We start from the raw sequence: 57,671 nt of genomic DNA on the forward strand, positions 1-57,671 counted from the left end.
TCTACAGGCGCTTTCAGATACGGCAGAAAAGGCCCGTGATTATCTGATGAGATTGCCAGAGCGACTACAACGGATTGCTGAGCGGATGAAATTTTCAGAGGAGCAGTATACTTTCAAGTGGGTCACTGCAAACGGAATGATTTAAGGGAGTTTTGCTGGTAATCTAAAACTTTCCGGCCCTATGTTTTTCTTGCCATTCAGACAATTGTTCCCAATGTCCTTCATAGGCCATTTTGGCTTGCATGGGCCATGAGGCAGGATCATGGATTCTAAATCTTTTACCCCCCGAATCCAATACTTCTTGGCATGTATCGGCCGAGGTTTCCGATAGGGCCTTCCAAGTTTTGATGTCGAAATTATGGAAGAGCGTCTCTATTTTGGGCCCTATACCTTCAACAATTTTCAGGTCGTCCAATTTCACCTTTTTGCCCAATGCGGTCCGGGCGGCATCTGCATTAAACTGTGGTGTGGGTGAATGGGCAATTTTATTGGATACTTTGGGACTTACTTTGGAAGTGTTGGTTGCGGACAATCGTTTTTTGCAAATTTCCAAATCGGCCCGTAGTTTGGCATTTTCTATATCCAGCTTGCTCAATTCACTGAAATTATCGGGTGCCGAGGGAACATCGGATTTTCCAAATAAATAGCCCAAAACACCTGCAACTATACCGGTAAGCGCCAAGATAATCCAATACCAAGTATTTGAGTCTTGAAAATCCATTGGTCGAGGTTGAAAAGGTTTATGAATACCACATCCAAAATATTAAAAAAATCTTAAAATCGTTGATTTAATGTTAAGAAATTGAGCTTTTTAGGTGCTTATCGTATACAGATTACAAGGTATGGAAACTGAAAACAGGGTTAAAAGGGCAAATCATACATTTTTTACTACCACTGATACGAATGCCTTTAGAAGATTCCTCAAATAGTATGAAATTCGTGGCAAATATTAGGTAAGAAACCCTATTTCTCCCGACTAGGTTCCGGCATTGAAGTAGGGTTTAATCAAACTAAGTTTGAGTTAGTTAAGTTGGTTTTTTAAGATCGCCCGTTTAGTGTTCATCCTAAATGGGCGACTTTGTTTATACATCTTGTCAGAAGGGCCTTTCCATTCATTAAAAAAATGTTAACTAAATGTTAATGATATGTTAAACACATCTGATTTTTAGTACATTACAAGGTTAACCTAAAAAACTAAACAAGATGAGAAGAACACTATTAACATGCATTGCATTGGTTGTTGCAATCTGTTCTTACGGACAAGTGGCCTATTTTCAGTATAGGGTTGTTCCTCAGGACAGGGAGGCTGATTTTGTTGAAAAAGAAACGAAGTATTGGGCAAAAGTGGCCCAAGCTGCGGTAGATAAGGGTAAAATGGCCAGTTGGTCACTTTGGAGAAAAGTGGGGGTAACCGAGGAAGGTGCTCCCAATTATGTTTTTGTAAACATATATGACAGTTTTGAGGCGGCCGACCCGAGCCAAGTATGGACCAGTGAAAATGTAAAGGCGATGGGTGTGGCACCAGGTATGGTAGAGACCAATTCATTTACCAAGATTCCCTTTGATTATTGGTTACAAATGGAGGATATGATTCCGGGAGACTACAAGTATGCTTTGGTAAACTATGCCATGCCCAAAAGTAGAAATGCTTTTATACAAGAGAACAAAGAACTCTGGAAGCCACTTCATCAGAAGAACATTAAAAGTGGAAATTTGGGCATGAAATCTTGGGGCATGATGTCTGTAGTCTACCCTAGTGGAAAGCTTTCCAGATTTTCTGTCCTGACTTGGGATGGATTTGACAAAATCTCTGATGCCATGAACTATCTGCGCTACAATCCCAGTGGAATGGATGCTGATTTCCAAGAAGTGGTTTCCAAATCCAAAATGGGGGAAATAATGCCGGAAGGAGGCTTTGAGTACAGTATCCTATATGAATTGGTCCATAGGATTGCACCAAAGGAATGATGAATTCATAAAAAAGAAAAGCCCGGATATTTCTCCGGGCTTTTTTATGGGTTTAACTACCAACACATTATAAGTCAAATTTAATGCCTTGTGCCAAGGGCAATTCTGTAGTGTAATTTATAGTGTTCGTTTGGCGTCGCATGTAAACTTTCCAAGCATCAGAACCACTTTCGCGACCTCCACCAGTCTCTTTTTCCCCTCCGAAAGCACCTCCTATTTCTGCGCCTGAAGTTCCAATATTCACATTGGCGATACCACAATCGCTACCTGAAGCTGATAAAAATCGCTCGGCCTCTCTAAGGTTGTTGGTCATAATGGCCGATGAAAGACCTTGTACAACACCGTTTTGCTGTTCAATGGCGTTTTCAACCTCTCCGGAATATTTTAATAAGTATAAGATTGGGGCAAAGGTTTCTTCCTGAACAATTTTGAAGGAGTTTTCGGCTTCAACTATGGCCGGTTTTACGTAACAGCCACTTTCATATTCCAACCCTTCGAGTACCCCTCCCTCTACAAGTATTTTGCCGCCTTCTTTCTCAGCTTTTTCAAGAGCGTTGAGGTACATTTTAACGGCATCAACATCAATCAGGGGACCAACGTGGTTGTTTTCATCCAAAGGATTACCAATTCTAAGTTGTTGGTAGGCATCGGTAACCGCATTTTTTACTTGATCGTAAATAGATTCGTGAATAATTAATCTACGGGTTGAGGTACAACGTTGTCCTGCCGTTCCGACAGCACCAAATACGGCACCGATTACGGTCATTTTAATATCAGCGTCGGGAGTTACAATAATGGCATTGTTACCTCCTAGCTCCAATAGCGATTTTCCCAGTCTTGCCGCTACGGCTTGGGCCACAATTTTACCCATTCTGATGGAACCTGTGGCTGATACCAGTGGAATACGTTTGTCATTTGTCATGAGCTCGCCCACTTTGTAATCGCCATTGATCAAACATGAAATTCCTTCTGGTAGATGGTTCTTTTGAAGTACTTCGGCTATGATGTTTTGGCATGCAACACCACAGAGAGGTGTTTTCTCCGATGGTTTCCAGACGCACACATCACCACAGACCCATGCCAATGCGGTGTTCCAAGCCCAAACAGCAACCGGGAAATTAAAAGCAGAGATAATTCCCACCACACCAAGTGGATGGTATTGCTCGTACATTCTATGCCCAGGGCGCTCCGAATGCATCGTCAATCCGTGCAGTTGTCTGGAAAGGCCAACGGCAAAATCACAGATGTCTATCATCTCTTGGACTTCACCCAACCCTTCTTGGTAGCTTTTTCCCATTTCATAGGAAACCAATTTGCCTAAAGGTTCTTTGAGTTCACGCAGTTTATCCCCGAACTGTCTTACAATTTCACCTCTTTGGGGTGCAGGGATGGATCGCCATTTTTTAAAAGCAGCGGTGGCTGCATCCATAACCATTTTGTAATCTTCAGGAGAAGTGGTTGTTACTTTCCCGATGAGTGCACCATCGACAGGTGAATAGGAAGCGATGGTATCACCCGAACCAAAATGCTCCGAACCTGTAGAAGTTCCATTGTTTATTTCTTTGAGTCCAAGCTTTTTTAAAGCTTCTTCCATTCCAATAGCAGTCGCTGTGTTTGACATTTATAACTTTTTAATCGTGAATTGTTATATTTTTTCAAAATTACAAATAATCTAGGAGGGAAAAAGAAGGTTTTCAAAAGAAAAGATACAAGAGAAACAGAACTATACCCAACAAAGCGGGTAACCCTTGTACCACAAATATTTTTTTGGAAGCGGTAAGGGCACCATAAATACCGGCAATGGCTACACAACCTAAAAAGAACAGGGCTACGTTTACCTGCCAAATAGGGTCTTGGATGATTAATGACCATAGGAGTCCTGCTGCCAAAAAACCATTGTAGAGCCCTTGGTTGGCGGCAAGGGTTTTGGTGGGTTCGAACAAATTTTCAGGGAATTGACGAAATACTTTTTTTGCCTTTGTGGTCCATGCGAACATTTCCAACCATAAAAAATATAGGTGGAGCAAAGCCACAATAATTACTACAATTTTAGCTAAGAGGAGTATCATTCTTCTTGGGCAATAAAGCGTTCATCAATAGGCATGACCGTTCCACATTGGTCACAGGTACGCAGTTCCTCGGAACTGTAAAAGTGCTTAAAATGGGCCAAAAAATCTTTCTCAATATCGTTTAGGGTAAAGTAGACCTCATAAAGTTTGTTGTTGCAGTGATCACAGAACCAAAGTAGTCCGTCATCGACTTTCATGTCTTTCCTTTTGCGTTCCACCACCAGCCCAATGGACCCTTCATGGCGCACTGGTGAATGGGGAACTTTGGCAGGATGCAGATACATGTCGCCTGGGCCGAGCTTCATGGTCTTTTTTTGGCCATCTTCTTGAATATGAACTTCAATCTGACCTTCCAATTGATAGAAAAGCTCTTCGGTTTCGTTATAATGGTAATCCTTTCGGGCATTGGGCCCGGCAACGATCATCACAATATAATCATCAGCTTCTTTGTAAAGATTCCTATTGCCTACAGGAGGCTTTAATGTATCCCTATTTTCCTCGACCCATTTGTTTAGGTTAAAAGGAGCTTGTATGGCCATATCTCAAGATTTTAGGAAAGGTAAAAAAAACCTGAGTGGGAACATAGTGTTTCACAAAAAAGACCTGCTTGGCAAACAGGTCTTCAACGCTAATATAAATGTACGTGGTTGTTATTCCACTTTAATAAAAATCTGTGTGTAATAGGGTCTGCCCTCTTTATCCAACTGGACGCTCAAGGTTGTATGGGTATAATCTCCTTCCAAGGCTTTTTTATGGGAATCACTCACTAACCAAGCTTCCATTGTTTTTTCTGCTGAAATATAATACCGAGCTACATTTTCCGAAATCCCAACTGCGTCAGTTTCCTCGGCTATCTTATTGGCCCTAGACTCGAAATTGTCATGGCTCAGTTTGTTTTTTGCAATCATATAGTCGTTGTGTTCCTCGGCATATTTGTAGGAGGACGGACTGTCTTGGAGGGTGTTCATTCCTATGGAAACCCTGTGGTCGTTCACCATATCCATGAGTTTATCCTCAATACCGTTGGGGTCTATAGAAATTTTTTCATTCCCAAGGGTCGCCTCGGTGTATTCAATCTCATCCTCAATTGAAGTGGAGTTGCACATGGTAAACAAGGCAACAGTTGCAATGAGCAGCATTGCGCTACATAATTTTTTCATTATCGGGGTACTTTCAGGGATAGGTTCTAATATCCCAGTGTTCTGAATGCTAATCTAATGGAGGAAACTACTTTTCCCATAAATTTTCCATAGATGGCAAATTCTTACGTTGAATTGCAAAAATGTAAGTACAAATGAAGGTGTGGACAGTTAAATGGTCTCTCCGTTGAATTCTAGTTCTTCTTGGGCTTTCTCATCCTGAAGCACAAGATCAAATATAAAAGCACCAATATCCTTTATGGGGGTATAAAAAACTGACTCTTTTTTGGTCTCTTCATTAATTAAGTTCAAAGGCGTGGCAAGGCGTTCAAAAAAGATAAGCATGGCGCCCAAGATAACAGCGACCTTCAGTGCCCCAAAAATACCGCCTGCAAGCTTGTTCAAAAGGCCGAGCATAGCAAAATCAGCAATTTTGGTCAAGAACCTTCCAGCAAAGTTGACCAATAGGATAATGGCAAAAAAAGTGATCAAAAACGCTGCAATGTTCATGTACTGCTCGCTCCAGTTCATGTGCTGGGCCAAATAACCCCCAGTAATGTATGAGAAATGGATGGCGCCATAGATTCCAGCAATCAATGCCACCAAAGAGGCAATCTCCACAAAGAGACCATTTTTAAGGCCCTTGTAGAGGCCCCAAACCAATAAAATCCCAATAATAATATCCAAAAAGCTCATATGCGGGTTTTAACAAATATAGAATATTGATTTGTACCTTTGGAATTCATGCAAATGATATGTCAAGAGACGAGAAATTAAAGGAACGATGGGAGCTTTTGGTGGAAAGATTATCTCGGCAATTTTCCGATGGTGACCCTTTGGAAATTGACGGGATGATCTATTTGGTAGGAGTGCAGGAGCTGGGCAGTTTTCACCGAAGCTTCAAAAAAGATGAGAAGATCAATCTTATGCATATTGCTATTTGTAGATTGTTGGAACCCTATGGCTACTATGATTTTGATTTTTTTGATGATGATGGATGGCCCCACTATAAGGTCAAGGAACAACTACCTCCCTTAAAATCGGGAGAACAGGCTATTTTAATGAAAGAGGCTTTGGTGAACTATTTTTTGGAGAAGGAATATATTGATTGATCCCCGATATGGAACTACAGAAACCTTACTATGCAGTTATCTTCACAAGCTTGCGTACCGATGGCGACAACGGTTATGGAGAAATGGCCGGGGCCATGGAGGAATTGGCCCGAAAGCAATCCGGTTTTTTGGACTTTGAAAGTGCCCGTGACGGGTTGGGCGTGACCATCAGTTATTGGGAGAGTTTGGAGGCCATTGCCCATTGGAAGGCCCAAATGGAACATCGCGAAGCACAAAGGAAAGGAATCAGAACTTGGTATTCTTGGTACAAAGTCCGGATTTGTAAAGTGGAGCGAGAATATGAATTCACCAAATAAGATATGGAGGGAAGCATTGCTTTTTCAAATCTGGACCGGGATAAGATTTTAAAGAAATTGGCCAAAGAGCCTTATGATCTCGTGGTAATCGGGGGAGGAATCACCGGAGCGGGAATAGCTTTGGACGCTTCTTCCCGCGGATTAAAGACGGTTTTGTTGGAAAAGAGGGATTTTGCATCGGGTACCAGCAGCAAATCCACCAAGTTGATCCATGGGGGACTTCGCTACTTAAAGCAATTCGATTTTTGGTTGGTGAAGGAAGTAGGTTCCGAAAGGGCCATTGTCCATAAATTGGCCCCCCATCTGGTCATACCCGAAAAGATGTTGCTACCCCTGATCGAGGGCGGTTCCTATGGAAAATGGTTGACCTCCATCGGGCTAAAAGTATACGATATATTGGCCCAGGTGACTGGGGATGACAAACGACAAATGCTGGAAAAGAAGGAAGCCTTAAAGTTGGAACCCCTATTGCCCAAAAAGATATTGAACGGAGCTGGCTATTATGCCGAGTACCGTACCGATGATGCCAGACTCACTTTGGAGAACATCAAGACCAGTCTTCATTATGGGACACAGGTGCTCAACTATGCTGGGGTTACGGATTTCATCTATGAAAACGAAAAAGTGGCCGGGGTAACCCTTAAAGATGAAGTCACTGGAAAGGAAATCAGCATAAAATCCAAATATGTAATCAACGCTGCGGGACCTTGGGTAGATGAGTTGAGAAGCATGAACCACTCCAAAAAAGGAAAAAGACTGCATTTGACTAAAGGCGTCCATTTGGTTTTTCCCAAAGAAAAACTTCCGGTAAGGCAATCCGTGTATTTTGATATCCCGGACGGACGGATGATGTTTGCGATTCCAAGAGGCAAGGTAACATATATTGGGACTACGGACACCAATTACAATGCAGACAAAGACCATGTGACCACGGATATTGCCGATGCCATTTATTTAATTTCTGCCGTAAACCATATGTTCCCGGACATCAATCTTGAGTTGGACGATATCATTTCGTCGTGGGCAGGACTGCGGCCTTTGATTCATGAAGAAGGCAAATCGGCCTCGGAGCTTTCCCGAAAGGATGAGATCTTTACCTCGGATACCGGGTTGGTGAGCATTGCTGGAGGCAAGCTCACTGGGTATCGGAAAATGGCGGAACGCACCGTGAACCGTATCGCCAAGCAAATGGAAGAGGACCATGAGATTTTGTTAGACCCCTGCATTACAGATAAAATACCACTTTGCGGGAGCGATTTTAAAAAGTTCAAGCACGTAAAAAAATACATCAAGTTGATTTTTGACCGTATCCAGGATAGTGGTTTTTCCGAATACGATGCATGGTATCTGGTAACCACCTATGGCAAACAGACCGAGACCGTTCTAGAGCACTATGCGGCCCTAACTAATCCTGATGTGCATGAGCGCATGATCAGGGCAGAAGCACAATTTGCCATTGCCCATGAAATGGTCCTTAACCCCATGGATTTTTTCATTAGACGAACCGGACGGTTGTATTTTGACATCGATAGTGTTCGCCAATACAAGGACGCAGTATTGGATGAGTTTCAAAAGGCTTTTGGGTATACGGATGAGCAAATAGTGGCATTCCATAAAACCTTGGAAGAAGAGTTGGAAGAACATTCCAACTTTTCGTTGGATAGGGATTAGTCCAATTTATCGGTTAACTTTTCAAAAACCTTTTTAGGGCTTTTTTCTTTGTATAGCACTTGGTACACAGCATTGATGATGGGTGTTTTGGACTTTTTCTCCAACTTGTCCATGAGCAAGTGTGCACTTTTGGTGGCATAATATCCTTCGGCAACCATATTCATTTCCATCATGGCACTTTTAACCGTATAGCCTTTCCCGATCATATTGCCGAACAGGCGATTTCGACTGAAAGTGGAATATCCGGTCACCAACAAATCACCTAAATAGGCCGAGTTGTTAATGTTCCGTTTCATTTTGTACACCCGATCAATGAACCGTTTCATTTCCCGGACGGCATTGCTCATCAGAACACTCTGGAAATTATCGCCGTAGCCCAATCCGTGCGCAATACCGGCGGCAATGGCATAAATATTTTTGAGCATGGCGGCGTATTCCGTTCCAATGATGTCATCGGATATCTTGGTACGGATATAATCACTTTTCAATCCCTGTGCCACCAGTTTGGCATTGTTGGCGTCGGCACAGGCAATGGTAAGGTATGAAAGGCGTTCCAAGGCCACCTCTTCGGCATGACAAGGCCCAGTGATTACCCCAATGTTCTCGAACGGAATGTCGTATTGATTATGAAAATGCTCTCCGACAATAAGACCGCTTTCTGGTACAATCCCCTTTATGGCTGAAAAGATGATTTTGTCCTTTAGATTAACATGGAGGTTTTTGAGTTCTCCATCCAAAAAAGCAGAAGGAATGGCAAAGATGAGCACATCGGATGCTTCCACAATTTGGTCGATATTATGACTAAGATTGAGTTGATCCACGTCAAATTCCACAGAACTTAAATAATTGGGGTTATGGCCTTCTTTAAGGATATGCCTTATGGCAGAGTCGTTCCGCATATACCATCCCACCTTGTTCTGGTTTTCCGATAGCATCTTAACCAAAGCGGTTCCCCAGCTTCCTCCACCAAAAACCCCAAATCTCAATTTATTTTCCATGGATACCATTTACGGGGCAAAGCTAAAAAATATATCAGAGCATACATTATCATCTGATTATCAAAACATTATAATTTTTGGCACAATGCTTGGTCTAGATTTGTTGAATCTTAAAACCTCGACTATGAAAATTGGAAAACTACTTTTTGGAATATTATTGATAGGCCTTTTGGCCAGTTCTTGCTACACCGAGGTTATTCTGGAAGACGATTATATTACAGAATCACCCATAAATACCGCCTTGGTTTTAGAGAGTTACGATTTATGGTATGTAGATATTAATGCTACCAAGGGTAGCGGAGAAGTCCCCTTTTTGCAACGTGCTTTTACCATTTCTTTTGATAGAGGAGTCGTTTATGCCAACAATAACTTGGTAGGAATTGGAAAAACTGGAAATGGATTAGGGATAGATGTGGGCAACTATGCGACCTTGTCCGGAGCCGTTGAGGTAGACCATGATGTTGATGGACTTTGGCTAATGGAAGTGTATGCATTGAACAGCAACACTTTGGAACTGTACAACCCTTATTCCGACACCTCATATGTACTAAGGGGATACCAAAGCAGAAATTTTGATTATGATCAGGTCTTTTATGACAATATCCAATATTTTCTGCAGGAATACCAAGTTTGGGAAAAGACCTATACCAGTGAAGTGGGCGCCATTAATGAATTTGATGAGGAAAACTATCTGCAATTTCCTGTAAGCAATGATGGGTCTTTTAGGTCCTCCATTGATGCCCCTGGAATTCCATTGAGCAATTTGCAATGGGATTACCAAGGAATCTACCAAGTTTATGATGTGCAGAACGATGCTACACTTAAGACCTTAACATTGGATTACGACTATTTGGGCGATGATTACTTTGAACTTTATGTTATGGATGATAGCACCATTGAGTTGTACCACGTTTCCAGCGGAACTATTTATGAGTTTACAGGAAGAGGGTATATGCAATACTTAAAATCAGGTATTGACACTGGAAAAAAACGCGTGAAAGTTAAAAATGCGTTAATGAACGTGGTTCGCCAACGTAAAATGTAAGGAAAAAATAAAGTGTTCGACTATACAAATAAGTTTTTTGGTTGGTTATTTAGTTAAGAATCGCCTTGAGCAACTTTGCTTAAGGCGGTTTTTTTATACATGAGCATTCCTATAGCTCGAAGGGTTTTCGCCGCTTACCTTTTTGAAGGTCCTGTTGAAATAAGATAAACTTTCAAAACCACATTCATAACAAGCCTCGCTAACATTTTTTCCAGTAAGTAAAAGCCGCTTGGCCTGGGTTATTCGGTACTGGTTCAAGAAATGCGTAAAAGTACTTCCTGTATTCCTTTTAAAGTACCTGCAAAAAGCCTCCTTACCCAGATTTACCGATTCCGCAACATCATCCAATGCAATTTTTTTGGAATAATGCTCATCAATATAAGAGTACACCCTTTGCAAACGCTGTTGCTGTTTGTTGGCTTTATCATTTATGATGGGATTGGAATGCAGCAACTCAAATTCCTTGCTTTGAGCCAAAATTTTGAGCAACTGTAAAATTTTAAGGAACTGTCCAAACCGGTCCATGGCTTGCAATTGCTTCATGATGTTTCCAATAGTCTCCTTGGTTTCCCCAAAGAAGGCAATACCGTGCTGCGATTTTTCCAATAGTTCATAGACATCCTCAAGCTCTTCGATTTCGGCAAACACCTTTTCCTTAAAGGATGCACTAATATGCAAGACCTCTTTATGGTACGTTGTTTTAATACCGTAATCAAAATTCAAATGGGGAATGTTGGAACCGATCAGCACCAAATCGCTGCCCTTAAAGTTGGAGGTGTGTTGACCAACATGTCGTTTGCCATTGGCACCTTCAATATAAACCAGCTCGAACTCAGGATGAAAATGCCAAAAAAAGAGATCGTTCAATTTGGGATTGTGCAATAAATGAAAGGAACTCTTATCATTGGGCTGTATGTTTTCAAGTTGAATTTTCATTGTATTGCTCAAATATTTTTAAAAATAATCAATAAAAATCAAAATAGTACAAATTATGGTCAATCCCACGGTGGAAACCATTTTGATTCACCCATAGCTTTGGCATCTAGAGTATTGAATCAAAAGAACATACAATGCAACAGCAACAGAACATGGAAATGGCCAACAAGGCCCACGAAGAAATACCGGGTAATCCATCCACAGCGACCAGTAGTAAAATTAAATTGAACGATAGGTCCAATGGGGAACCTTTACGTGTTTTATCCGAGGAGGATTGGGAATTCTGGTTAAAGAACGGGTACATTGTCATTAAAAATGCTGTTCCGAAGGAGCAGGCCAAGGCCACTGCCGATTTTTTATGGGAGTTTGATGAAAAGGATCCAAACGATCCAGACACCTGGTACGCTCCTGCCCGGGCAGAAATGAAAATGAAAGAACTTACGGGAACCGGAATGGTAGAGGTCTATAACCATCAACATTTATGGAACAATCGGCAAACCCAAAAAGTATACGATGCCTTTGTGGACATTTGGGGAACTGAAAAGCTATGGGTGACCATTGATCGTGCCAACTTGAACATGCCCCAACGGCCCGGGGAAAACAAAAAAGGGTTTATCCACTGGGATTATGACCCAGAAACCAAACCACAAAATGTACAGGGCGTTCTTGCATTGGCAGACCAAACGGATGAAAATATGGGAGGATTCCAGTGTATTCCTTGGCTTTACAGAAACTACGATACATGGAAACTGACACAACCCGAAGACCGCGACCATTTTCAACCCGATGTTACGGGCTTGGAAGACAAAATCGTGAAGGTGAAATTGGAAGCTGGTGACTTATTGATTTTCAATAGTACCCAACCCCACGGGATTCGTCCAAATAAATCAGGGAATAAGGTTAGGATTGCACAATACATTTCCATGATGCCCGCTGAAGAAGACAATGAAGAAATGCGAAATTGGCGTATCAATTCTTGGAAAAATAGAATTGCCCCTGAAGGGTATGCCTTTCCCGGAGACCCCAGAAAATGGGAACAGACCAAATACGAAACCGCAAAATTAAGCGCGTTGGGTGAAAAGGTATTGGGATTGACCAACTGGTAGATCATCAAATCCTTAAAAATAAGGAGCTTATTAGGGTCTTGTATTTAATAGTGCTACTTTTGCCCGCTTCAAGAAAGAAGCCATGAAAAAATATCTCAACCTTTTTGATTTTTCCCAAAAAGTAAACTATCGCACAGAAATTTTATCGGGCTTGACTGTTGCACTTGCCCTGGTGCCAGAAGCTATTGCATTTGCCTTTATTGCAGGTTTGTCTCCCCTAACCGGACTATACGCTGCGTTTGTAATGGGGTTGGTCACTTCCATATTGGGAGGTAGACCGGGAATGATTTCTGGTGCTACTGGAGCCGTGGCTGTGGTCATTGTGAGTTTGGCAAAGCAATATGGAGTTGAGTATGTTTTTGCAACGGTGGTTCTTGCAGGAATTTTGCAGATGACTGCCGGATTGCTTCGCTTGGGGAAGTTGATGCGCTTGGTGCCCCACCCTGTAATCTTTGGGTTTGTGAACGGGTTGGCCGTCATTATTTTTATGTCGCAAATGAGCCAATTTAAAACTGCGGATGGTGAATGGTTGACCGGGAGCACTTTGTTCATCTTTCTTGGATTGGTACTGCTGACCATGGTCGTTATTTGGGGACTTCCCAAATTGACCAAGGCAATTCCAGCGTCTTTGGCCGCAATTCTTTTGGTGTTCGGTCTTGTATTTTTCTTGGGACTGGATACCCGGACCATTGGCGATATCGCTTCCATTGAAGGAACTTTTCCTCCCTTTCATATCCCTGATCTGCCCTTTACTTTGGAAACTCTACAGATTATATTTCCCTATGCGGCTATCGTGGCAGGCGTAGGTTTGATCGAGAGTTTGCTCACCTTGAATATTGTTGATGAAATTACCGAGACCCGTGGTAGGGGAAACAAGGAGGCCGTGGCTCAAGGTACGGCTAACATCCTTTCAGGGTTCTTTTCCGGAATGGGTGGTTGTGCCATGATCGGGCAGAGTTTGATCAATACTTCCAATGGTGCCAGGGCACGACTGTCTGGAATTTTTGCTGCGTTAATGTTGTTGGTGTTCATCATGTTTGGGTCTAGCCTTATTGAAAAAGTGCCTATGGCCGCATTGACAGGGCTAATGATCATGGTGGCATTGGGAACTTTTGAATGGGCGAGCTTAAAGACCTTCCGCCGTATGCCTAAATCTGATGTATTGGTCATGGTGCTGGTAACTTTGGTGACGATATTCCTTCATAACCTAGCTTTGGCGGTCTTGGTGGGAGTCATTATTTCTGCCTTGGTGTTTGCATGGGACAATGCAAAACGCATCCGTGCGAGAAAACATATCGATGATGAAGGGGTGAAGCATTACGAAATTTATGGTCCTCTTTTCTTTGGCAGCACTACCTTGTTTGCCGAAAAGTTTGATGTACTCAATGACCCCGATGAGGTTGTTATCGATTTTGCAGAAAGCAGATTGGTGGATATGTCTGCCATTGAAGCCGTGAACAAGATTACCGAACGCTACAACAAGGTAGGAAAGAAACTTCACCTAAAACACCTGAGCAGGGATTGTAGAAGGTTGTTGGCCAATGCCGATGATATTATCGAAGTGAACGTACTGGAAGATCCAACCTATAAGGTTGTGGTGGACAAATAGACTATTCCCTGGTTTTCCCAAGAAACACATTCACATTTGGGTTTTGGGGATTGCCACTGGCCCTTCGCATCAGTACAATTTGGCCGGTATGGTAAATACAATCGGAAAGCATTCCGTTGATCATGTTCCAATATGGGAATTCGGACTGTTTATCACCTTGTTTAAAAATTACTTTAAAACCTTCCATTTCTTTGGAGCTTTTTCTCAGAACTTTCTGGCTGGCCGCTAGTAGGTTTGTAAGAGTCAGTTCACGAAGTTCTTCGTAGGAATAGTTAAGAGGGGCCTTGGGCCTTTCATAAGGCTTTGCATCTGGAGCCAATACAATATTGTTGGACATGGTGTAGATGTGTTCCATGGTCTCGAAAAGGCTGCGTCCATCCGCAGAAGGTTTGTATTGCAGGTCTTTTTCGGTCAAACCCTCTGTTGCCCAATAATAGCGATAGCCCAAACCATCGATCATTCGTGACACAATATTGCCGGCACTGTATGTTTCGGCATGATCGGGAATTTGATGGTACGGTAATTCCATATTTTGGGCTTGTAGTTTCATTGCGAAAATAAAAAAGAAGGCACAACCAATTAACTTGGAAAAAGAAAGGTTAGTCATAATTAAAAAAGCATTAATCCATAATGGATTTTTTGGCCAAGGTAAGGCCAATTTGGTTTACTGCCATAAGAGCGGCCGAACCATACCATTCTTTGAGTTCCATGGTTAAGCTGCCTGCCTGGATGGCAGGGTCGGTCTCGGTAAGTGTTTTGGCTTCTTCCAACGAATCCACATTAAAAATATAAATGCCCCGTAAGTCATCATTTCCAAAAAATGGTCCAGCAAGGACCAACTTGCCTTCTTGGGCCAATTTTCCAATATTCTCTAAATGGGCCATCTGCAATGCGTCCGCTTCTTCTTTGGGAAGGGAGCGATTGGGGCCTCGTTTTAAGAATGCAAAAACGTATTTTTTCATTCCATAGTCATCCGCCCCGTATTTTTCCGCTTTTTCGGCATCAAAAAGAACCCCGCCTTTTTTGGGAAGTGTTTTTTCTGAGTTTACAATTCGGAAGATTTGGCCCCCTGGGGCATGAAAATAGTAAAAGTGGGCATGATCTTGATATTTTTCAACTTCTGGGAGCATTGGAGGAGCGCCATAATTTTTGATAATGGATTGAACAGCTTCATATTCCGTTGAGGGTACCAAAAGTCCCAATTGCATGGATTTGATAAATTCAGACGAGTCCAATACCATGTTTTCATCGGAATGGTAGGCAAATTTCACAAAGCCACCTCCGTCAAAATATACCCAATCAGAATCAGTTTTGGGCTCTATTCTTCTGCCCAAAGCGACCCCAAAAAATGAATTTATGTTTTGTCGCTGATTCTCATGTAGATTGACCTTTGCCTGCGACGTGAAGACTATGGTGTAATCTGATGGGGATTGTGCAGTGAGGGCAAAACTACATAGTAGGACAAGCAGGGGAAAGACTTTTGTTTTCATCAAACAGAAATTAAGAGTATCCCATAAAATTAACCGATTATTGATTAAGAGAGGCTTGCTTTTTTGCCAAAAAGCAGGTGTAAATCGGTAAAAAAGGACAAATAAACCCCATTGATTACTCCAGACATCCCTTGTAAAAGGGATAAAAAGGATGCACTTCAACTGTGAAAAGTTCATTTTGGATTGCGACATCTTGGTTTAGCAATGTTTTGGCAGATTGCAGGTCGGTTGCTTTCAGGACTATCATCCCAGTATCGCCATATCGCGCTCCCATAATGATGGTCTGCTCTTTTCTAAGCTTAGACAAAAAAGCTGAATGTTCCTTAAAATAAGGTTGATTCTGGGGTTCTACGTCTTTGTCCCAAAGATTTCCAACAGTATACAGGGCCACAAACTGTGATTTGTTTTCTGCATTATCTTGTGCGGAGATAAGAAAGGGAAACAGCAATAGTAATATTAATTTTCTCATGTCATAATACCTTTGTATGGGGGTTTTTAGGGTTCTGTATCGCATTCTGTTTTACTCAAAGGCATTGAAGAACTAAAACTAAGAACGGAAAGGTCCTTGAAGGCCGTTCCGGTGCTGTCCAGTTCCCCAAATCCCTCTATGAGTTGGCCGTTCTCAACCAAAAAGGCCACTTCACGGGTGCTTTCTTTTCCTTCTGACACAAAGGAATACTTACCCAAAAGGATATTGTCGTTCATAACACCGGCAAAAGTTCCTTTATTGCCATCCTTTTCCTTTAAGGCGTAGCTGAGGTTTCCAAGTATGGTTTTGGATACATCGGTAATTTCAAAAACAATCCGGTTTCCATTGGCATTGTAAACATAACAACCTTCTTCCAGAGAAGGAGCCTGTTTTGATTTAACAATTGAGGGGGTATCTGCGTGGGAATCGGTATTTTCTTTCTCCGTTTTGGTTTTGCAGCTAACAATCAAAAGAGCCGCAAGAAATAGATAGGTTATTTTTTTCATGCTCAGTCGATTTTTTTGAAAATGAGAAGGTTTTCCTCACTGCCATTGGACAGATACAATCGATTATTTTCAATCTTGTAGGTTGTGCTACTTTGAAGTTTTTTCATGAATTTGTCTTCAGCGGAAAGATTGGGACAGGCCATTTTGGTGGAGGCCGCATTGGTAAATCGGAGTACATCTTTTTCAAAGAAAAGCCCCCCGGTCATTCTATTGCAACCCGCAAATCCTACAAATCGATTGGTTTTAATATCAATTTCCATATTAGGGACGTCACTTCCGTTAAAGTCATCTTTGGAGACCTTTTTGCCATCCATTTCTTCGAGTACCCAAATATCATGGAGACGATAGTCCGTTATGTAGGTGCCACATCCTTCCAAGGCATGGGTTTCTTCCTCGCCGGTATATTTATAGGCAATGGTCACGGTATACGGCGACTTTTCCCCAGACATGGCATTGGTGCATTCCTTGTGTGCTATGATCACATCCAAAGAAACTGCTTCAGTCTGTATACGGTACATACTAATATTGGCATCTTGGACTTTGATAGGGGTTGAATGTGGCGTGACAATGGTATCTTCCATCATGTTCAACTCCACTCGGTTGTCTTTTACCTTTAGTCCCCAAAAAGGTTCCGTGCCATTGGCCTTAAAATAACTATCGTCAATTTTTGAGGCAAGGGGCTCAACCGTCTTGATTTGTATGGTATCTTTCTGTGTTGCTTCTTCCTCATTTGTGCTTTCTTCTTTTTTCTTCTCCACGCAACTGGAAAATAGTATGACAAAGCAGAGTAGTGGTATTAACTTTTTCATGGTTCAACTTTTTTGAAACGCATCATGGGAACATCACCAATAAGTAAATTGAGCTTACCTTCTTCCATGGCATATCCGTCTATTTTTTGCATCATGTTCAGGAATTGTCTTTCGCCACCGCCACAGAACATCATGGTGGTAGGACCGGGTTCTCCAAAAGAAATAGAATTTCCGTCCATGGTGTAATCTGCCGAATAGCCATTACAACTATCATTACCCATGACTTTCCCGGATTCTTGGTCAAACATTATTTGGGGTTTTTTGTTCGGGAAAAGGCCTTCAAAGGCAATTCGGGGGCCAGATATATATTCCAACTCCCATGTCATATCGAACAATATGGAAGAATCATCAGATTTTGGATTGCATGAACCCGTCAATAGCAAAACTATGCAAAAAAGAAAGGTAGAGACTTTCATTTGTGGGAAATTAATGGTTAATGGAAGTAAAAAGTACTAAAAAATAATGTAATGGGCTTTAGTACAATAGGTTAATTAATTGATAAGAAGTGATTTCACCCTTTTCGAATACTCCAAACCTCATAGATGGGCTGACCCTTACTGCTAAATCCAGAGTGGTGCCAATCACCGTCCTTAAGTTCGAAATTGAACTCCAGACTTGCCCCTACTCTTGAATCGTCCCTAGAGAAAAACCCGATATGTTCAGTGTATTTGCCATTTGCGGTGGTATAAGTGCCTCCACCAGTTCCCATGAACGCTTTGGTTTCGATATTGTAGGCGATCCATTGAAATCGAGTTCCGGAAAGGATTTTCATGGTCTTTCTGGGACCTGAGATATCCCGCTTGATCACTTCTCCATCCTGCTTACGGCCCGAAATCAGCCATGCTCCCTGTAGATCACCGGGGGTGCCGTCATCCACACGGCTCCAGATTTTTTCCCCAACATGAAGCTTTCCATCTTTAAAACTGTAAGGGAAAGAATTTGTTGAGCCGACCATATCAGAATCAAAGGAGGCAAATTCCAGTGTATAAGTGAGCATTCCATTGTCCGAAGAAAAAGAACCTCCTTTGGTACCGATGAATTTTCCGTTTTCTTTTTCAAAGAAAGCTTCAGAGAAAAAACCATCGGAAACAATAGTGACATATTGTACCGCCACTCCTTCATCATTGTTTAGTGTGGCTTCCCACGCACCATTAAGATCCTGGGCATTGGACATGGATAAAGTGACGGAAACTAGAATCAGTGTTAGGATATATTTTTTCATGATCAATACATTTTATTGGTGTGGGCAGATTTTTTTGGGATTTGTTGGATGGCATCCCAATGTTCGCATATTTTACCTTTTTCATCAAAACGGAAAAAATCCATGGTGACATACTCATCATTATCTGGCCAGATTTGATGGGTGTGAAGGGCAACCAAATTTCCTTCTGAAATACATCGTACAAATTCGATGGATTTTTTTGGGTATTCCTTTTGCATTCTCTCAAAATAAGAAATAAAGCCTTCTGTGCCATCGGCCACATCTGGGTTATGTTGAATATAGGTGTCTCCCACGTACTTTTCGACAGCTGCTTTGGGGTTTCCCTCATACGCCATTTTATAAAAGGCGATTGCATTGTTCTTATTTGATGCTGAATCCATAGTTGATATAAAAACAAAAATGCTGTTGCTTTCAAGGAAGACAACAGCATTTCAAAGATGTATTATTCTAGTAAGTTATAGTGTTCTAAGGTACTCTGCCACATCTCTGGCTTCCTCTTCCGTTAGGTTTTGGTTCAGCATAATGGCGTTGTTGTATTCTTTAAGCAATGCCTTGGCGATAGGGTCTTCCTTTAACATTCCATCTGGGTTCAGAATCATGTTCATGACCCACTCAGGGCTTCTTCGTTCGTACACACCCTTCATAGCTGGTCCGATCATACGTTGGTCTACCATATGGCAGGCCACACAAATGGATTCAAACGTAGCTTTTCCACGCGCCGCCATCTCTTCGTTGACCTCATCAGCAAAATCAACATTTTTTATGGGCCCCACTCCTTTGTTGTCCAAATCTACAGGCACACCTTCACTGGCCTGAGCTTTTTTCTCTTCGGTTTTGGTCCTACTCACCTCAAAACCATCCTTTTTTTCTTCCTTTTTACCGCCACAGCTTGCCACAAAGGCACCCAATGCCAAGAGTACTAGTATTTTTTTCATTCTGAATGTAATTGTAGTTTGTGTAATTGTAGCCACTAAGATAGGTATTTAAGGTCGAATTTTTTAGGGTTTTTGCGGGATGGGGCACAATCTTTCTTGAGAATGTGATTTATTTATTGGGAATCAAAGAAATCCAAGCTTCTCTTTTCTGTATAGGTTTGATTGTTTTTACCCCAAAAGCCCACATGGCCTCCATATTTTGGAACTTCTAGATAGAGGTTAGGGTTGGTGTCCGCTTCGTGAAAAGGATAGCATTCTGGTCCAAGAAACGAATCATTTTTTGCGTTGATGACGAGACTGGGAACTTTGATGTTAGGAAGAAACTGGAGCGAGCTGCATTGGGTATAATAATCCAACGCATCCTTAAAGTGATGCGCCCTACTCGTGTAGATATCGTCAAAATCCTTGAGGGTTTTGATGTTTTTGATATCGGAACCTGTGATACGTTCCGGGAAAAGATGTTGTTTCTGTCTTAGTTTGGCAATCAAATGCCTTTTGAATCGCTGGGCGTATAGTATGTTCTTTAGAGTAAGCAATTGTTGGCAGGAACTGTGTAGGCTACAGGGTACCGATATGGCCACGGCTCCTTTGATTTCTTTGGGGACAGCGCTTCTTTCACCCAAATATTTGAGCAAAAGGTTACCGCCCAAGCTAAATCCATTCAGATAGATTTCCGAGTAGGGATAACTGCTGAGGATATGGGCAATCACTTCCTCGAGATCTTCGGTAACCCCCGAATGATAGGAACGGTATAGTGTATTGGGCTCACCGCTGCATCCCCTGTAGTTTAGGGCACAGGCATCAAACCCATTTTGGTTGAACAGCTTCGCACTTCCGGTTATGTAGGGTCGTTGGCCATCACCTTCCAAACCATGCAACAACAGAACTAATTTTCTTGTTGGAGTGATGGAATTGCTCCAATCCAGGTCCAAAAAATCCCCGTCCGATAAATACAAACGTTCCCTTTTTTGAATCAGACCGTTTACCCTACGGGCAAGGCCACAATATATGGTTGACAAATGTCCGTTTTTGAAAAATGCAGGAGGGGTATAACTGGAAGGAACCAAGGGCATTAGTACAAAATATTTTGTTGGGGTTGTACCTTCTCTGGAAGGTTTTGTTCATCCAACATGTCCCTGAGGTCTATTTCTATGGTACGGCATAGCGCGGTCATGGGAACATCGTTGATGCGGCCCTCAAAGGGGTCTTCACTATTGCTGCCCACCTTTTCCATTGTGGTGAACATCCAAGAAATCAATACTGAAAAGAAGACCATGAGTCCTAGATACCACCAATTAAGAGCTGTGTCCATACTCAGGAGTTGAGTCTCAAAAACGTTGAGGAGTCCAAAAGGCAATAGAAGAATGAAAATCCAAGTGAAAACCGTACTAAAATAGGCATATTGTCTGGGGAACGGTGTGTTTTTGATACGCTCGCACATTCCTTGGAGGTTGTACATTTCCTCCAGATCATGATGAAAGATTTGCTTATCGAACTCCGTTATTTTTCCCTCTTTTAAAAGCTGATTTAATTGTTTTCCTTGATTTTTGATGAGGTGAGTGGCCACATTCTTTCGGTTTTCCAAATCGTTCACTTCTTCTGTGGACAAAAACTGTTCCGCTGCATCGCAAGCCGGGTTCCTTTCCCCGTGTCTGTCAAAAATGCGTTCAAGAGCCCTGTTTTCCTTTATGGAAAAACTATTGGGCTGTCGTAACTGGATACGCAGCGCATTGATCCAAGCAATATGTCTATAAATCAGGGTAACCTGCGCTTTCCGGTCATTCTCCACCAAGCTCAGTACATTGTTGGCCCATGTACGGGAGTAATTTACAATGCCTCCCCAAATTTTCCTGCCTTCCCAGAAGCGATCATAACTTTGGCTGTTCTTAAATCCAATATAGAAAGCAACGGCAATACCGATTACCGAGAGGGGTTGAAAAGGAATATCGATATGGGTCCAACCCAGAGCATGGTATAGATAAAAAATAATACCAGCATAAAGGATAAAGAAAATAAGATTTTTCCAGGCATAAAGTAAAATAATATGCCAGCTGATGTTTCTCTTGATGTACATGGTAGTGCTATTGTTGGTTATACCTCATCAAAATACAAAAGAAAAATTATTGGGGTCATTCCTTTGGAAAGGTATCCAATAACTTGTATTGAGATTTAATCGATTCCTTGAATTCCTGCTTTAAATTCTTTACTAGTTGTGAAACGGGCAGTATATCATCAACGGAAGTAACTCCTTGTCCTGCAGACCATATGGTCTTCCAGGCCTTGGCCTCGGTGTTCAGTTCCTTGCCAAAGTCTATTTTGCGGTCTTTTTTCAAATCTTCTTCGGAAATCCCGGCAGCCTTTAGGCTGGCAGCCAAAAAATTGGCATGTACACCAGAAATGGCGGCGGTGTAGACAACATCGCTGGCCCCGGCCTCAATGATCATGTTCCGATATTCTTCGGGAGCTTTGCTTTCCTCAGTATTGATAAAACGGGTACCCATGTAAGCCAAATCGGCCCCCATTTGCATGGCAGTAGCAATATCCTGTCCCGTACTGATACACCCTGAAAGAATGATGGTTTTGTGGAAGATTTTTTTCACTTCGTGCACCAAGCTCATGGGGTTGATATTCCCCGCATGTCCACCTGCTCCAGCAGAAACTAGGATAAGCCCATCCACACCGGCCTCGGCCGCTTTTTCTGCATGTCGTTTTTTAATGATATCATGGAACACCAGACCACCGTAACTATGAATGGCATTGACCACTTGGCTCACGGCACCTAAAGAAGTGATGACCAGGGGCACTTTGTGTTTTATGCAGAGTTTTACATCGGCTTCCAATCTTGGGTTGGTGGGATGCACAATAAGGTTCACCCCAAAAGGGGCCGGCTTTTTGCCCGTTTCTTCCTCAAATTGTTTGAGTTCCGATTTTATTTGGATGAGCCATTCCTCAAAACCTTCACTGGTGCGTTGGTTTAGGGCAGGGAATGTGCCTACAATGCCATTTTTACAACACTCCACCACCAATTTGGGACCAGAGATAAGAAACATGGGGGCAGCTATGACAGGCAGGGAAAGATCTTTGATAAATTCGGCTTTTTCACTCATGGGCTTTGTGTTAAACTATGTTTAAAAATAGGATTTATAATCGCACTTTATGGGACTCAGTTCTGAAAACTATGGTAATTTTACAATTATTATGCATGCATAACAAAATAACCCGCTATGTTTTTTAAGGAATTTGATATTAGATGGAGCGATTTGGATGCCAATCGCCATTTGGCCAATTCGGCTTACATTAATTTTATGAGCCATACCCGGATGGCCTACTTGGGCCAATTGGGATTTGACCAAAAAGGGATGGCCGAGCACAATATTGGCCCTGTGGTCTTTTACGAGCACATGTACTATTTCAAGGAAGTATTTGCTGGAAAACCTGTAAAGGTCTCATTGGGATTTGAAGGGATGAGCGAAGATGGTATGTTCTTTGAGTTCCATCACGATTTTTATGACAGCAAGGGAAGAAACTTTGCCCGATGCCAGATGATGGGCGCATGGATAGATCTTAAAGAACGAAGATTGATAGGGTTGCCCCAACATTTCTTGGATGCATTCAACGAAATGGAAAAATCCGAAGGGTTCAAGACCTTGACCAAAGAAGACACCCGTAAATTTGTTCAAAAACCTATGGACTTGGCTTAGGCCGCATGCTGGCCAGATACACCCCTGCCAATACCAATGCCGTGGCGAGGATTTTTATCAATGACAAATGATCTTTTCCCAGCGTTAAAGCAAACAATATCCCAATCAGGGGCTGCACATAAATGAAGGCCCCAACGGTGGATGCCTTGAGCTGAGTCAATGCAAATACATTGAACAGATAGGTAAGGAAAGTGGTGCCTACCACCACAAATGCTATGGAACCATAGGCCCAAAGGGGCATGGAAGACCATCCAATTTCCAAAAATTCTGGTAAAGTAATGGGAATATTGATGATCAAGGCCAAAGAAAAGAGCCACTTCATCAAGGTAAAGGGATGGTATTTTTCAATAAGGGTCTTTACCACGATAAGATACGTTCCATAAAATGTGGCATTGACGATAAAAAGAAAATTCCCAAGAGGAATGTTTGGCGCATCCTGACGTATTTCGGCACCGAAAAGAATCAATCCGACGGCACCGATAAAACCCATGAGAATACCCAAACTTTTATTGAGGGTAATTTTTTCCTTCAAAAAGAACGATGAAAGCACCACCACAATAATTGGTGTGATCGTAATCAATACGGCACTGTTGATAGGTGTGGAGAGTTGAAGCCCCTTAAAAAAGGAGAGCATGTTCACGGACATTCCACAAATGGCACAGATCAAGAGTCGTCCCCAATCTTTTTTTTCAATTTTCTCCTTGGGACCAAAAAAGGAGATGGCCCAAAACAGGATGGCCGCTCCACCAACACGCAACATAATAAACCCGAAGGGTTTTACGTGGGTGGGCATCACCCCTTTTGCCAAGGTGTGGTTAATGCCATAGATGGCAGTTGCCCCAAGGGCGGCTAAAATGGCCAATGTTCTTTTACTCATTAATGCAGGGCCTCTTTTGCGGCCTGGACCACTTTCTTGGAGTTACCAACAAAGATTTGTCCATCAACTAGGACAACAGGTCTTTTTAAAAAGGTATAATGTTCAAGGATGAGATTTTTGTAATCGTCTTCGGAAAGCTCCTTTTCATGCAAGCCCTTTTCACGGTAGAGCATGGCCCTTTTGCTGAAAAGGGACTCATAACTTCCCGATAAGGCCGCCATTTCCTTCACTTGCTCAGGGGTCATGGGCTCTGATTTTATTTCTTGGAGCTGTACGTCCTCCAAAGGTTCCAATTCCTTTAAAATACGTATACAGGTTGAGCAGCTGCCCAAATGGTAAATTTTTTTCATGCTATAGGTCTCTATGGGTACAAAGGAACCGATTTTTGATTAAACCGATATTAAGCCAATGCAAATTCAATGGCTTTTTGGACATGGATCTTGGCGGTATCGAATGTGGGTATGGAAGCTTCGGCCTCCGGTACAAGTATAGGTAATTCGGTACAACCCAAAATGGCACCTTCGGCATCCTGTGATTCCATTTTTTTGATAATGTCCAGACAAATGGCCTTGGAGGCATCGGTAAAAATTCCTTTGACCAGCTCATTGTAGATCATGGATTGTAGAAGTTCCCTATCCGCTTCATTGGGAATCAAAACCTCAAGACCGTAATCTTCCCGTAACTTTTTGGTGTAAAAATCCTTTTCCATGGTGAATTTTGTGCCCAATAGCGCCACTTTTTTCATTCCTTTCTCGCGGATGGCCTCTCCCGTAGCATCAGCAATATGCAAAAAGGGCACGTCAATGCCTTGGGTAATGGCATGGCTCACCAAATGGATGGTATTGGTGCAAAGTAGCACGATATCGGACCCGGCAGTTTCCAATTTTTTGGCATGAAGGGCCATGATATTACCAATTTTGTCCCAGTCGTCCGAAAAGGAATACCGTTCAATTTCCTCAAAATCCACCGAAGAAAGTATGGTTTTGGCAGAGTGCGAGCCTCCCAACTTTTCACGAACGATTTCATTTACGAATTGATAGTACATTTTTGAGGATTCCCAGCTCATTCCCCCGATCATTCCAATAGTTTTCATGTATCTGTTATTTAATTTTTGACATATCCTCGGCTCCTTCCACTCGAATAGAGGTAAACCATTTCCGGATTCTTTTGACAATTATTTGTGATAGACCAACTGAAACACGAGTTTCTGGACAGCAATTGTAGTTGATGCAGTTTTCCATAATATTTACATTTCGCTAAATCTCAATATGTATTCCAAAAAAATTACAATTCATTTTTCAAGGCTTCAATATAGGTCTGGATCACCGCTTCGTTCCTTTTGTAATAGGTCCATTTTCCATGACGGGTAGGGATGACCAAATCGGCATTTTGCATGCTGTTCAAATAGGTTGAAACGGTGGATTGTGACAATCCTGTCTTGTCTTGAATGTACCCTACGCATACCCCATCATCAAAATGGTCGATATCTTGGTGGGGCGGAAAATTTACCTCGGGATTTTTCAGCCATTTCAAAATATTAACCCTAGTTTTATTGGATAAAACCTTGCTGATTTCAATCACATCCATACAGCAAATATAAATAAAACATCTACATATCTAAAAAAATAGATATGTTTACTCTAATTATAACTAAATTCGGGAATGGAAAAGCTATTCGACCTAATTTTAAAGAACAGAAGTATACTTCACAACCATTTGCAGAACACCCCAAAGGAAAAATTGTTCGAAATACCTAAAGGTTTCAACAATAACATTTGGTGGAACATTGCCCATATTGTCGTTTCCGAGCAGCTGTTGATCTATGGCCTCAGTGGCCAACCGTTGGTGGCTCCCCAAGACTTGGTGGAAAAATATAGGAAGGGCACCAAACCTAATGGTGTTCCAAGCGATGCTGAAATCGAATTGGTTTCCGAATTGATGTTCTCACTGCCCAAAAAGACTGCGGAAGATTACAAAGCGGGTGTTTTTGATTCGTTTAAACCCTATGCGACATCACTCAAGATTGAACTCAATTCGGTGGAAGATGCCATCGCCTATGATTTGCTTCATGAAGGAATCCATTTGGGTACCATCACGGCATTGAAAAAGGTATTGGAAAGAAATTCCTAGGACTTCACTTTTTGTTTGAGATAGAGATTGATCTCGTTGTATGGCAACACCAATACAATGGGGCCGTCGGCATAGGAGGCCACTTCATATTGGTTGTAGATCAGTTGAAGACCATCCTTGGTGTATCCCATGTTGTTTGATAAGTGGAAGACATCACCATCGAACATAAACCCTGTGGCATTGATATTTTCATCTTGTGGGATATCCTCTTGTATCCTAAACTTGGTCTCTGCAAACTTTTCAAATCCTTCCAAATCTTCAAAAAGTTCCCAGTTTTCGAGCTCAGCACCACTCTGTTTGTCAAAATTCAGATAAGATGTTGAGCCGTAACCATGTGCTCCCCCGGTATAGGTATACGATTCAACCTGTATGGTGATCATTTGGGGATCTTCGTACACAATGGTTCCATTGATTTTGGCCTCCCAGCTTGGGGTTTCATCGGGAAACCGCTCGTTCAGCTCCTTGAAGCTATCCGTAAAGGAAGTCATGGCCGATTGGATTCCGGTAATCTCCTCCTCTCCATCACCAAAAGAGAGCAGGGAAATCATTTCCTCTTCCAAGGATCGATTTATGGTTTTGGCCACAGCCGTATCATCCAGAGCCTTGGGAACATTGATTTCAATATTGGGGCAATCCTTGCAGTTTTCGCCCTGTAGTTCCATGGGTTCAAAAGTAAGGTTGCTTCCATTTTCGCAACCAAAGGCTATAATAAGTAGGAATATCAGGTATGGGGTCTTCTTCATAAAAGGGGTGTTATGCTTTGTCAAAAATAAGACTTCATTGACTACTCCAAAAGATAACGATACATTTGTGTATAGATATTAACAAAATGAGCAAGAAAGATTTACGATTCAATAGCAAGACCATTCACGGGGGACAGTTTCCCGATAAGGCCTATGGGGCTGTAATGCCACCTATTTATCAAACCTCCACCTATGCCCAGACCACTCCCGGGGGGCATAAGGGTTTTGAGTATTCCCGAAGTGCCAACCCCACCCGGACCGCTTTGGAAAATTCCTTGGCCAGTATAGAAAATGGGAACTACGGTCTGGCCTTTGCCAGTGGTCTTTCGGCCATCGATGCGGTGATTAAGCTGCTTTCCCCAGGGGATGAAGTGGTATCCACCAATGATCTGTATGGCGGAAGCTATAGGCTTTTCAAACAAATTTTTGAAAAATATGGAATCACTTTTCATTTTGTGGGGATGCAGGGGGCAGGTGCCATTGAGGAGCACATCAATGACAAGACCAAGTTGGTCTGGGTGGAGACCCCTACCAATCCCATGATGAACATTATTGATATAAAAGAAGTATCGGCATTGGCCAAAAAACACGGACTGCTATTGGCCGTGGACAATACTTTTGCCACTCCTTACCTACAGCGCCCGTTGGATTTGGGTGCGGATATTGTGATGCATTCCGCCACCAAATATCTGGGAGGCCATAGCGATGTGGTGGTCGGAGCCTTGGTAGTCAAGGACAAGGAATTGGCGGATAAGCTATACTTCATCCAAAATGCGAGCGGGGCAGTATGTGGTCCCATGGACAGTTTCCTGACGCTTCGTGGGATAAAAACATTGCATGTACGTATGCAACGGCATTGCGAGAACGGGAAGGCCATTGCGGAATATTTGGCCAACCACCCCAAGATTGAAAAGGTATATTGGCCTGGATTTGAGACCCATCCCAACCACGGGGTGGCCAAGGCCCAAATGGATGATTTTGGCGGAATGATCTCATTTGTTCCCAAGGGAGCCAGCTATGCTGATGCGATTCAAATTGTGGAAAAACTTGAAGTCTTCACCTTGGCCGAATCGCTGGGAGGTGTAGAAAGTTTAGCTGGACACCCGGCCAGTATGACCCACGCCAGTATTCCGAAAGAGGAACGGGAGAAAAGTGGGGTGGTGGATGCCTTGGTCCGTTTGAGTGTGGGTATAGAGGATGTGAACGACCTTATAGCCGACTTGGAGCAGGCCATCGATTGATCAATAATTGAAAAATTTTTAAAAAAACGTATTTCAAATTATTGAAAAACAATAATTTTGCCTTCAAATTACAAAATCAATAAAATACAACCCTAAGACGATTCTAAGGGACAACAAATTTTAATCCGTTATATGGAAGCAAAAATTAAAGCATTTATGGATGAGGTCATTGCCAGAAATGGTCATGAGCCTGAATTTATCCAAGCGGTTCAAGAAGTTGCCGAAACGGTAATTCCCTACATTGCCAAACATGATATTTATAATGGAAAGAACATTCTATTGCGGATGGTAGAGCCAGAGCGATTGATTTCTTTTCGTGTAGCTTGGGTGGATGATGAGGGAGAAATCCATGTGAACCGTGGATACCGAATCCAGATGAATTCTGCCATTGGACCTTATAAAGGAGGGCTGCGTTTTCACCCCACCGTTAATGCCAGTGTATTGAAGTTCTTGGCTTTTGAGCAGGTGTTCAAGAACAGTTTGACCACTTTACCCATGGGGGGTGGAAAAGGAGGCTCGGATTTTGACCCCAAAGGAAAGTCAGATGATGAGGTCATGCGTTTTTGCCACGCATTCATGACCGAACTTTGTAGACACATTGGTCCCAATACAGATGTTCCCGCCGGTGATATTGGAGTGGGATCTCGTGAGATAGGGTTCCTTTTTGGAATGTATAAAAAGATACGTAACGAGTTTACCGGTGTGCTTACCGGAAAAGGACGTTCTTGGGGAGGTTCCCTCATCCGTCCCGAGGCTACCGGATATGGTACCGTGTATTTTGCCGATAGCATGCTCAAAACCCGTAATGAATCTTTTGAAGGCAAGGATGTGGTAATCTCAGGTTCAGGAAATGTGGCGCAATTTGCAGCTGAGAAAGTATTGCAATTGGGTGGTAAGGTGCTTACCCTTTCCGACTCAGGCGGATTTATTTATGACAAGGACGGTATTGATAATGAAAAGTTGGCCTTTGTCATGGATTTGAAAAACAACAAGAGAGGTCGAATTTCCGAATATGTGGACAAATACCCATCAGCGGAGTTCCATAAAGGAGAAACCCCATGGAAAGTAAAATGTGATGTGGCCCTTCCGTGTGCCACCCAAAACGAGCTGGATGGGGATGATGCGGTAGCGCTTATCAAAAATGGATGTATTGCCGTGGCAGAAGGAGCTAATATGCCTTCTACACCCGAAGCCATCCATGCATTCCATGATGCGCAGATTTTATTTGCTCCAGGAAAGGCTTCCAATGCAGGAGGTGTGGCCACTTCAGGATTGGAAATGTCACAAAACTCTTTGCGCATCAGCTGGACCCGTGAGGAAGTTGATGAGAGGCTCAAGGGAATCATGGAAGATATCCACAATGCCTGTATAGAATATGGAAAAGAGGAAAATGGGTATTGTAATTATGTAAAAGGCGCCAATATTGCTGGTTTTGTAAAAGTGGCAGACGCCATGTTGGCCCAAGGTGTGATATAGTCTGTACAATCGACTATAGTTTTTGGTTGGCAGTTACCGGAGTGAGTACTTATTTTTATACTTTCGGTAACTGCCTCTTTTTTATAGCCCATGCAAGTGACCACCAAGGCCATAGTTCTTTCATCCCTAAAATATGGGGATACCAGTCTTATTGTACGGGCGTTTACCGAATCCGATGGACTAAAATCCTATTTGTTGAAAGGGGTGTTGTCCTCCAAAAAAGGAAAACTGAAGCCAGCCTATTTTCAGCCGTTGATGCCTTTGGAAATGGTGGCTTACCATAAGAACAAGGGAACCCTGGAAAGCATCAGGGAGGTAAAGGTGGCCGTGCCCTATAAAACTTTACACACGGATATTTTGAAGAATAGTGTGGTACTTTTTCTAGCTGAAATGTTGGGAAACAGTATTCAGGAACAGGAAAAAGACCAAGCTCTTTTCAATTATTTGGAATACAGTCTTCATTGGCTTGATGAACATCCGCTTTCCCCCAATTTCCACATTCTGTTTTTAATCAACCTTACTAAATATTTAGGCTTTTACCCAGACACATCGTATAGAAACGAACCGTATTTTGATCTTTTGGAAGGGAGTTTCTGTATAACACCATCTGTTAATCCGTTGATTCAGAATGAAATACTAATTGATTTTAAGAAATTTTTAGGCACGAATTTTGATGCACTACAGGGAATACAACTAACTAAGTTTAACAGGCGGGAACTCTTAAAAAATATGGTGCTCTATTTTCGTTTGCATGTGCATGGATTTAGGGAACCAAGGTCTCTTGCCGTATTAAATGCCGTGTTTCAATAATATGCACAAACCAACCCTGATCCTATTTTTTTTATTGTTTTCCGTTATACTTTTCGCCCAAGATGTTACTGTATGGGATGCTGATTCAGGAACACCTATAGACAATATTGCCGTTTTTAATAAAGACAGGACCAAGACTACGGTAACCGATTCCAATGGAAAATGCGATTTGAGGTTTTTTTCGATGACAGAGAAAATTACGTTCCAGCATATTAGTTACGAGACATATACAATTACCAAGTCGCAGATAGAAAAAAAGGGAAACCGGATATATCTGCATCTTAAATCAGAAGAATTGCAGGAAGTGATTCTTTCAGTCTCGAAATGGGAACAACAAAAGAAGAAGATACCGCAAAAAATTGAAACTCTGGATGCACGCAGCATAGCATTCACCAGTCCGCAGACTTCGGCAGACTTGCTGCAGAACAGCGGAAAAGTATTTGTACAGAAAAGTCAATTAGGCGGAGGTAGCCCCATGATTAGAGGTTTTGCAACCAATAGATTGCTGCTTTCAGTGGATGGGGTTCGCATGAACAATGCCATTTTTAGGGGAGGCAACCTACAAAATGTGATTTCCATTGACCCATTTACGATAAAAAAGACCGAAGTTATTTTTGGCCCGGGATCCGTTATTTATGGGAGTGACGCAATGGGGGGAGTAATGAACTTCTATACCCAGAACCCTCATTTTTCATATACGGATAGTTTGGTATTTTCTGGAAGTGCCCAGTATAGATTTGCTTCCGCCAATAATGAAAGTACAACTCATGTGGACTTTAATTTGGGACAGCAAAATTGGGCGTCCTACACGAGCATTACCTACAATGATTTTGATGATCTGAAAATGGGTAAGCATGGCCCAGATTCGTATCTGCGGAACAACTATGTGGTGCGTCGCAATAATACGGACGTTTTGGTGGCAAATGACGACCCCAAGAAACAGATTGTATCAGGATATGATCAAATCAACATATTGCAAAAATTCACCTATAAGCCCAGCAATAGTTGGAACTACGACTTGGGACTATACTATTCGGAAACTTCGGATTATTCGCGTTACGATAGGTTGATTCGTCCTGCCGGAGATGGACTGGGGCTACGCTCCGCGGAATGGTATTACGGGCCACAGAAATGGTTCATGGGAAATTTTCAGGTCACCAAAAAGGGGAACAATAAGTTTTACGACGGAGTAAAGCTCACCACCGCCTACCAATTTTTTGAAGAGAGCAGGCACGACAGAGGTTTTGGTGATGTAGAGTTGTTTTCAACCAAGGAGAAAGTGGATGCCCTTTCGATGAATTTGGATTTTGAGAATAAAAAATTGGGCAAACTGCACCTATATTATGGAGGGGAATATGTGTTCAACAAGGTAAATTCCACAGGGAGTCAGAGGAATATCGAGACCAATGTTGTTGACCGGACGGCCTCCCGATATCCAGATGGGGCCACATGGCAAACCTTGGCAGGGTACATCAACGGAGAGTATGATCTAAAACCCAATTTTACCATATTGTCAGGCATTCGATACAGTCAGGTTTGGGTAGATGCGGTATTTGAGAAGACCTTTTATCCCTTTCCTTTTGATCAGGCCGATTTGATAACGGGGGCACTGACCGGAAGCTTGGGGGTCAGTTGGTTTCCCAAAGCGGATTTGCAGGTGACCCTAAATGGCTCAACAGGGTTTAGGGCCCCGAACATTGATGATATTGGAAAGATATTTGACTCCGAACCGGGCTCCGTGGTGGTGCCTAACCCCGATTTGGAACCCGAATATGCCTATAATGGGGAGATAGGCATCCGGAAAAATTTTCAGGATAAACTGGTCTTGAAAGGTGCCGCTTTTTATACCTATTTGGTAGATGCTTTGGTCCGAAGGGATTTTACCTTCAATGGGCAAACAGAAATTGAATACAATGGGGAACCGAGTAATGTACAGGCTATCCAAAATGCCGCAAAGGCTTATGTGTATGGTTTTGAATTTGGTGTTGAAGCTTATTTGGATGACCATTGGTCCCTGATATCCAACCTTACCCTAACCGAAGGAACAGAAGAGGACGACGATGGTACTGATAGCCCGGCCCGACATGCGGCACCCACTTTTGGAGATGTGCATTTAATTTGGCAAAATCAAAAACTTAAAGCCGATGTCTTTGTAAATTATAATGGAGAAATCAGCAATGAAGATTTGGCAATTTCTGAGCAGGGTAAGACCTATATTTATGCCAGTGATGCCAATGGGAACCCATACGCTCCCTCATGGTACACGCTAAACTTTAAATCCCAATACCAGATATCCAATGCTATAAAGGCAACCTTGGGACTGGAAAACATGACGAACCAGCGATACCGTACATACTCTTCGGGTATTGTGGCCCCGGGGACCAATCTTATTTTGGGCTTGGGGTATGTTTTCTAAAATAAAAAAGGCACGGAATTCCGTGCCTTTTTCCATATGTATCGCTCTTGACTAGATTTTCACACTATCAATGGCTTTTTTGGCCGCTTCTTTAGTCTTGTCCATGGCTTCCTCTCCAGCTTTTTTAAGGCTATCCAAAGCTTTTTCACCCATTTCTTGTGCTTCTTTTCCGGCTTCTTTGATGGCATCGCCCGCATCTTTTGCGGCATCCTCAAGGCTTTCACCAGCATCCTCAAGGGCTTCAGTAGCTTCCTCGGAAGCTTCTTTTGCTTTGTCAGATGCCTCCTTACAGGACGTCAGCACAGACATGGATAAGGACAGGGCCATAACAGTAATAAAAACTTTTTTCATGTTTACATGGTTTAGTGTTAATCCTGTTAAGATATATAATTTAAGATAAATGGAAGATTTTGATTATATCATATTTAGGTTAAGGATATTAAGTGAATACTAATGCCTTTTCAGGAGGTGTAATTCCATCTAAATTTATAATTTTGCAAACTTGGAATTCTAGAAGAAGTAGCAGTAGATATGAAGTTTGCGGAATATAAGGGATTGGATTTACCAAAGGTATCGGAAGAAGTTCTGGACTTTTGGAAGAAGAACCAGATTTTTGAAAAAAGTGTTTCCACAAGGGAGGGCAAGGAAAGTTATGTGTTTTATGAAGGGCCGCCTTCCGCAAACGGTATGCCGGGCATTCACCACGTAATGGCCCGTACCATTAAGGATATTTTCCCTCGGTACAAGACCATGAAAGGTTTTCAGGTAAAGCGTAAAGCCGGTTGGGACACCCATGGCCTACCCATTGAGATTGGGGTGGAAAAAGAACTTGGGATTACCAAGGAAGACATTGGAAAGAAAATCTCAGTTGAAGAATATAATGCTGCTTGTAAAAAGGCGGTAATGCGTTATACGGATGTCTGGAACGAGATGACCGAGAAAATTGGGTATTGGGTAGATATGGATGACCCCTACATCACCTACAAGCCCAAATATATGGAGTCCGTTTGGTGGTTGTTGAAGCAAATCTATGACAAGGGACTGTTGTACAAAGGCTACACCATTCAGCCCTATTCACCAAAGGCGGGTACCGGATTGAGTTCCCATGAACTCAACCAACCAGGGACCTACCAAGATGTGACGGATACCACAGTTACGGCCCAGTTTAAAGCGAAGAAAGAAACACTTCCCGATTTTCTGAAAGGAATCGAGGGCGATTTGTATTTTTTGGCATGGACGACCACACCTTGGACACTACCTTCCAATACGGCACTCACTGTTGGCCCAAAAATTGAATATGTTACCGTAAAGACATTCAACCAGTATACCTTTGAACCCATAACCGTTGTGTTGGCCAAAGGTTTGGTGGGAAAACAATTTGCCGGGAAGTTCACCCTAGTGGAAACTGAAGCGGAATTGGTCGAATTCAACGAAGGCGACAAAAAGATTCCTTATTGGATTGGAGAAAGCTTTGTGGGCAAGGATTTGGTCGGTATCCAATACGAACAACTATTGCCGTATGCACTTCCTTACCAAAATCCTGAAAATGCATTCCGTGTAATTTCTGGCGATTTTGTGACCACGGAAGACGGTACAGGAATTGTGCACACCGCGCCCACCTTTGGTGCGGATGATGCCTTGGTAGCCAAACAGGCGGAACCGGAAGTACCTCCCATGCTCGTCTTGGATGAAAATAACAATCCCGTTCCCTTGGTGGATCTACAAGGAAGGTTCAGACCTGAGATGAAGGAGTTGGGCGGCAAGTACGTAAAAAATGAATATTACGAAGATGGTGAGGCTCCGGATAAATCGGTTGATGTTGAGATTGCTATCAAACTAAAGGAAGAGAACAAAGCCTTCAAGGTGGAAAAATACGTTCACAGTTACCCCAACTGCTGGCGTACCGATAAGCCTATTTTATATTATCCTTTGAATTCTTGGTTTATCAAGGTCACCGATGTTAAGGATCGCATGTTCGAGTTGAACCAGACCATCAACTGGAAGCCAAAGGCAACCGGCGAAGGACGTTTTGGTAATTGGTTGGCCAATGCCAACGACTGGAACTTGTCCCGCTCTAGATATTGGGGCATTCCGTTGCCGATCTGGAGAACCGAGGATGGCAAGGAAGAACTCATCATAGGCTCTGTAGAAGAGCTCAAGGCCGAAATGGCCAAAGCCGTTGAAGCTGGGGTGCTGGGCAAAGATGTTTTTGCTGATTTTGTTGTGGGCGATATGAGTGAGGCCAACTATGACAAGATCGACCTGCATAAAAACATTGTGGACGGGATAACCTTGGTGTCTCCGTCAGGGCAACCCATGAAACGGGAATCGGACCTTATCGATGTTTGGTTTGATAGTGGTTCCATGCCCTATGCCCAATGGCACTACCCTTTTGAAAACAAGGAATTGATTGATGATGGCGTGGCGTTCCCGGCCAATTTTATTGCAGAAGGCGTAGATCAGACCCGTGGATGGTTCTATACCCTGCATGCCATTGCCACAATGGTTTTTGATACAGTCTCCTACAAGAATGTGGTTTCCAACGGATTGGTTCTGGACAAGGAGGGCAAGAAAATGTCCAAACGTTTGGGCAATGCCGTGGATCCCTTTGAAGTGTTACCGGAACATGGCCCTGATGCTACGCGCTGGTACATGATTTCCAATGCCAACCCGTGGGATAATCTAAAATTTGATATTGATGGAATTGTTGAGGTGAAGCGAAAGTTCTTCGGAACGCTTTACAACACCTATTCCTTTATGGCGCTTTACGCCAATATTGATGAGTTCACGTATACCGAAGCAGATGTTCCTTTGAAGGAAAGACCTGAAATAGATCAGTGGATCTTGTCCGAACTGCATACCTTGATCAAAGGTGTGGATGAGGCCTATGCTGATTATGAGGCGACTAGGGCAACCCGGATGATTTCGGACTTTGTACAGGAAAACTTGAGCAATTGGTATGTGCGTTTAAGCAGAAGGCGGTTTTGGAAGGGAGATTATCAACAAGATAAGATCTCAGCCTATCAGACCTTATACACTTGTTTGAACACAGTGTCCAAACTATCGGCTCCAGTAGCTCCATTTTTTATGGAACAGTTGTACAAGGATTTAAACAAGGCCTCATCAAAAGAAAATTTTGAAAGCGTGCATTTGGCAGAGTTTCCGGTATTTGATTCCACCATGGTGAACAAAAAATTGGAGCGTAAGATGCAATTGGCACAGAAAGTATCCTCATTGGTGCTTTCCATTAGACAGAAGGAAAAGATAAAGGTTCGCCAACCGCTTCAAAAAATAATGATTCCTATTTTGGACAGCACCCAAAAGGAAGATATAGAGGCGGTTTCAACCTTGATCAAATCCGAGGTGAACGTCAAAGAGATAGAACTGCTCGATGATGCTTCAGGTATCCTTGTAAAACAAATAAAACCTAATTTTAAGGTTTTAGGGCCTAAATTTGGTAAGGATATGAAGGCCATTGCTACAGCAGTGGGCCAACTGGGTCAAGAGGATATCCAGAAAATGGAAAGTGAAGGCGAATTATTGCTTGAATTGGATAATAAAAGCGTTAATTTACAGTTGACAGATGTAGAAATAACCTCACAAGATATTGAAGGTTGGTTGGTGGCAAGTTCCGGACCGCTTACTGTAGCCTTGGATATTACCATAGACGAGGCCCTTAGAAAAGAGGGAATTGCAAGGGAATTGGTCAACAGAATCCAAAACATCCGAAAAGAATCTGGATTTGAAGTGACAGATAAGATTGACATTAAAATACTGAAGGACGGTTTTGTGGAAAATGCGGTTTCCAGTAACGAGGATTACATAAAAACGGAAACCTTGACGGCAGAACTGAATTTTGAAGAAAAACTAGATGAAGGCATTGCAATTGCCTTTGATGAAGTGAATACAAAATTGTTTATTCAAAAGCATTAGAACATGGCCGAAGAACTTAAAGTACGATACTCGGATAAGGACCTTGAAGAATTCAGGGCCTTGATAGAAGAAAAAATAGAAAAGGCTAAAAGCCATTTGGAACTTTTGAAGAGTTCTTATATGAACGATGGCAACAACGGAACGGACGATACTTCGCCCACCTTCAAAGCATTTGAAGAAGGTTCGGAGACCATGAGCAAGGAGGCCAATACCCAACTTGCCATTCGTCAGGAAAAATTTATCCGGGACCTTAAGAGTGCTCTTTTACGAATTGAGAACAAGACGTATGGAATTTGCAGGGTTACAGGAAAACTCATCAATAAGGAAAGGTTGAAACTTGTTCCGCATGCCACGTTGAGCATAGAGGCGAAGAACATGCAGAAATAATAAACGCCTTAGGGCGTTTTTTGTTTATGAGGGCAACGGTATTTTTGTTGGGCTTCTTTTTCCTTGCGCAGCTTCAAGGACAGAAATTGGTAAAGAAAGCCTTTGTTGGTCCTAGAACGGAGTTTGTTCAAATTGACGCCCAAAATTGTTATACCATTAAACTAAGTACTACCACCGCGAACGAAATCAGTGTTGCTGCCAGCATAGAGGGGGAATATGCCAAAGACTTGTTGGTTTCCATTGAAGAAGAAGGATCAACCCTACGAATTAGTGCCGATTTTCAACCAAATTTTACCAACCCCAATGATAAATTAAGTGCACACAAAGTAATTTCCGTTGCATTGCAGATTACAGTCCCGTACTATAAAAATGTGTCCGTTTTTGGAACTAAAAGCGAAGTGCAGGTTGAAGGGAATTACAAAAACTTGAACATTAAGCTTTCTGAAGGCCGATGCGTTCTTGAGAATGTCTCAGAAAAAGTGGAGGTGACCACGCAAAGTGGGGATATTTGGTTAACGACCAGCGATGGACATATATTGGCGGAGAGCTCTTATGGCAATGTGGAACGTAACCCAATTCCTAAAGGGAACAACCAATATGTGTTGAAGAGTATCGAGGGGAACATCCATCTTAGGAAAACAAAATAATATCTATATTTTTGCAACTTCGTTAAAAGATATGAGTTTAAAAAAATCCTTGTTCATCATTGTTTTGATCCTGCTTGTGGATCAGATAAGCAAAATCTATATCAAGACCAGTTTTGTCTTGGGAGAATCAGTGGATGTGTTAGGGTGGTTCAAAATACTTTTTATTGAAAATGAAGGAGCGGCATGGGGTACCAAGTTGAGTGATCTTTTACCTATTTCTGAACCTGTTGGAAAGTTGATACTGACTGTTTTCCGAATTTTTGCCGTTTTTGGAATTGGTTATTGGCTGTGGGATATCACCAAAAAGAAATCACCAAGGACCCTTATCTTGGCGGTGTCGTTGATTTTTGCTGGAGCTTTGGGCAATATTATCGACTCCGTTTTCTATGGGATACTATTTGACCATAGTAGCGGACAGGTGGCCACATTGTTTACTGATGAGCCTTACGGGAGTTTACTACACGGCAAGGTGGTGGATATGCTCTACTTCCCCATGATAGATACGACATGGCCCGATTGGGTTCCGTCCATTGGAGGCAATAGATTCCGTTTTTTTGAGCCGGTTTTCAACATTGCGGATACGGCGATAAGTACAGGGGTCGGAATTTTAATTGTCTTCAATAAAAAGGCATTTCCAAAACAGGAAGAAGCAGCGGATTAAAATTTGTATACCTTCTTTGGGGTAACGCAGTAATCCAGCTTCACATCGCTTTGGTGGGTGTCCGTAATCATGGATTCTTCCACCTCAAAAAAAGAAAGCCCAATTTTAACGGTTTCTGTTCTGCATTTACTTAGTAAAGTGTCATAGAATCCTTTACCGTACCCCACACGGTTACCGTTGCAATCAAAGGCCAAAAGGGGCAAAAAGACTACATCTATTTTACCTTCGGGAATTAAAATACCGTCTACGGGTTCGGGAATATGCCACTTATTTTTCTTGAATCGGGTACTGTCGGTCAATAAATAGTTCTCCAAGGAGTGGTCGCCAACTACTTTAGGAACCACTACGTTTTTGTCTTTACCTTGAAGCAAGGTGATTAAAGGCAATGTGTCTACTTCCATGTGTTCCTCTATGGTCAGAAAAATATGGAAATAAAAAAAATCCCAAATTGGGATTTGAAGTACATGATTTGTAAGGAGTATACTTAAATCCGAGGTAGAGGAGGCATCAAGCTCGGCCCTTAGATTTTTGTATTTTTTTCTTAGTTCATGTTTCAACATCTAGTGCTGAAATTTGGGGTAGTGTTTTGGGGCATACATTTCTATTCTCCTCTGGTGGAAACCGAGAAGAAGATTTTGAAGAAAAGCATCAAAATCAAGTACATTCCCAAAACGATCACATAGTTTTCCATAGGATTGTATTTATACCGTTAAATGTAGGTAAAAGAATTGATAAGTTCACCATGAAATGCATCTTTTATCGATGAAATGCACCTTTTTTTGCAACAGTTTAACATTTTTAAAGGACCCTTAACTTGCGTATTGCAGGTTTTCCATTGTTTTTTTAAGGGAAATCCACAGTTTTATACCATTCAAATCAAATCGGCCCAAATTCTTTGTAATTGGAGTCCGTTGGTTGAAAGGAGCCAACGATCAATGCAGAACGGGAAAGTATCAAGTTTAACAAAAATCCCAATAATTTACATTTAACTTTGTTAGCAGTACCGCTGTAGGGCCAATTTTGTAATATTCTATGTCCAACCCATCCATCAATGTACAAATAAGTGTACTGCCCAATAACCCGGGAGTGTACCAATTTTATGATAAGGAAGGAAAAATCCTGTATGTGGGAAAGGCCAAGGATTTGAAAAAAAGGGTGTCTTCATATTTTAACAAGAAACAAGAATATGGGAAAACCCGTGTCCTTGTAAAAAAAATACACTCTATAAAACATATTGTGGTGGCTACAGAATCAGATGCCCTGCTTTTGGAGAACAATCTGATCAAAAAATTGCTCCCCAGATACAATGTGCTGCTCAAGGACGATAAATCTTATCCATGGATCTGTATTAAGAACGAACGTTTTCCCAGAGTGTTCCCAACCCGTAAATTGATCAAGGATGGCTCTGAATATTATGGTCCCTACACCAGTATGAAGACGGTACGCACCCTGCTTGACATGATCAAAGGCCTTTATCCTTTACGAACTTGTAATTATGATTTGTCTGCCGATAAAGTCGATGCCGGAAAATACAAGGTATGCCTGGAATATCATCTGGGAAATTGCTTGGGCCCATGCGAAGGCCTCCAAACAGAAGAGGAATATCATGGACAGATAGAGGATATAAGGCACATTATAAAAGGAAATTTTAAAAGTTCACTCCAGTCCTTCAAGCAGCAGATGAAAGATTTTGCAGAGAAAATGGAGTTTGAAAAAGCGCAAAGGGTCAAGGACAAAATAGACATCTTGGAAAATTACCAAGCCAAATCAACAGTGGTCAATCCCAAGATCAACAATGTGGATGTGTTCTCCATCATTTCCGATGAGACCTATGCCTACGTTAATTTCCTACAACTTTCCCATGGTTCCATAATTCGATCGCACACCTTGGAAATCAAAAAGAAATTGGACGAGACCGATGAGGAACTGCTGCAATTGGCCATTACCGAGATCCGCCAACGATTTAAATCAACCTCAAAAGAAATATATCTCCCATTTCCAGTAAGTGTGGAAGAAAACCTTAAGGTTACTTTACCCAAGTTGGGAGATAAACGGAGGATTTTGGAACTTTCGGAACGCAATGCACGGTTTTTTAGGCAAGACAAGCTAAAGCAGATCAAGATTACCGACCCCGATCGGCATACCAAACGAATCATGGCCCAGATGAAATCCGATTTGCGGTTAACCGTTGAGCCGGTGCATATTGAGTGTTTTGATAATTCCAACATTCAAGGAAGCAACCCTGTTGCAGCTTGTGTTGTCTTTAAGGATGGAAAACCATCCAAAAAAGATTATAGGCATTTCAACATTAAAACGGTTGAAGGTCCGGATGACTTTGCCAGCATGGAGGAAGTGGTATATAGAAGATATAAGCGATTACTCAATGAAGAAGAACCGCTTCCACAGCTCATTGTTATTGATGGAGGTAAGGGACAATTGTCATCGGCCCTAAAAAGTTTGGATGCTTTGGACCTTAGGGGGAAGATTGCAATCATTGGCATAGCCAAACGGTTGGAAGAAATTTATTTTCCAGAGGATCCCGTACCCCTGTATTTGGATAAACGGTCTGAAACTTTAAAGATCATACAACAACTGAGGAATGAGGCCCACAGATTTGGAATTACCCATCATAGGAACAAAAGGAGCAAAGGCGCCATTGGTTCCGAACTGGAGAACATAGAGGGCATCGGCAAAAAAACGACAGAGCAATTGTTGAAAAGCTTCAAATCGGTAAAACGAATTAAGGAGGCGTCTATAGAAAGTTTGGCAGAATCTGTTGGAGAGGCAAAGGCACAGAAAATATATAAATCCTTTCACCAGTGAAAAAGGAAATGAGACACATAGCAGTTACAATGGCGTTTGTTTTGATCGGGGTTTTGGGTTGGGCCCAGACCGCAGATAGTGAAGCTCCTCCCAAAGTTGGTCTCGTGCTTAGTGGGGGAGGTGCAAAGGGACTGGCCCATATTGGAGCCCTTAAGGTGATAGAGGAAGCAGGAGTCAAGGTAGATTATATAGGAGGAACAAGTATGGGGGCCATAGTGGGGGCATTGTATGCATCGGGGTATTCGGCCAAAGAATTGGACTCCATTTTTAGGGTAACGGATTTTACCAAGCTCATTCAGGACAATGTGCCCAGAGGGGCCAAGACCTTCTATGAAAAAGAAGACTCGGAAAGATATGCCCTAGGTCTTCCGTTCACCAATTTCAATGTAACCTTTCCGCAAGCAATTTCCGGTGGCCAAAACATTTATAATGAATTGGTGCGATTACTTTTTCACGTAAAGGATGTGCAGGACTTTAGCAAATTGCCCATTCCCTTTTTGTGTATTGGCACCAATGTGGAGACCGGCGAAGAGGTATTACTGGATCATGGTTATCTTCCTGAGGCCATTATGGCAAGCGGAACTTTTCCCTCCTTGTTTGAACCTTCGGAAATAGATGGGGATATTTTGATAGATGGTGGCGTGGTGAACAACTATCCGATTGATAAAATAAAGGCCCTTGGGGCAGATATGGTCATTGGGGTCGATGTACAGCACAATCTATCCACACGGGAATCCTTGTCGTCCGCCACTGAAATATTGCTCCAGATCAACAATTATAGAACGGTAAATGATATGAAAAAGAAATCCGAGGAAACGGATATCTACATTAGACCGGATATTGATGAGTTTTCAGTCATTGATTTTGGACGGAGCAAGGAAATCGTGGCCAGTGGAGAAGCAGCGGCAAGGACCAAAATAGAAGCTTTACAAACTTTGGCCTCTGAACAAAATTATGCGCCCGAGCCAAAGAAGGAGAGGATTTATGCCATGGACAGTCTTATCATCAATAGATTGATCATACGGGGTAATGATAGGTACACAAGAGGGTATATCAAAGGGAAGCTCAGATTCAATCTGGCCGAGAAAATAGCTTTTGACCAATTAAAACAAGGCATAAACAACCTTTCGGCAACCGGCAACTTTAAGGCCATCCGATATGAACTGGTCTCCAATGGGCTCGGCACGGACCTAATCCTTAAGTTGAAGGAAAACCCTACCAAGATGTTTCTAAAACTGTCCGCCCATTACGATGACCTTTACAAAAGTGCGGCACTGATCAATCTCACCAAAAAGAATTTCTTGATGAGGGATGATGTGGCATCCTTTGATTTTATTCTGGGAGATCATATCCGATACAATATGCAATATTATTTGGACAAAGGATATTACTGGAGTTTTGGGATCAACTCCAAGTTCACCGATTTTGATGAGGATATCAACTTTGCGTTGATCCGTTCAAATTTTGATGTCCCCAATGCCTCGAACATTCGTGAAATTAGTCTGGATGTTACAGATTTGACCAACCAAATCTATCTTCAAACGGTGTTGCGTGAAGAATTTGCCGGGACATTGGGCTTGGAGCATCGTTTTTTGCGTTTCAGTACCCGTACCCTAAATCAGCTGGATCCAGATGCCCCCGATGACTCGATGGAGTCTTCGGAGAGGACCTTTTTTGAAAACTCGAACTATTTCAGCACATTCGGGAAAATAACCTTGGATACGTATGACGATAAGTACTTCCCAACCAAAGGACTTTTGTTTGATAGTGATTTCCATTTTTATATACTCTCTTCTGATTTCAACAATAATTTTGAGGAATTTTCTGTGGGAAAGGCCAGATTGGGGACCGTAATCCCATTGGCCCATAACCTGAGCTTTAATGTTGAGGCAGAAGGAGGGCTGAAATTTGGAACATCGGCAGTTACATCCTTTGATTTTGTACTGGGCGGCTTTGGAAATGATTTCGTGAATAATTTCATTCCCTTTTTTGGGTATGATTTCCTGAGTGTTATCGGGAATAGCTTTGTAAAGGCATATGGAAGGTTGGATTACCGGTTTGCACCGAAAAACCACCTTCTTTTTTCCGCAAATTTTGCCAATGTGGAAGACGATCTTTTTAGAACTGGAAACTGGTTTACAGAACCGAGTTTTACGGGATATGGAATAGGGTATGGATTTGAGTCTTTTTTAGGCCCTATTCAAGTTTATTATTCTTGGACACCGGAGATAAACAATGACAGTATTTTCTTTAGTGTGGGATATTGGTTCTGATGAGGGAAGATGCATGAAAACCTGCATTTTTCTTAAGAATTTGCAAAAAAAACTGCGTCAGGACACCATTATCGTGCAAGTATAGTTAAAGTCCGTTAAAAACTCATTTTCCTACAAAACCTTGATGTATCTTTACATCAAATAAGGGGTGGTTCCCTTATAACTTTAAGTATTGGTTTTTCATAATTTAAAGTTTGGTTGGTTATTTAGGAAAAGCCCAGTTTTAAGACTGGGCTTTTTTTGTACATACTATTTTGGAACAAGTTTTGTTTAAGTAATTGTAAAGATATTAGCCCCGATGACGATTTTAGTAATTTTATAGCGAACTAACTGCTTATGAAAAAGATACTTATTACATTTTTATTGCTCTGTAGCCTGTCGGGCTTTTCCCAAGAAAAAGTGCCAGCATTCAAAGCGGGTGAATGGCTAAAATTCCGTATTCATTACGGATTTCTCAACGCCAGTTATGCCACATTGCACCTGAGTTCCAAAAATTTGGACGGGGTTCCAGTATACCACGTGGTGGGCGAAGGGAAGACCACTGGATTTGCCAGCATATTTTTTAAGGTAGACGACACTTATGAAAGTTACTTTGGAAGACATGATGGAAAGCCATATAGGTTTATCCGTAAAATTGATGAGGGTGGATATACCAAGGATATCGAAATTGATTTTAATTATGAAAAGGATACGGCTGTCCTAAAAGACAATAAAAATGGCACGCAAATGGACATTCCTGTGCATGATCGCATCCAAGATTTATTGTCGGCTTCCTATTTTTTAAGGAACACTTATGGTCTTGACCAATTTGAGATAGGCCAATCCATTGACTTGGATATGTTGTTCGATGACGACGGCGTTTTCAAGTTCAAGCTAAAATATTTGGGAAAAGAAACCCTCCGAACCAAGTTTGGAAAAGTGGAATGTCTTAAATTTAGGCCGATGGTTCAATCTGGAAGGGTTTTTAAGGAAAAAGAAAGTCTTACCCTTTGGGTTTCCAATGACCTGAACAAGATTCCCATCCGAATCAAGGCAGATTTGGCGGTAGGTTCACTAAAAGCCGATTTGGACGGGTACAACGGACTCAGAAATCAGTTTAGAATAATAATGAAATAGCATTGATGAAGAATGATGCGCTAATTCAATCCCAAATAAACAAACTTGAGGAAAAGTATAAAAACTCGGGACAAGACCTAAGTTCGTACTTGGATGGATTGCTTTACCAAAGATACCTTACCTATTGGGATTACATTCACCTAGATACGCTTTTGAGCATTCAGGTGCCCCGAACCCATTTCCCGGATGAGGAGATTTTTATCATGTATCATCAGATCACGGAACTCTACTTTAAACTCATTCTTCATGAACAAAAGCAAATAACCGAAGATAAATCCCAAGACCTTCGTTACTTCATAGAAAAGGTCAATAGGATGAACAACTATTTCAAGGCTCTAATATCATCCTTTAGCATAATGATCAAGGGGATGGAGCGGGAACAGTTTCTAAGATATCGAATGGCATTGCTCCCTGCAAGCGGGTTTCAGTCGGCCCAGTACAGGATGATAGAGATTTATGCCACCCCATTGGAAAATCTGGTGTACCATACCGAGCGGGATTCATTTTCTTCCCAAAACAAAATAGAAGAGCTTTTTGAACATATTTATTGGAAAAAAGGAGCAACGGATAAAGCCACAGGGGAAAAGACACTTACCCTAAAACAGTTTGAGATACGGTATACCCCAAGATTGCTCAGAATTGCCAACCAAGTAAAGGAGAGTACCATTTACCACAAATACCTTCAACTACCCGAATCTTCCAGAAAGAATAAAGACCTGATCAAGGCGTTAAAAGATTTGGATATCAATGCCAATGTTAACTGGCCCCTGATGCATATGGGCTCAGCATACCGATATTTGGCCAAGGAAAACCAAGAAGTGGATGCCACTGGAGGCACCAATTGGAAGCAGTTTTTACCACCAAGTTTTCAAAAAATAATATTTTTCCCAACTTTGTATTCAGAAAATGAGCTGGATGAGTGGGGAAAACAATGGGTGGATCACATTTTTAATCCCGCAAACAAAGAATACAAGGAAACATAAGCATGCATAAATTTTTTGGGGCAACTTTGGCATTGATAACGATATTGGTGTCATGTAAACAGGACAAGGTTTTGGTGGATGAATTGGTGAAAGTTGAAACCATAGAGAAACCGCCAGTAACACATTTTGGATTCAATCTTGAGGAATTCAATGTGGTCCATGATACAGTAAGAAGAGGGGATAGTTTTGGGGAGCTAATGCTCAGAAACAAAGTGGACTATCCAAAAATTGCGACTATTTCAGAAAATTTCAGGGATACTTTCGATGTACGGAAAATTAAAGTGGGTAAACCCTATACCATTCTTAAATCCAAGGACACTTCAGAAGTAGCAGAGATTTTTATCTATCAAAATGATAAAATAAACTATACCGTAGTGGATCTAAGGGATAGTGTAACGGCATACAAGAGCAAGAAAAAAGTAAAATTGAGAGAGCGTGAAGTTGGGGGTGTCATCACCAACAACCTTTCCGAAACCTTGGATAACTTGGGAGTTGACTACAATGTTACCATAGACCTTTCTGAAATTTACGCATGGACCATTGACTTCTTTAGATTGGAAAAAGGAGACAAGTTTAAAGTCATTTATGACGAGCGATACATTAACGATAGTATTTATGCAGGCCGTGGCCCCATAAAAGCAGCCTTGTTTGAGCATAAAGGGAGAACCATTTATGCATTTCCTTATGTGACCGATTCATTGAAGAACATCTTGGATTATTACGATCAAGAGGCCAATAACCTGAGAAGTACGTTTTTAAGGGCCCCCATTAAATTCGGATATAGATTGTCTTCCAGATATAATCTAAAACGAAGGATTGCTTATTACGGCTATAAGGTAAGACCACACAAGGGGACCGATTACGCAGCGCCTATTGGAACTCCGATCATTGCCACGGCAGATGGTACCGTAACCGAATCTACCCGAAGGGGAGGTAACGGAAAATATGTGAAGATCAAGCACAATAGTGTTTATAGCACCCAATACCTTCACATGAAAAGTCAAAAGGTGAAAAGAGGAGACTTTGTGCGCCAAGGCGATGTAATTGGATGGGTAGGAATGACAGGCAATACAGGTGGCCCCCACGTATGTTATCGTTTTTGGAAGAATGGTAGACAAGTGGATCCCTTGCGGGAGAAGTTGCCTACGGCCGAGCCTATTGCAGATTCGCTTCGAACACAATATATGGCACACATAGAGCCCATCAAGGACCAATTGGATTGCATAGAATTTGTAAACCCTAACCCAGAACCTGAAGAAACCTTAATATCATACAACCAGTAATGGCATTTCCCAAAATCGACCCAACTACAACCCAATCCTGGAAAAAACTATTAGCACACTATCAAGAGAACAAGGATACCCATCTCAGAGAACTTTTTGCCCTAGATGCTGATCGTGGCAAGAAGTTTTCCCTTTTGTGGAATGATTTTTTGGTGGACTTTTCCAAAAATCGAATTACTGGGGAAACGCTTGACCTTTTATTGGACTTGACTGATGATGTAAAGCTGAATGAAGCCATATCTGCATATTTTCAAGGAGATCTGATCAACCAAACTGAAGGACGGGCGGTGCTGCATACTGCACTAAGGGCTAAAAAAGGAGATAAGGTCTTGGTGGACGGGGAAAACATCGTTGATGAAATTTATGAGGTAAAGGAAAAGATGAAATCGTTTTCCGAGTCTGTTATTTCAGGGAATAGAAAGGGATATACCGGTAAGGCATTTACAGATGTGGTCAATATAGGCATTGGTGGGTCGGATTTGGGACCGGTTATGGTCGCCGAAGCCCTAAAATTCTATAAAAATCATCTAAAAACACATTTTGTAAGTAATGTAGATGGGGACCATGTGCACGAAATACTTAAGGAACTCGATCCCGAGACCACACTTTTCGTAATCGTATCCAAAACATTCACTACACAGGAAACGTTGAGCAATGCCCTTACTATTAAAAAGTGGTTTTTAAAGAAAGCTTCGGAAAAAGATATTGCGCAACATTTTGTGGCCGTATCTACCAATCTTGAAAGAATCAAGGAATTTGGTATTGCAGATGAGAATGTATTTCCTATGTGGGACTGGGTTGGGGGAAGATTTTCCTTATGGAGTGCCGTAGGGTTGTCCATTGCCCTTTCGGTGGGCTATAAAAACTTTGATGAGCTTTTGGCAGGGGCCCATGATATGGACATGCATTTTAAAGAAGCCCCATTTTCTGAAAATATACCAGTTGTCTTGGCCCTCTTGAGCGTTTGGTACAACAACTTCTTTGGTGCCGAGACCGAGGCCATTATTCCTTACACCCAGTATTTGAGTCGTTTTCCTGCTTATCTCCAACAAGGAATCATGGAAAGCAACGGCAAAAGTATGGATCGTGCGGGGAGCAAGGTAGACTATGAGACCGGAACCATTATTTGGGGAGAACCAGGTACCAATTCGCAACATGCTTTCTTCCAGTTGATTCATCAAGGCACCAAACTTATCCCAACAGATTTCATAGGCTTCAAACAATCATTGTATGGAGATGCAGACCATCACAACAAACTTATGGCCAATTTTTTTGCCCAGACGGAAGCCCTTATGAATGGTAAGACCGAGGTTGAGGTGAAGAAAGAATTACAAGCCCAAGGACTGCCCGAAGACCAACTTAAATTGTTGCTACCCTACAAAGTTTTTGAAGGCAACAAACCCACCAACACTATTTTGATACAAAAACTAACTCCCAAGAGCTTAGGCTCATTGATCGCCCTCTACGAGCATAAGATTTTTGTGCAAGGGGTAATATGGAACATCTTCAGTTATGATCAGTGGGGCGTGGAATTGGGGAAACAGTTGGCCAAAAATATTCTAGGCGACATAGAAAATTCTGAAATTGGCAAACACGATAGCTCCACACTAAATCTTTTGCAGTTTTTTAAGGGATAAATTAGAGGGTTCTTATTAATTGGAAATTCCGGTAACCAATTGCTTATCAACAGATTTTGCTTGTTAAATTTGTGTTAACTATATTAGCTTCATTTAACCTTGACTTAATCATGATGTTTTAAAAATACATCACTTTTGCAGGGCAAATTAAACACTAAAACACTGAAAAATGAGAAAAATCTACTTCGCTTTTGTGGCGCTTTTTGTTTCCGCAATGGCATTTTCACAAGGAACTATTACTGGTACCGTAGTGGATGGTGAGCTTGGAGGCCCACTTCCAGGAGCCAGCGTTATGGTAAGGGGAACTTCTGTAGGTACCTCTACGGATTTTGATGGAAATTTTACCTTGGAAGTCAACCAGGCCTCTGGTACCTTGGTGGTTTCCTATATTGGATTTGTTACCAAAAATATTGCATTTAGTGCAGCGGGTAGCGTAGGAACCATAACTCTTCAACCAGATGCTGAGGAATTGGAAGGAGTTGTAGTTGTAGGTACTGGTATTATTGACCTTGCTGCCGACAGAAAAACGCCAATCGCCGTTTCTTCGATTCCCGTAAAGATTATCCAAGAAAAAATAGGGACCCAAGACGTTACCATGACCTTGGTGAATACACCTTCTGTATATGTGTCAGGCCAAGCCGGAGGTTTTGGGGATACCAATATGAGGGTGCGTGGTTTTGATCAGGATAACACTGCCTTTCTTTTGAATGGTCAGCCTATCAACGGAATGGAAGATGGTTTGATGTACTGGTCAAACTGGTCTGGTCTTAACGATATTGCTTCTGGAGTTCAGATTCAGAGGGGTCTAGGTTCTTCCAAATTGGCCATTTCCTCTGTTGGGGGTACAGTAAACTTTGTGACCAAGGCCACAGAAATGGATCCAGGTGGATTTGGATACGCCACGGTAGCTAACAACAACTACATCAAAACTTCTGCAGGATACAATACTGGAATTTCCGATAAAGGATGGGGTTTGAGCGTTATGCTTTCCCACTGGCAAGGAGATGGCTACAATGAGGGAATGTTTGGTGAAGGACAGACTTATTTTATTTCTGTAGGGTATCGCCCAAACACAAACCATAACTTCAACTTTTTGATTACTGGTGCCCCTCAGTTCCACGATCAAAACTTCACCAAGCCCATTGAAGATTACTTGGAGTATGGTATGCACTATAATAACAACTGGGGTCTATACAACGGTGTTTACAAGACCGAAAGGAGAAACTTTTATCACAAACCTGTGGCCAACCTAAACTGGGACTGGACCATTGATGACACTTCTAGTTTGTCTACCGTTTTGTACGCCTCTTGGGGTAACGGTGGAGGTACAGGTGACCGTGGTAGCCGTATAAGAACAGATGAAGGACGTATAGATTATGATGCCATCTATGCCTTTAACAATAGCGTGCCCAATGGAGCGGGAGGTTACTTTGCTGCTGGTGGCGGTTATGTTACCCGTGCTTCCATGAACTTGCACAACTGGTATGGATTGATTTCAAACTTTGAAAAGCAACTTTCAGACAACCTTAGCTGGAACGTAGGTTTTGACCTAAGGACCTATTACGGAAAACACTTTAGGGTAGTATCCGATTTTCATGGACTTAACACTTGGCAAGAAAACATTCGCCTAAGAGATCAAAACAATAATCATGAAACCTACGGCACTTTTGGAACTTATAAAAGAGTAATTGCTACTGAATCCTTTAGACCTTCTGGATGGGCAGCAGCCTTTAACAGTTATCCTGAAGACCAAAAAATTGCCTACAGCAATGATGAGCGAATCTCTTATGGTGGATTGTTCACCCAATTGGAATATGCTACCGACCAATTCTCGGCATTCTTCCAAGGATCCGTTTCAAACCAATATCACCAAAGGTTTGATCCTTACCAATATGCAGATCAATCTTTGATCAATGGCACTTCTTCACAAGGAACAGACGAACCTATACCTGCTGGAATAACCGACGGTGTTGACTCTGAGAAAGTGAATAACTTTGGGTATAATGCCAAGGCTGGTTTCAGCTACAACCCTACTGCCGAGCATAGTTTCTACTTTAACACGGGATATTATAACCGTCAACCATACCACGATAACATTTACTTGAACTTTACCAACCAAGTAAATCCATTGACCGAAAATGAAAAAATCTTTGGTCTTGAGGCGGGATATGGGTACTCCAGCTCTATATTCTCTGGAAATATCAACTTGTACAGAACTTCATGGAAAGACCGCGTTGTTACCAGTTCCGATGTTGTGGACGATGTTGTGACCTATACCTCTAACTTTGGTACGGAGCAATTGCATACTGGAGTTGAGTTGGATGTTAAGGTTAGACCCGCCAGAGGACTTTCTTTCAATGGGTTTGCTTCTATTGGAGATTGGCAGTACAAAGGAGAGGCTGTTACCCAAGTTACTGATGAAGACCGAAATGTATTGAGTACAGAGAATGTTGATATCGATGGTGGAAAAGTAGGTGGTGCCGCCCAGCTTTCTGGTGGACTTGGATTTGCTTACAGAATTACAGATATGATTTCCGTGGATTCCGATTTCAGATACTATGACAATCTGTATTCAGATGTTGGTGCTATCAAGGAAAACTTGGAATTGCCATCCTTTAGCCTATTGGATGCAGGGGTTACCTTTAACCTGCCTGTAGGTATAGACAAAACCAGAAACTTGAAGATCAGGGCCAACATGAACAACGTTCTGGACAAGGAGTACATTTCTAGATTGACTACTGCCAACTTTGCCGAGGCAGGAGACGAAACCTATGAAGGTATTGCCGTTTCCAACCAAGGTTATTTTGGTTTGGGAAGAACCTGGAACGTTACCCTTCGCTACGATTTTTAATCAAAGCTGAAAAATAGATAGAAGACCCTGCCCATTGGCAGGGTTTTTTAATATATAAATTCCGTATTTTTAAGCTCACAAACTATACCTATGGAAATCATCAAAAACCTACATTCTTATTTGGCCTACGTGGTTTTGGCCGTTTTGGTAATCGCTGTAATCAACGCCATAGCCGGCTGGTTGGGCAAAAAAGACTTTACCATGCACAAGGATCTCCGTATAAGCCTTTTTGCCTTGATTTTGAGCCATATTCAGTTGTTGGTGGGGCTTGTACTGTATTTTATTTCGGGCAATGGCCTAAAGGCCATCCAGACCTTGGGAATGGGAGGACTAAACTCAGCTGCACGCCTCTTGGCTGTGGAGCACCCCTTTACCAACATTATAGCCATAGTTCTGATTACTATGGGTTGGTCCCGTCACAAAAAGTTCATGGAAAGCGAAAAGAAGTTCAAGAGCATTGCCATTTTTTATGGCATTGGACTTTTGCTCATCTTAAGCCGCATTCCTTGGGGGCAGTGGTTTAACTAGTTCATTCCCGTGTAGGCGGGAATCTCACTCTTTCTCTAAATAAGAATACTTTTTCTCAAATGGTCACGTAGTTCAACTCCGTGATGATAATGTGGTCCAGCACCTCAATTTCCAAGAGGGCTGCGGCAAGTTTCATTTTTTCGGTGAATTCAAGGTCTGCTTCGCTGGGCTCCAATTTTCCGGAAGGGTGGTTGTGGCAAAGTATGATTTTTGTGCATTTTTTGGACACGGGTAAGCTTAGGACCTCCACGGGTTTTATAATATTTCGGTTACTCGTGCCAATGGTCACCAGTTCAATATATTCAATATCATTACCTGTGTTCAGACCTATGGTCCAGAAATATTCTTTTTTTCGATGAAGCCTGTTCTGCCGCCACAATATCTTTTGCATGATTCGGGCAATATCGGCCGTGCCTGAAATATGTTCTTCCCTGTTTTCGGATACATCTAGATTCATGAGACTTTGATTTACTGGGGATTAGACTGTTTTATCAGAAAAATATAGGACGGAAAATGATCACTGTAACCACCGGTATAGCTCCCCCCGGAATAGGTCCGTATAGGATAGCCTTTGTATTTACCCTTTTGGGTTCGTAAAAAAGAAGGGGAATAAATACCGGCCTTCCAAAAAGTCAATTCCGTTTTATCAGCATTGATAAGGTTTGAGGTCATAAAGAACTGGTCAAAAAGGTTCCATTTGTCCCTATAGGCCAGCGAGCCAATGCCTTTCCGATACAATTTTTCCATCGGGTTGAATAGGTCTAAGCTGTCCAACTGTTGGGGTTTTCCCTTGGTCTTCAAGATTTTTGTCAAGCTTTTATCAGTTGGGTCATCGTTTAAATCCCCCATGGAAATGACCTTAGCCATCCAATTGATGGTTCTGATTGAATCTATGATGCGTTTGTTCAGCAAAGCTGCCCTGACCCTTTTCGGACTACTGGCTGCGGTTCCACCTCTTCGCGAAGGCCAATGGTTAACAATAAAATAGACCTCTTCCTGATCCATTGTGCCGCCAACCACCAGTTGGTCCCGGGTGTAAACCCGTTCTCCCATATCATCAAATAGCAAAAGCCTGTGGCTTTTAAAGGATGTTGGCAGAAAAGACTCCTTTTTAAAGAGTAAGGCAACATCAATCCCGCGGCCATCTGGCGAGTCAAAATGTACAATACCATAATCTTTCTCCAAAAGGTTGGGGTGTTGGACAAGGTCTTCGACTACTTTCCTGTTCTCTACTTCGCACAGACCAATGACGTCGGGTGAGGTTTTTGATGTTTCCTCCCCAATCTTGGATAGCACTTTGGAAATTTGGGACACCTTTACATTGTACCGCTCTTCGGTCCAGTGATAACTTCCTTCGGGGGTACGGTCATCATCAAATGTGAGCGAATCATTGACGGTATCAAAAAGATTTTCAACATTATAGAATGCAATGGTTCTTATGGTGTATGTGCTGGACTTTTGTCCGTGGAGTGAGGTCGATATTAATACAAGTAGGCATATTAATAATCGCATTATGTTTTGATTTTGCCGTTAAAATAGGTAAAATTGTGTAATTGCCTTACAAAGCTGAACGAAGCATAGCCCAAATTTTGTTTAATTAACCTACCAATAGCTATGAGAACAGCTTTGCTCTTGGCTGTGTTCTGTTGTACAAATGTTCATTTTGGGCAACAGGGAACAGTCATTTTGGGTAGCGTGCAAGAAATGGGAAGAAATTTACCCGTGCCCAATGCTACCATTACCATTGAAAATACGTCACGTAATTTTTTTACCGATGCCAACGGAAATTTCGATGTTCAAGTTCACCAAGTCGGCGAATACGTTTTAAAGATTTCGGCACCTGATTTTGTTCCAAAAAGGTTTTCCCTATACTTTGAAGGCAAACCCATAGACCTTGGACCTGTTTTTTTGGAGAAGGACATTTTTCAGGAAAGATCGGACAATTTAATTACTCTCACTGAAGGAGACCTTTTGGATGACGGGGAAGCCGTATCCGGGGCTCTGGGCCTGTTGCAATCTACCAAGGATGTTTTTTTAAACCGGGCCGCTTTTGATTTTGGACAGGCTTTTTTTAAGGTGCGGGGCTACGATTCCCGTAATGGTACGGTCTTGATCAATGGCATTCCCATGAACAAATTCTTTGACGGTAGGCCTCAATGGAACAATTGGGGTGGACTCAATGATGTAGTACGGAATCAAGAGTATGATCATGCGCTAGACATAAATTCCTATGGTTTTGGGGGCATTTTGGGGAATACCCAAATCAATGTCCGTCCTTCGGGGATGCGGCCCGGTATTCGCTTGTCCAGTTCCGCATCCAATAGAACTTATAGGGGAAGGCTAATGGCAACCTACAATTCCGGACCCTCCCAAAAAGGATGGGCCTATTCATTTTCAGCTTCGCGCAGGTGGGCCAAAGAAGGATATGTAGAGGGAACATTGTACGATGCCTATTCCTTTTTTGGAGCATTGGAATACCTGCCCAATTCAAAAAGCAGCCTGTCCCTGACCGCAATTTTGGCCCGTAACCGAAGAGGACGTTCCGCGGCACTTACCGAAGAGGTATTTGAACTAAAAGGAAACCAATACAACCCCTATTGGGGAAATCAGGATGGAGAACTACGAAATTCCCGGGGACGTGAAATTTTTGAACCTATTTTCTTGTTGAATTACAAACTCCAAAGAGAAAAATTTAGTTGGAACGTGGGCGTAGCCCATCAATTTGGAACTAATACCAGAAGCCGTTTAGGGTACTTTAATGCACCCAATCCAGATCCTACCTACTACAGGTATTTGCCCAGCTATTTTATCAACAGTTCCATTGGTGCCGATTTTATAAATGCCAATTTGGCCCGCGAAGGTTTTCTGAAGCACCCACAACTTTCATGGGAGCAGCTGTACACAGCAAATACAAATGCGAATAATCAAGGCAGGGCGGCTTATGTGCTTTATAACGACGTTGCCGATGACACCCAGACAACCATGGCAACCAATATGGAATACAACATCAGTGAAAACATAAACCTGGGTTTTGGAGGGAACTTTAAAACACTTTCCTCAGAGAACTATGCTGAAATTCAAGATTTGTTGGGGGCGGAATTTCATGAAGACATGGATTCCTTCTCCAATACCTTGAATGATGCCAATGGAAAACTGGAGAAGACAACAGGCGATAAATTCAATTACAACTACACCTTGGATACATCACAATTTGAAGCCTTTGGCCAGCTTTCCACCACACTGAAAAAGTGGAGCGGTTTTGTCTCTGCATCCATTTCAGGATATAAAGCCCAGCGAAATGGTTTGTTTGTCAATGAACGTTTTTTGGAAAACTCAATCGGGGAAAGTCCAAAAGTCAGCTTCTCCAATATGTCATTTAAGGGTGGGCTCACCTATTTTCTTTCGGGACGCCATTGGTTTACGGCCAATGCGGCAAAGGTGGAACGGTCGCCAACACTTCAGAACATTTTTATAAACCCAAGGGAGAACAATGAAGTCGTTCCCGAGATTCAAAAAGAGACCATCACCACGACAGATGTAAGCTATTTTGTACGGTTACCCAACTTGACTGGGCGTTTGACAGCCTTTTATACAAGGTTCATGAATACTACGGACATTAACTTCTTTTTTGTGGACTCGGGGCTTGGTTCGGATTTTGTTCAAGAAGTCATTACGGGCTTGGATAGATTGCACAAAGGGCTGGAACTGGGCTTGGAATATGAGGCCTCCTCCAGTGTAAAGCTGACTTTGGTTGGGAATCTGGGGGATTATGTGTATGCCAGTGACCCTTCGGTGCAAATCAATTTTGATACCGCAGGCGCCGATGAGGACCTTATCGACCCGGAAGGGGACATAGATTTGGGTATTGCCAAGGTAAAGGGTCTAAAACTGGCCCAAGGTCCACAAACGGCCCTTGCCTTGGGCGTGGAGTACCGCAATCCCAACTATTGGTGGTTTGGGGCAACGGCCAACTACCTTACCCATAACTATATCAACATCTCTACCATTTCCCGTACCTCCAGTTTTTTGTTGGACCCAGAAACCGGGGAACGTTTTCCAGATGCCACCGATGAAAATGTGGCCAAAATTTTAAGGCAAAAAAAATTGGAAGACATCTATTTGCTCAACCTCATTGGTGGAAAATCTTGGCTGGTCAACAAAAAATACATCAGTTTGTTTGCCAGTGTCAGTAATCTTTTTGATGGTGTTTTCAGAACCGGGGGATACGAACAAAGCCGAAATGGCAATTTTGGCCAATTGCAGCAAGATAATCTAAGCGGCGCCCCATCCTTTGGACCCAAATATTGGTACAGCTACGGGAGAACTTATTTTTTAAATCTTGCCATAAGCTTTTAAATCAAAAAACATGAAAAATTCAAACAAGATAAGTGGGCTATTGCTATTGATTATGGTTGTGGCCTGCGTAAAGAACACAGAATTTAACCAACTAAAAACAGTATGTAATTCAGAGCTCAAGGCAAATATCAACTTTTCCGAACTTGAAGGGTTATTGGGAGATGGAGCTGTGCAAATCCAAGAAGATTTGGTGTTGGAGGGGTATGTGATCTCATCGGATAAATCAGGAAACTTTTTTGGGGTCCTACGTATACAAGATGCTCCGGTAAATCCCGTTCACGGGCTTGTCATTGAGATGGATTTTAGGGAATCCCATTTATTTTTTCATAAAGGAACAAAAGTCATGGTAAAGTTGAAGGGGCTCTACTTGGGAAAAAGTGGGGAGACCTTAAAATTGGGGGGCACGTTTACCTCTTTCGGAAATGTTTCTGTAGGGAGATTGCCCGGTTTGAAAGTGATGGAGCATGTTTTTCTTTCATGTGATGGTTTGACCGAGATACAGCCTACAAAAATTATCATCTCCGAGATTGAAAATGCTACCGTGAACACCTTGGTCCAATTGGAAGAGGTTGAATTTTTGGAAGAAGAATTGGGACAGTCTTTTGCGCTTCCGGAAGAAGAGACCATACGGACTTTGAAGGATTGTGCTGAAAATGAACTTACATTGCTCAATAGTGGGTATGCCGATTTTCAGGCAGAAATCTTGCCCGAAGGCAAAGGTTCCATTACAGGCATTCTTGTGAAAGATGGAAAACAGTTGCAGTTGGTCATCCGGGATTTGGAGGATATTAATTTTACCCAAGAGCGTTGTCCAGAGATTATCACGGAATTCACATCAACCCAAATCTTTATTTCAGAATTGGCAGACCCGGACAACAACGCTGGAGCACGCTTTGTGGAACTCTATAATTCCGCATCGGAACCCTTGGATTTAAATCTGTGGACCCTACGTCGCTATACCAACGACAATACCGAAGTAAGTTCAACTATAGATTTGTCTGGGCTGGTCATTGGTGCAGGAGGTACTTTGGTCATATCGCCAAACGCCGCGGAGTTTGAGTTGGTGTATGTATTTACTCCCGACCTAGGGGTTTCCACCAATAGTCCGGCAGATTCCAACGGTGATGACAATTTGGAGTTGGTAGACCCCTTTGGAACGGTCATAGATGTTTTTGGCGTAATTGGTGAGGACGGTTCGGGTACTAATCATGAGTTTGAGGATGGTAGGGCTTTGCGTAACCTGGACATTTTGGAAGGGAATCCCAGTTACACCTTTGGTGAGTGGACCATTTTTAATGATACCGGAAATTCAGGAACCACCGATTTACCCCAAAACGCCCCAGAGGATTTTACACCTGGGACAAGGGATTGACTTACAATCATACACAGAATTTTCTA

57 protein-coding genes (1 of these 57 only partly in view) are annotated in these 57,671 nt (G+C 42.2%); 28 read left to right on the top strand and 29 right to left on the bottom strand.

What is annotated here, in order from left to right:
* Positions 1-145 carry the final stretch of an acyl-ACP desaturase gene (locus tag EZV76_RS03605; protein WP_136565203.1) on the top strand. Its footprint begins 851 nt before the window's first position, so only the last 145 of its 996 coding nucleotides appear in the window; its start codon lies beyond the left edge, outside the window; it ends in the stop codon at positions 143-145.
* Positions 146-163: 18 nt separating this feature from the next.
* On the opposite strand, the gene EZV76_RS03610 is transcribed toward EZV76_RS03605, so the two are convergent.
* A complete protein-coding gene (locus EZV76_RS03610; protein WP_136565204.1) occupies positions 164-721 on the bottom strand; it encodes a hypothetical protein in 558 nt (185 codons plus the stop codon).
* A gap of 482 nt (positions 722-1,203) precedes the next feature.
* Here EZV76_RS03610 and EZV76_RS03615 point away from each other — a divergent pair, with 482 nt between their 5' ends.
* Positions 1,204-1,968, top strand: a complete 765-nt coding sequence (locus tag EZV76_RS03615) for a hypothetical protein (RefSeq protein WP_136565205.1) — start codon at positions 1,204-1,206, stop codon at positions 1,966-1,968.
* Between the two features lie 67 nt (positions 1,969-2,035).
* On the opposite strand, the gene amaB is transcribed toward EZV76_RS03615, so the two are convergent.
* The 5 genes from amaB to EZV76_RS03640 form a co-directional block, all read right to left on the bottom strand.
* The gene (gene amaB, locus EZV76_RS03620) at positions 2,036-3,589 is read right to left on the bottom strand and encodes an L-piperidine-6-carboxylate dehydrogenase (RefSeq protein WP_136565206.1); all 1,554 of its coding nucleotides are present in this window, start codon (positions 3,587-3,589) and stop codon (positions 2,036-2,038) included.
* Between the two features lie 73 nt (positions 3,590-3,662).
* The gene (locus EZV76_RS03625; RefSeq protein WP_439107425.1) at positions 3,663-4,037 is read right to left on the bottom strand and encodes a DUF1304 domain-containing protein; all 375 of its coding nucleotides are present in this window, start codon (positions 4,035-4,037) and stop codon (positions 3,663-3,665) included.
* Positions 4,034-4,576: a 3-hydroxyanthranilate 3,4-dioxygenase gene (locus EZV76_RS03630; RefSeq protein WP_136565207.1), complete on the bottom strand. Its 543-nt coding sequence runs from the start codon at positions 4,574-4,576 to the stop codon at positions 4,034-4,036. The genes EZV76_RS03625 and EZV76_RS03630 overlap by 4 nt, the downstream gene beginning before the upstream one ends.
* Before the next feature lie 111 nt (positions 4,577-4,687).
* A complete protein-coding gene (locus EZV76_RS03635; RefSeq protein ID WP_136565208.1) occupies positions 4,688-5,197 on the bottom strand; it encodes a CAP domain-containing protein in 510 nt (169 codons plus the stop codon).
* Between the two features lie 150 nt (positions 5,198-5,347).
* Positions 5,348-5,872, bottom strand: coding sequence for a CvpA family protein (locus tag EZV76_RS03640; protein ID WP_136565209.1), 525 nt, complete (start codon positions 5,870-5,872; stop codon positions 5,348-5,350).
* Positions 5,873-5,931: 59 nt separating this feature from the next.
* Between EZV76_RS03640 and EZV76_RS03645 the strand changes: the two genes are divergently transcribed.
* From EZV76_RS03645 to EZV76_RS03655, 3 genes are read left to right on the top strand one after another with little or no spacing between them, the layout of a single operon-like run.
* Positions 5,932-6,288 (top strand): hypothetical protein, encoded by a 357-nt coding sequence (locus EZV76_RS03645; RefSeq protein ID WP_136565210.1) that lies wholly within the window; start codon positions 5,932-5,934, stop codon positions 6,286-6,288.
* A gap of 8 nt (positions 6,289-6,296) precedes the next feature.
* A complete protein-coding gene (locus EZV76_RS03650; protein WP_136565211.1) occupies positions 6,297-6,605 on the top strand; it encodes an antibiotic biosynthesis monooxygenase family protein in 309 nt (102 codons plus the stop codon).
* 3 nt (positions 6,606-6,608) lie between these two features.
* Entirely contained in the window at positions 6,609-8,276 is a 1,668-nt protein-coding gene (locus EZV76_RS03655) for a glycerol-3-phosphate dehydrogenase/oxidase (RefSeq protein WP_136565212.1), read from the top strand.
* On the opposite strand, the gene EZV76_RS03660 is transcribed toward EZV76_RS03655, so the two are convergent.
* Positions 8,273-9,274 (bottom strand): NAD(P)H-dependent glycerol-3-phosphate dehydrogenase, encoded by a 1,002-nt coding sequence (locus EZV76_RS03660; protein ID WP_136565213.1) that lies wholly within the window; start codon positions 9,272-9,274, stop codon positions 8,273-8,275. The genes EZV76_RS03655 and EZV76_RS03660 overlap by 4 nt on opposite strands.
* Before the next feature lie 124 nt (positions 9,275-9,398).
* Here EZV76_RS03660 and EZV76_RS03665 point away from each other — a divergent pair, with 124 nt between their 5' ends.
* Positions 9,399-10,319: a nicotinic acid mononucleotide adenyltransferase gene (locus tag EZV76_RS03665; RefSeq protein ID WP_136565214.1), complete on the top strand. Its 921-nt coding sequence runs from the start codon at positions 9,399-9,401 to the stop codon at positions 10,317-10,319.
* A 93-nt stretch (positions 10,320-10,412) separates the two neighbouring features.
* Here EZV76_RS03665 and EZV76_RS03670 read toward each other — a convergent pair whose 3' ends face one another.
* Positions 10,413-11,255, bottom strand: a complete 843-nt coding sequence (locus EZV76_RS03670; protein ID WP_136565215.1) for a helix-turn-helix transcriptional regulator — start codon at positions 11,253-11,255, stop codon at positions 10,413-10,415.
* A 134-nt stretch (positions 11,256-11,389) separates the two neighbouring features.
* On the opposite strand from EZV76_RS03670, the gene EZV76_RS03675 reads away from it, so the two are divergent.
* Together EZV76_RS03675 and EZV76_RS03680 are read left to right on the top strand one after the other, a co-directional pair.
* On the top strand, positions 11,390-12,361 hold the full coding sequence (locus tag EZV76_RS03675; protein WP_136565216.1) for a phytanoyl-CoA dioxygenase family protein: 972 nt from the start codon (positions 11,390-11,392) through the stop codon (positions 12,359-12,361).
* 82 nt (positions 12,362-12,443) lie between these two features.
* Positions 12,444-13,970 (top strand): SulP family inorganic anion transporter, encoded by a 1,527-nt coding sequence (locus EZV76_RS03680; RefSeq protein ID WP_136565217.1) that lies wholly within the window; start codon positions 12,444-12,446, stop codon positions 13,968-13,970.
* Position 13,971: 1 nt separating this feature from the next.
* Here the strand turns inward: EZV76_RS03680 and EZV76_RS03685 are convergent, their stop codons facing one another.
* The 12 genes from EZV76_RS03685 to EZV76_RS03740 form a co-directional block, all read right to left on the bottom strand.
* Entirely contained in the window at positions 13,972-14,499 is a 528-nt protein-coding gene (locus EZV76_RS03685; protein WP_236640848.1) for a DinB family protein, read from the bottom strand.
* 91 nt (positions 14,500-14,590) lie between these two features.
* Positions 14,591-15,460: a YciI family protein gene (locus EZV76_RS17295; protein WP_236640849.1), complete on the bottom strand. Its 870-nt coding sequence runs from the start codon at positions 15,458-15,460 to the stop codon at positions 14,591-14,593.
* 115 nt (positions 15,461-15,575) lie between these two features.
* Positions 15,576-15,929 carry a YciI family protein gene (locus tag EZV76_RS03695; protein WP_136565219.1) on the bottom strand — a complete coding sequence of 118 codons (354 nt, stop codon included), beginning with the start codon at positions 15,927-15,929 and terminating at the stop codon, positions 15,576-15,578.
* A gap of 26 nt (positions 15,930-15,955) precedes the next feature.
* Positions 15,956-16,435 carry a hypothetical protein gene (locus EZV76_RS03700; protein WP_136565220.1) on the bottom strand — a complete coding sequence of 160 codons (480 nt, stop codon included), beginning with the start codon at positions 16,433-16,435 and terminating at the stop codon, positions 15,956-15,958.
* Between the two features lie 2 nt (positions 16,436-16,437).
* The gene (locus EZV76_RS03705) at positions 16,438-17,244 is read right to left on the bottom strand and encodes an META domain-containing protein (protein WP_136565221.1); all 807 of its coding nucleotides are present in this window, start codon (positions 17,242-17,244) and stop codon (positions 16,438-16,440) included.
* A complete protein-coding gene (locus EZV76_RS03710) occupies positions 17,241-17,660 on the bottom strand; it encodes an META domain-containing protein (protein ID WP_136565222.1) in 420 nt (139 codons plus the stop codon). The genes EZV76_RS03705 and EZV76_RS03710 overlap by 4 nt, the downstream gene beginning before the upstream one ends.
* A gap of 95 nt (positions 17,661-17,755) precedes the next feature.
* Positions 17,756-18,466: a DUF4488 domain-containing protein gene (locus tag EZV76_RS03715; protein ID WP_136565223.1), complete on the bottom strand. Its 711-nt coding sequence runs from the start codon at positions 18,464-18,466 to the stop codon at positions 17,756-17,758.
* A gap of 2 nt (positions 18,467-18,468) precedes the next feature.
* Positions 18,469-18,846 carry a nuclear transport factor 2 family protein gene (locus tag EZV76_RS03720; protein ID WP_136565224.1) on the bottom strand — a complete coding sequence of 126 codons (378 nt, stop codon included), beginning with the start codon at positions 18,844-18,846 and terminating at the stop codon, positions 18,469-18,471.
* Between the two features lie 75 nt (positions 18,847-18,921).
* Complete coding sequence (locus EZV76_RS03725; RefSeq protein WP_136565225.1) at positions 18,922-19,401, bottom strand: c-type cytochrome; 480 nt, start codon at positions 19,399-19,401, stop codon at positions 18,922-18,924.
* A 113-nt stretch (positions 19,402-19,514) separates the two neighbouring features.
* A complete protein-coding gene (locus EZV76_RS03730) occupies positions 19,515-20,474 on the bottom strand; it encodes a YheT family hydrolase (protein WP_136565226.1) in 960 nt (319 codons plus the stop codon).
* The gene (locus EZV76_RS03735; protein WP_136565227.1) at positions 20,474-21,475 is read right to left on the bottom strand and encodes a bestrophin family protein; all 1,002 of its coding nucleotides are present in this window, start codon (positions 21,473-21,475) and stop codon (positions 20,474-20,476) included. The genes EZV76_RS03730 and EZV76_RS03735 overlap by 1 nt, the downstream gene beginning before the upstream one ends.
* A 55-nt stretch (positions 21,476-21,530) precedes the next feature.
* A complete protein-coding gene (locus EZV76_RS03740; protein WP_136565228.1) occupies positions 21,531-22,508 on the bottom strand; it encodes an NAD(P)H-dependent flavin oxidoreductase in 978 nt (325 codons plus the stop codon).
* 117 nt (positions 22,509-22,625) lie between these two features.
* Between EZV76_RS03740 and EZV76_RS03745 the strand changes: the two genes are divergently transcribed.
* Positions 22,626-23,102 (top strand): acyl-CoA thioesterase, encoded by a 477-nt coding sequence (locus EZV76_RS03745; protein ID WP_136565229.1) that lies wholly within the window; start codon positions 22,626-22,628, stop codon positions 23,100-23,102.
* On the opposite strand, the gene EZV76_RS03750 is transcribed toward EZV76_RS03745, so the two are convergent.
* From EZV76_RS03750 to EZV76_RS03765, 4 genes are all read right to left on the bottom strand, one after another.
* Positions 23,086-23,979 (bottom strand): DMT family transporter, encoded by an 894-nt coding sequence (locus EZV76_RS03750; protein WP_136565230.1) that lies wholly within the window; start codon positions 23,977-23,979, stop codon positions 23,086-23,088. The genes EZV76_RS03745 and EZV76_RS03750 overlap by 17 nt on opposite strands.
* On the bottom strand, positions 23,979-24,329 hold the full coding sequence (locus EZV76_RS03755) for an arsenate reductase family protein (protein ID WP_136565231.1): 351 nt from the start codon (positions 24,327-24,329) through the stop codon (positions 23,979-23,981). Before EZV76_RS03755 ends, EZV76_RS03750 begins: the two co-directional genes overlap by 1 nt.
* A gap of 50 nt (positions 24,330-24,379) precedes the next feature.
* Positions 24,380-25,072: an aspartate/glutamate racemase family protein gene (locus EZV76_RS03760; RefSeq protein WP_136565232.1), complete on the bottom strand. Its 693-nt coding sequence runs from the start codon at positions 25,070-25,072 to the stop codon at positions 24,380-24,382.
* 191 nt (positions 25,073-25,263) lie between these two features.
* The gene (locus tag EZV76_RS03765) at positions 25,264-25,512 is read right to left on the bottom strand and encodes an ArsR/SmtB family transcription factor (protein ID WP_335341230.1); all 249 of its coding nucleotides are present in this window, start codon (positions 25,510-25,512) and stop codon (positions 25,264-25,266) included.
* A gap of 129 nt (positions 25,513-25,641) precedes the next feature.
* Between EZV76_RS03765 and EZV76_RS03770 the strand changes: the two genes are divergently transcribed.
* Positions 25,642-26,109, top strand: a complete 468-nt coding sequence (locus EZV76_RS03770) for a DinB family protein (protein ID WP_136565234.1) — start codon at positions 25,642-25,644, stop codon at positions 26,107-26,109.
* Here EZV76_RS03770 and EZV76_RS03775 read toward each other — a convergent pair.
* Positions 26,106-26,852, bottom strand: coding sequence for a DUF3298 and DUF4163 domain-containing protein (locus EZV76_RS03775; protein ID WP_136565235.1), 747 nt, complete (start codon positions 26,850-26,852; stop codon positions 26,106-26,108). The genes EZV76_RS03770 and EZV76_RS03775 overlap by 4 nt on opposite strands.
* A gap of 86 nt (positions 26,853-26,938) precedes the next feature.
* On the opposite strand from EZV76_RS03775, the gene EZV76_RS03780 reads away from it, so the two are divergent.
* The 4 genes from EZV76_RS03780 to EZV76_RS03795 all read left to right on the top strand — a co-directional run bounded on the left by EZV76_RS03780 (position 26,939) and on the right by EZV76_RS03795 (position 32,795).
* Positions 26,939-28,093 carry a cystathionine gamma-synthase gene (locus EZV76_RS03780; RefSeq protein WP_136565236.1) on the top strand — a complete coding sequence of 385 codons (1,155 nt, stop codon included), beginning with the start codon at positions 26,939-26,941 and terminating at the stop codon, positions 28,091-28,093.
* Positions 28,094-28,225: 132 nt separating this feature from the next.
* Positions 28,226-29,569 (top strand): NADP-specific glutamate dehydrogenase, encoded by a 1,344-nt coding sequence (gdhA, locus tag EZV76_RS03785; protein ID WP_136565237.1) that lies wholly within the window; start codon positions 28,226-28,228, stop codon positions 29,567-29,569.
* Between the two features lie 90 nt (positions 29,570-29,659).
* Positions 29,660-30,379 (top strand): DNA repair protein RecO, encoded by a 720-nt coding sequence (recO, locus tag EZV76_RS03790; RefSeq protein ID WP_136565238.1) that lies wholly within the window; start codon positions 29,660-29,662, stop codon positions 30,377-30,379.
* Between the two features lies 1 nt (position 30,380).
* Entirely contained in the window at positions 30,381-32,795 is a 2,415-nt protein-coding gene (locus EZV76_RS03795) for a TonB-dependent receptor (protein ID WP_236640850.1), read from the top strand.
* A gap of 51 nt (positions 32,796-32,846) precedes the next feature.
* Here EZV76_RS03795 and EZV76_RS03800 read toward each other — a convergent pair whose 3' ends face one another.
* Positions 32,847-33,146 (bottom strand): hypothetical protein, encoded by a 300-nt coding sequence (locus tag EZV76_RS03800; RefSeq protein ID WP_136565240.1) that lies wholly within the window; start codon positions 33,144-33,146, stop codon positions 32,847-32,849.
* A gap of 180 nt (positions 33,147-33,326) precedes the next feature.
* Here EZV76_RS03800 and ileS point away from each other — a divergent pair, with 180 nt between their 5' ends.
* From ileS to EZV76_RS03820, 4 genes are read left to right on the top strand one after another with little or no spacing between them, the layout of a single operon-like run.
* Positions 33,327-36,728, top strand: a complete 3,402-nt coding sequence (ileS, locus tag EZV76_RS03805) for an isoleucine--tRNA ligase (RefSeq protein WP_136565241.1) — start codon at positions 33,327-33,329, stop codon at positions 36,726-36,728.
* Positions 36,729-36,731: 3 nt separating this feature from the next.
* Complete coding sequence (locus tag EZV76_RS03810) at positions 36,732-37,115, top strand: TraR/DksA family transcriptional regulator (protein ID WP_136565242.1); 384 nt, start codon at positions 36,732-36,734, stop codon at positions 37,113-37,115.
* A 26-nt stretch (positions 37,116-37,141) separates the two neighbouring features.
* Positions 37,142-37,762, top strand: a complete 621-nt coding sequence (locus EZV76_RS03815; RefSeq protein WP_136565243.1) for a DUF4097 family beta strand repeat-containing protein — start codon at positions 37,142-37,144, stop codon at positions 37,760-37,762.
* Between the two features lie 31 nt (positions 37,763-37,793).
* The gene (locus tag EZV76_RS03820; protein ID WP_136565244.1) at positions 37,794-38,423 is read left to right on the top strand and encodes a lipoprotein signal peptidase; all 630 of its coding nucleotides are present in this window, start codon (positions 37,794-37,796) and stop codon (positions 38,421-38,423) included.
* Here EZV76_RS03820 and EZV76_RS03825 read toward each other — a convergent pair.
* Positions 38,420-38,983 carry a 5-formyltetrahydrofolate cyclo-ligase gene (locus EZV76_RS03825; protein WP_136565245.1) on the bottom strand — a complete coding sequence of 188 codons (564 nt, stop codon included), beginning with the start codon at positions 38,981-38,983 and terminating at the stop codon, positions 38,420-38,422. The genes EZV76_RS03820 and EZV76_RS03825 overlap by 4 nt on opposite strands.
* A 472-nt stretch (positions 38,984-39,455) precedes the next feature.
* On the opposite strand from EZV76_RS03825, the gene uvrC reads away from it, so the two are divergent.
* The 8 genes from uvrC (at position 39,456) to EZV76_RS03865 (ending at position 51,917) form a co-directional block, all read left to right on the top strand.
* Positions 39,456-41,246, top strand: coding sequence for an excinuclease ABC subunit UvrC (uvrC, locus tag EZV76_RS03830; RefSeq protein WP_136565246.1), 1,791 nt, complete (start codon positions 39,456-39,458; stop codon positions 41,244-41,246).
* 8 nt (positions 41,247-41,254) lie between these two features.
* On the top strand, positions 41,255-43,519 hold the full coding sequence (locus EZV76_RS03835) for a patatin-like phospholipase family protein (protein ID WP_136565551.1): 2,265 nt from the start codon (positions 41,255-41,257) through the stop codon (positions 43,517-43,519).
* Positions 43,520-43,855: 336 nt separating this feature from the next.
* Positions 43,856-44,635, top strand: coding sequence for a DUF3108 domain-containing protein (locus EZV76_RS03840; protein WP_136565247.1), 780 nt, complete (start codon positions 43,856-43,858; stop codon positions 44,633-44,635).
* 5 nt (positions 44,636-44,640) lie between these two features.
* Positions 44,641-45,618: a tryptophan 2,3-dioxygenase family protein gene (locus EZV76_RS03845; protein WP_136565248.1), complete on the top strand. Its 978-nt coding sequence runs from the start codon at positions 44,641-44,643 to the stop codon at positions 45,616-45,618.
* A gap of 2 nt (positions 45,619-45,620) precedes the next feature.
* Positions 45,621-46,901, top strand: a complete 1,281-nt coding sequence (locus EZV76_RS03850) for a peptidoglycan DD-metalloendopeptidase family protein (RefSeq protein ID WP_136565249.1) — start codon at positions 45,621-45,623, stop codon at positions 46,899-46,901.
* A complete protein-coding gene (gene pgi / locus EZV76_RS03855) occupies positions 46,901-48,538 on the top strand; it encodes a glucose-6-phosphate isomerase (protein WP_136565250.1) in 1,638 nt (545 codons plus the stop codon). Before EZV76_RS03850 ends, pgi begins: the two co-directional genes overlap by 1 nt.
* Before the next feature lie 169 nt (positions 48,539-48,707).
* Positions 48,708-51,389 (top strand): TonB-dependent receptor, encoded by a 2,682-nt coding sequence (locus EZV76_RS03860; protein ID WP_136565251.1) that lies wholly within the window; start codon positions 48,708-48,710, stop codon positions 51,387-51,389.
* A gap of 90 nt (positions 51,390-51,479) precedes the next feature.
* Positions 51,480-51,917 carry a hypothetical protein gene (locus EZV76_RS03865; protein ID WP_136565252.1) on the top strand — a complete coding sequence of 146 codons (438 nt, stop codon included), beginning with the start codon at positions 51,480-51,482 and terminating at the stop codon, positions 51,915-51,917.
* 55 nt (positions 51,918-51,972) lie between these two features.
* Here EZV76_RS03865 and EZV76_RS03870 read toward each other — a convergent pair whose 3' ends face one another.
* Together EZV76_RS03870 and EZV76_RS03875 are read right to left on the bottom strand one after the other, a co-directional pair.
* Entirely contained in the window at positions 51,973-52,374 is a 402-nt protein-coding gene (locus EZV76_RS03870; RefSeq protein ID WP_136565253.1) for a JAB domain-containing protein, read from the bottom strand.
* 11 nt (positions 52,375-52,385) lie between these two features.
* Positions 52,386-53,429: an endonuclease/exonuclease/phosphatase family protein gene (locus tag EZV76_RS03875; RefSeq protein ID WP_136565254.1), complete on the bottom strand. Its 1,044-nt coding sequence runs from the start codon at positions 53,427-53,429 to the stop codon at positions 52,386-52,388.
* A 102-nt stretch (positions 53,430-53,531) separates the two neighbouring features.
* On the opposite strand from EZV76_RS03875, the gene EZV76_RS03880 reads away from it, so the two are divergent.
* On the top strand, positions 53,532-56,273 hold the full coding sequence (locus EZV76_RS03880) for a TonB-dependent receptor (RefSeq protein ID WP_136565255.1): 2,742 nt from the start codon (positions 53,532-53,534) through the stop codon (positions 56,271-56,273).
* Positions 56,274-56,283: 10 nt separating this feature from the next.
* Positions 56,284-57,645 (top strand): DUF5689 domain-containing protein, encoded by a 1,362-nt coding sequence (locus EZV76_RS03885; RefSeq protein ID WP_136565256.1) that lies wholly within the window; start codon positions 56,284-56,286, stop codon positions 57,643-57,645.
* Positions 57,646-57,671 lie beyond the last annotated feature (26 nt).

Source organism: Flagellimonas alvinocaridis, from assembly GCF_004916895.1.
GTDB lineage: Bacteria > Bacteroidota > Bacteroidia > Flavobacteriales > Flavobacteriaceae > Flagellimonas > Flagellimonas alvinocaridis.

Coding starts and splice junctions, on each gene's coding strand:
- EZV76_RS03610 (WP_136565204.1), bottom strand. CDS start 721: ATGGATTTTCAAGACTCAAATACTTGGTATTGGATTATCTTGGCGCTT.
- EZV76_RS03615 (WP_136565205.1), top strand. CDS start 1,204: ATGAGAAGAACACTATTAACATGCATTGCATTGGTTGTTGCAATCTGT.
- amaB (WP_136565206.1), bottom strand. CDS start 3,589: ATGTCAAACACAGCGACTGCTATTGGAATGGAAGAAGCTTTAAAAAAG.
- EZV76_RS03625 (WP_439107425.1), bottom strand. CDS start 4,037: ATGATACTCCTCTTAGCTAAAATTGTAGTAATTATTGTGGCTTTGCTC.
- EZV76_RS03630 (WP_136565207.1), bottom strand. CDS start 4,576: ATGGCCATACAAGCTCCTTTTAACCTAAACAAATGGGTCGAGGAAAAT.
- EZV76_RS03635 (WP_136565208.1), bottom strand. CDS start 5,197: ATGAAAAAATTATGTAGCGCAATGCTGCTCATTGCAACTGTTGCCTTG.
- EZV76_RS03640 (WP_136565209.1), bottom strand. CDS start 5,872: ATGAGCTTTTTGGATATTATTATTGGGATTTTATTGGTTTGGGGCCTC.
- EZV76_RS03645 (WP_136565210.1), top strand. CDS start 5,932: ATGTCAAGAGACGAGAAATTAAAGGAACGATGGGAGCTTTTGGTGGAA.
- EZV76_RS03650 (WP_136565211.1), top strand. CDS start 6,297: ATGGAACTACAGAAACCTTACTATGCAGTTATCTTCACAAGCTTGCGT.
- EZV76_RS03655 (WP_136565212.1), top strand. CDS start 6,609: ATGGAGGGAAGCATTGCTTTTTCAAATCTGGACCGGGATAAGATTTTA.
- EZV76_RS03660 (WP_136565213.1), bottom strand. CDS start 9,274: ATGGAAAATAAATTGAGATTTGGGGTTTTTGGTGGAGGAAGCTGGGGA.
- EZV76_RS03665 (WP_136565214.1), top strand. CDS start 9,399: ATGAAAATTGGAAAACTACTTTTTGGAATATTATTGATAGGCCTTTTG.
- EZV76_RS03670 (WP_136565215.1), bottom strand. CDS start 11,255: ATGAAAATTCAACTTGAAAACATACAGCCCAATGATAAGAGTTCCTTT.
- EZV76_RS03675 (WP_136565216.1), top strand. CDS start 11,390: ATGCAACAGCAACAGAACATGGAAATGGCCAACAAGGCCCACGAAGAA.
- EZV76_RS03680 (WP_136565217.1), top strand. CDS start 12,444: ATGAAAAAATATCTCAACCTTTTTGATTTTTCCCAAAAAGTAAACTAT.
- EZV76_RS03685 (WP_236640848.1), bottom strand. CDS start 14,499: ATGGAATTACCGTACCATCAAATTCCCGATCATGCCGAAACATACAGT.
- EZV76_RS17295 (WP_236640849.1), bottom strand. CDS start 15,460: ATGAAAACAAAAGTCTTTCCCCTGCTTGTCCTACTATGTAGTTTTGCC.
- EZV76_RS03695 (WP_136565219.1), bottom strand. CDS start 15,929: ATGAGAAAATTAATATTACTATTGCTGTTTCCCTTTCTTATCTCCGCA.
- EZV76_RS03700 (WP_136565220.1), bottom strand. CDS start 16,435: ATGAAAAAAATAACCTATCTATTTCTTGCGGCTCTTTTGATTGTTAGC.
- EZV76_RS03705 (WP_136565221.1), bottom strand. CDS start 17,244: ATGAAAAAGTTAATACCACTACTCTGCTTTGTCATACTATTTTCCAGT.
- EZV76_RS03710 (WP_136565222.1), bottom strand. CDS start 17,660: ATGAAAGTCTCTACCTTTCTTTTTTGCATAGTTTTGCTATTGACGGGT.
- EZV76_RS03715 (WP_136565223.1), bottom strand. CDS start 18,466: ATGAAAAAATATATCCTAACACTGATTCTAGTTTCCGTCACTTTATCC.
- EZV76_RS03720 (WP_136565224.1), bottom strand. CDS start 18,846: ATGGATTCAGCATCAAATAAGAACAATGCAATCGCCTTTTATAAAATG.
- EZV76_RS03725 (WP_136565225.1), bottom strand. CDS start 19,401: ATGAAAAAAATACTAGTACTCTTGGCATTGGGTGCCTTTGTGGCAAGC.
- EZV76_RS03730 (WP_136565226.1), bottom strand. CDS start 20,474: ATGCCCTTGGTTCCTTCCAGTTATACCCCTCCTGCATTTTTCAAAAAC.
- EZV76_RS03735 (WP_136565227.1), bottom strand. CDS start 21,475: ATGTACATCAAGAGAAACATCAGCTGGCATATTATTTTACTTTATGCC.
- EZV76_RS03740 (WP_136565228.1), bottom strand. CDS start 22,508: ATGAGTGAAAAAGCCGAATTTATCAAAGATCTTTCCCTGCCTGTCATA.
- EZV76_RS03745 (WP_136565229.1), top strand. CDS start 22,626: ATGTTTTTTAAGGAATTTGATATTAGATGGAGCGATTTGGATGCCAAT.
- EZV76_RS03750 (WP_136565230.1), bottom strand. CDS start 23,979: ATGAGTAAAAGAACATTGGCCATTTTAGCCGCCCTTGGGGCAACTGCC.
- EZV76_RS03755 (WP_136565231.1), bottom strand. CDS start 24,329: ATGAAAAAAATTTACCATTTGGGCAGCTGCTCAACCTGTATACGTATT.
- EZV76_RS03760 (WP_136565232.1), bottom strand. CDS start 25,072: ATGAAAACTATTGGAATGATCGGGGGAATGAGCTGGGAATCCTCAAAA.
- EZV76_RS03770 (WP_136565234.1), top strand. CDS start 25,642: ATGGAAAAGCTATTCGACCTAATTTTAAAGAACAGAAGTATACTTCAC.
- EZV76_RS03775 (WP_136565235.1), bottom strand. CDS start 26,852: ATGAAGAAGACCCCATACCTGATATTCCTACTTATTATAGCCTTTGGT.
- EZV76_RS03780 (WP_136565236.1), top strand. CDS start 26,939: ATGAGCAAGAAAGATTTACGATTCAATAGCAAGACCATTCACGGGGGA.
- gdhA (WP_136565237.1), top strand. CDS start 28,226: ATGGAAGCAAAAATTAAAGCATTTATGGATGAGGTCATTGCCAGAAAT.
- recO (WP_136565238.1), top strand. CDS start 29,660: ATGCAAGTGACCACCAAGGCCATAGTTCTTTCATCCCTAAAATATGGG.
- EZV76_RS03795 (WP_236640850.1), top strand. CDS start 30,381: ATGCACAAACCAACCCTGATCCTATTTTTTTTATTGTTTTCCGTTATA.
- EZV76_RS03800 (WP_136565240.1), bottom strand. CDS start 33,146: ATGAAAAAAGTTTTTATTACTGTTATGGCCCTGTCCTTATCCATGTCT.
- ileS (WP_136565241.1), top strand. CDS start 33,327: ATGAAGTTTGCGGAATATAAGGGATTGGATTTACCAAAGGTATCGGAA.
- EZV76_RS03810 (WP_136565242.1), top strand. CDS start 36,732: ATGGCCGAAGAACTTAAAGTACGATACTCGGATAAGGACCTTGAAGAA.
- EZV76_RS03815 (WP_136565243.1), top strand. CDS start 37,142: ATGAGGGCAACGGTATTTTTGTTGGGCTTCTTTTTCCTTGCGCAGCTT.
- EZV76_RS03820 (WP_136565244.1), top strand. CDS start 37,794: ATGAGTTTAAAAAAATCCTTGTTCATCATTGTTTTGATCCTGCTTGTG.
- EZV76_RS03825 (WP_136565245.1), bottom strand. CDS start 38,983: ATGTTGAAACATGAACTAAGAAAAAAATACAAAAATCTAAGGGCCGAG.
- uvrC (WP_136565246.1), top strand. CDS start 39,456: ATGTCCAACCCATCCATCAATGTACAAATAAGTGTACTGCCCAATAAC.
- EZV76_RS03835 (WP_136565551.1), top strand. CDS start 41,255: ATGAGACACATAGCAGTTACAATGGCGTTTGTTTTGATCGGGGTTTTG.
- EZV76_RS03840 (WP_136565247.1), top strand. CDS start 43,856: ATGAAAAAGATACTTATTACATTTTTATTGCTCTGTAGCCTGTCGGGC.
- EZV76_RS03845 (WP_136565248.1), top strand. CDS start 44,641: ATGAAGAATGATGCGCTAATTCAATCCCAAATAAACAAACTTGAGGAA.
- EZV76_RS03850 (WP_136565249.1), top strand. CDS start 45,621: ATGCATAAATTTTTTGGGGCAACTTTGGCATTGATAACGATATTGGTG.
- pgi (WP_136565250.1), top strand. CDS start 46,901: ATGGCATTTCCCAAAATCGACCCAACTACAACCCAATCCTGGAAAAAA.
- EZV76_RS03860 (WP_136565251.1), top strand. CDS start 48,708: ATGAGAAAAATCTACTTCGCTTTTGTGGCGCTTTTTGTTTCCGCAATG.
- EZV76_RS03865 (WP_136565252.1), top strand. CDS start 51,480: ATGGAAATCATCAAAAACCTACATTCTTATTTGGCCTACGTGGTTTTG.
- EZV76_RS03870 (WP_136565253.1), bottom strand. CDS start 52,374: ATGAATCTAGATGTATCCGAAAACAGGGAAGAACATATTTCAGGCACG.
- EZV76_RS03875 (WP_136565254.1), bottom strand. CDS start 53,429: ATGCGATTATTAATATGCCTACTTGTATTAATATCGACCTCACTCCAC.
- EZV76_RS03880 (WP_136565255.1), top strand. CDS start 53,532: ATGAGAACAGCTTTGCTCTTGGCTGTGTTCTGTTGTACAAATGTTCAT.
- EZV76_RS03885 (WP_136565256.1), top strand. CDS start 56,284: ATGAAAAATTCAAACAAGATAAGTGGGCTATTGCTATTGATTATGGTT.